Genomic DNA, 56,589 nt, shown 5'->3' on the forward strand with positions numbered 1-56,589 from the left:
CGGTGAGCAGGGGGCGGTGTTGTCCGTCGGCGGATCGGGTGTCCCTGGGCGCGCCCTCCGATCGCCACGGCAGCAGCCTCGTGGCGATCGGTCTTACGAGTCGTGCTGGTGAGGGGCTTCTGCCAGTGCTGGGCACCCCACCGGCTGGTTGTAGGCCGGATCGACGGCGATGACCGCGATACCCGTGTGATCCGCCATCGACGTCAGCCGGGCGCGCAACTTGCCGGTGGGCATGCCGGAGATCAGCTGCCGGAAGCGCATTTCGCGGCCGTGTTTCTCCCGGTCTTCTCCGCGGCGAAGTCCAGGTCCTCCACGGCGATCGCCTTCACACCACAGCTGCGGGCCCAGTGCAGGAGGCGGGTCAGGGCGTGGCGGACCTGGGCGTCGCGGTGCTCACGGGTGCCGGTCAGGTCGCAGGAGAAGCGGCGTGGCAGCTGGGCCGCCTCCGGGTGATGCCGGGCGCGGGTCAGCTGCTTGCCGCCCCGCACGACGTGCACAGAACGCTCTTGACCACTCCAGCGGCAACAACTCCAGACCTCCTACTTTTGTCCTAAGCCAATGGGGGCACTCGCGAAAACCCCTCCCTCAGGGAGTAATGTCCAACCTGAGAAGACGATCACGAGGAAGGAACGCTCCATGCTTTCCCGCCTGTTTGCCCCCAAGGTCAAGGTCAGCGCTCACTGCGACCTGCCCTGCGGTGTGTACGACCCGGCCCAGGCCCGCATCGAGGCGGAGTCGGTGAAGGCCGTGCAGGACAAGATGGCAGCCAACGACGACCCGCACTTCCAGGCGCGTGCCACCGTCATCAAGGAGCAGCGCGCAGAGCTCGCCAAGCACCACGTGTCGGTCCTGTGGAGCGACTACTTCAAGCCGCCGCACTTCGAGAAGTACCCGGAGCTGCACCAGCTGGTCAACGACGCCCTGAAGGCCCTCTCGGCCGCCAAGGCGTCCACGGACCCGGCGACGGGGCAGAAGGCCCTGGACTACATCGCCCAGATCGACAAGATCTTCTGGGAGACGAAGAAGGCTTGATCTATGGCTAGGCAGCCTGACCTGCGGTTTCGCGGGTCGCATCGCCTACCTGTCCGCACCCGGTCCGCAGACCGCCGAGAACGGCGTCCATGACGGAGCGGGTGCGGTCTTCTTCGCCCGGCCAGAAGCGCAAGCCCGGCGAGCGGATCACCCCGTTCCGCTCGCGGTACTCCGTGCCCGAACTCAACGCGCTGCGCGACCGGCTGACCGCCTGGCTGACTCCGCTCCGGGGCACCGCTGCCCGTCTGGTGCCGAGGATGCCGGTCGAGGACCGTGCCGCGGACACCTGGGAGCCGCTGGTCATCGTCGCCGACCTGGCCGGCGGCCACTGGCCCGCCCGGGCCCGCGTGGCCTGCCTGGCGATGACCCGGCACGAGGTCGCCCAGGACGAGCAGACGACTCTGAAGACGCGACTGCTGCGCGACATCCGCCGCGTCTTCGACCAGGAACACAACAAGGAAGCCCTGCGTACTCAGGACCTGCTGGCGGCCCTCCTCCAGGACACCGAGGCCCCGTGGGCCGAATACGGCACCAAGGGACTGAACGCCTACCACCTGGCCAACCTGCTGCGGGACTTCGACATCAGCCCCGCCAACTACCGCTTCGAAGAGGGCAGGCAGGCCAAGGCGTACATGCGTAACAGGTTCCTCGACGCCTGGGCCCGCTACTGCCCCGATCCGTCCGAGGCAGCGTCGGCACCCGCGCATCCGGGACGGGCCCTGCCGCCCGCCGCCCCGGCGGGCTCGCTGCCCGTCGGCCCGCCCGGCGGCAGCCCTGGCCCCAGGCGCGCCCGCTAACCCCACCCCGGGTTCGTAGCAGTCCGTCGCGTCCGTCCCCGCGCAGGTCAGCGCGGGGACGGATCTCCTTGCCAAGACGGATCACTCCGTACCTGCGGTCATGTCCGTACCTGTCCTGACCAGCCCTGCGACGGACGGGACGGACGTGACAGAGCCCCACCCCACACGCCACTGGAGCACCAGCATGCACGACACCAGCACCGACAACCGCCGCCGCAGGGGACTGTTCGGCCTGGCCCGCCGAACAGCAGCAAGCTGGAGCGAACGAGCCTCTAACGAGGCTTCGTCCGCGCTTGCCCCCGCCCCAGGGGTGGCGGAGGAGGAGGCCGGGCGCCAGCGGGCGCCCGAGCCGGAGGAGGAGATGGCTGAACCCAGTACCGTGCTCACCGCCAACTCCGTTGCATCGTGCGCCGAGCCGCCCGCCGACGACCGCTCACCCGTCGAGCAGCCCTCCTGGCGCGAGCCCGACGCCCCGGTGCTGCCTGCGCTCATGAACCGCAAGCGCACCACCGAGAAGCGCGACCAGGAGAAGACGATCCGCTTCACCCCGACCGCAGTCCGCGTCATCGCCGTGGAGGCCGAGCGGCGTGGCCAGAAGTTCGCCGGGTTCGTCGGCGACGCCGCGCTCGCTGTCGCCCTCGGCAAGGCCGGCCTGATCGGCAGCCCGGAGGACGATCCCACCCGTCCGCTGATCGAGGCCATCGAGGCCCACACCGTCGCGCTGAACCGCGTCGGCAACAACCTCAACCAGATCACCGGAGCCATCCACCGAGGAACTGTTCCTGACCACGCCGAGGCGGTGCTGACCCACGTCGAGCAGGCGGCCGAGGCCAGCTACCGGCTCATCGACCAGCTCCTGGCGAAGGGTGCCGGCCATGGTGCCTGACGTCTCCACCGGTTCCAGCACGCTGGGCCTGATCAACTACCTCTTCGGCAAAGGGCGGCGCGACGAACACACCGACCCGCACATCGTCGCTGCCTGGGACATGACCGGCGCCCCCGACCCCGGCCGGGATCCCGAAGCCACCTACACCCAGCTCGCCAGGCGCCTGGACCACCACGTCGACCTGCGCACCCGCGAACTGGGCGGCAAGAAGCCGCCACAACACGTGTGGCACTGCCCAGTACGCACCGCGCCCGGCGACCGCTACCTCACCGACGCCGAGTGGGCCGAGGTCGCCCGCCGCGTCGTGGCCGCAACGGGCATCGCCCCCGAGGGCGACGAACGGGCGTGCCGATGGATCGCGGTCCGGCACGCCGACGACCACATCCACATCATGGCCACCACCGTCCGCGCCGACGGCCGCCGCCCCCGTACGAACCGAGACGGCTGGCGGGCACAACGGGAATGCCGCAAGATCGAGGCCGAGTTCGGGCTGCGCCGCCTGAAATCCGGCGACCTCACCGCCCCGCGCACCCCCACCGGCGCCGAGCGGGCCAAGGCCGAGCACCAGGGACTGGAAGAGCCCCCGCGGGAGTGGCTGCGCGAGCAGGCATACGCGGTCGCCGCCGCCGTACGCAGCATCGACGAGTACTTCACCGTGCTGCAGTCCCTCGGCATCCAGGTCAGGCCACGCATCGGCCCCGAGACCGGCGTGGTGACCGGATACAGCCTGGCCGCACCCGGAGACACCACCAGCGGCAAGCCGGTCTGGTACGGCGGCTCGAAGCTCGCCCCCGACCTGTCCTACGACCGCCTGTGCGAACGCCTCCCCGCCCAGGACGTGGCCGACCGCCCCCAGCAGGTGGCGGACCCGACCGAAACGTGGCACCGCGCCGAAACCGCCATCCGCCAAGCCCACGCCTTTCTCGACTCGGACGACGACGCCGCGGCTCAGGGACACCTGGATGCCTTCGGCGACACCCTCCACAACCTGGCCCTCGCCACCCATGGCGCGCACCGGGCCGAACTGCACGCAGCGGCAAGGGCGTTCAACCGAGCCCGCCGCTCGGCGATCCGAGCCGACCATCGGGCCGCCACCTACCTCCGGGAAGCCGCCAAGGAACTCGCCTACGCCACACACGATCCGGGTGGACTCGCCATCGCCCTGATCTTCGCCGCCCTCCACCTGGCGCGCGCAGCCGCCAAGTGGCACGAGCAACGCGGCCACGAGCAGCAGGCCGTAGCAGCCGAAGAAGCCTTCCGCCACCTACAGGCCGGTTACCAGCAGGCCGCCCAGCCAGTCCTGGCGGATCTCACCCGACGCGCCCCACGCGCCACCACCATCAACCGCTTCGAGCAAGACCTACGCGCAGCCCTCCCCGACCACGCCGCCCGCGTCCTCGCCGATCCCACCTGGCCGGCCCTCACCACGACCCTCGCTCGCGCCGAGACCGCCGGCCACAACCCCCGACGCCTCTTGACCGAAGTCGCCGCCCAGCGAGAACTCGACACTGCCGAGAACCCCGCCGAGGTCCTCAACTGGCGCATCACCGCCCAACCGAACAGGCGAACACAGGCGGCCCGCAGGCATAGCACCCGCACGGGCACGCCCGTTACGCCCGCACTACAACCCACGCCCACGACGGTGAGCGATCGACCTTCGGAGCGCAGCCGTCACCGATAGCGGAATCGGCTCTCAGCGGTGGCAGACAAGGATGCCGCCCAGGCACGTGACCTCGAAGGTCCCGTGCTGGGCGATGTGATCGACAAGGATCACGCGGGCCCGCTCGACCGTGGCCTCGAACGGCACGTCGTGCTGGTCCGCCCACGCCCGGTAGGAAGCCATGTGCGCGATGACCGGCTCGGGATCGTGGACCGCGATGATGCCGGGCAGTTCGACCGTCTCCACCCGGCCGAACTCCTCCCTCAGGAAGGCCGGGGCCTTCTCCAGGGAGAAGCGGGCGCTGAGCGAAATGCGCGCCGGGCCGCGTGCGGTGCCGAGAACGTCGCCCGCAGCGCGCTGCCACAGGTCGTCGAGTTCGGCCTTGTCTCGGTCACTATTGGTGGAGACGATCACCATCCCGTCACGGGCAACGACCCGGGACAGTTCCCGGACCGCCTGGGCGATGTCGGGCACGTGGTAAAGCATGTGCAGCGCCAAGGCGGCGTCGACGCTCTGCGCGGCCAGCGGCAGGCGAGGGGCGTCAGCCACGGCGACCGGGCCGGGGACACCGGCGAGGATGCCAGGGGCGATGTCCAGGCCCAGCAGAGTCAGATCGGGCCGGTCCTCGCGGAGCCGCTGGATGAACTTGCCATTGCCGCAGCCGATATCGACCACGCGCCCGCGCATGCGTACGCCGCTCAGCTGCTCGGCGACGATACCGGGCAGGTCGTAACGGGGCGTCTGCCACCGGTAGAGAGACTGCCGGGCGGCCAGATCCCGGTCACTGTTGTAAGCGCTTCCAGCAAGGCGGCCTCGGTCGGTGACAGCGGCGTCGTGTGCGGCGGACTGTTCGGTCACGTCGGCAGCTCCCGAGGATGGGCAGCGGGTGAGGCTGCGCGGACGGCCGTGTGCTGAAGTCGGGCGCGCAGGTGTGCGGCTTGAGCGGCTCCACCGTACTGCGGCCCGTTCAGCTCCTGGCCGAGAGCGGTGAGCCGGCGCACGATGCTGGCCGACATGCGCTCCGGTGGGGAGTCGAGGACGAAAGCGAGCATCGCCTCGGTGCCGTCCAGGTCGCCCAGGAGTAGGTGGCCGCGGGCGAGGTCGACATGGGCGGCGAACAGGTCGCCGACCGACTGGTCGTCGTCCTCGGCGCTGCGGTAGAGCCGGATCGCGGTGTTCGCGCTGACGATGGCCTGCTGGACGTGCTCTCGCCCGCCTACGGCCAGTCGGGTCGTCCCGGCGTACGCGAACTGCTTGGCTGCCGGGAAGGCGAACATGCCCGGCACCTCGTCGTGGCCGGGCATCGCCTCGCGGGTGCGCTCGGCATCCGCCAAGGCTGCCACTGCGCCCACCCGGTCTCCGGCTATGGCCAGGGCCCGCGCCTCCAGGCTCGCCAGCCGTGCTCCGATGCTGCCGCGAGCCCGGTGGTGGCGGCCGGCCTGCGCCAGCCGCGCCGCCTGCTCGTACCGCCCGGTCCAGTAGGCGATCAGGGACTCCACAGCCCGTACCCAGGCCAGCATCCCTTCGTGCCCGGCCGCCTCGGCGCATGCCCGGGCGGTACGGGCGTGGGTGGCAGCGGAGTCGTAGTCACCGAGGTCCAGGCAGACGTGCGCGGACAGCCCGCACAACCGTGACGCCTCGACATACAGATCGGTGGTCTGCCGGGGATGCTGACGCCCACGCAGCAGCTCGAACACCCCGTCCCGCAGCCGCTTGATCTCGATATACAGCTCCAGCAGCGGATGGCTGACATACACGCGGGCGAGCCGGGCGACATCAGCCTCCAACTGCTCGACGACGAACTCGTCCGCATTGCGCTGCGCGAGGAACCGGGCGAAGTCGGCCGACGCCACCGCGTCCGCCGACACGGCAACCGCCGCAGAGTTCGGACGCGCCGAAGGGCGCGCTGACAGCTCCAGCGCGTCCTCTGTCGTGCCGCCATCACCCCGTCGGCTCCTGCTGAATGCGACGGCCTGGTCGAGCACCGCAGCGTCGACGCCGAACACCTGCGCCAGGTACTTCCGGGTGTACGGGACCGGTACACGCGCCTCGCGCTCGTAACGCCCGATCTCCTTGCCGGTCTTGGCAGCGCGCCCTTCCAGGGAGTTGTACTCGTCGGCGACCCGCTGCTGAGTCCAGCCACGTGCAGTGCGCAGCCGGACGAGCAGCGCGCCGATCCCCGTGTCGCCCATCGTCTCTCCCCGGAGCACACCAATTCTGGCCCCCATAGTGGCCCCCGGGTTGGCCCCGACGCTGGCTCCCGACCCAAACGAGCGACAGAGGTTGGCTGTTGACCATGCCCAGCAACCTGCCCGCCGAGCCGGACACGCTCACGCCGGATCAAACCCTCGACAGCGCCGTCGAGCACAAATTGAGGCTCTTCGACCGACGGCGGACCACCCCAAGCGCCGTCCGCACCTTCGTCACCGAGGCCCTTACCCAGTGGGGACAGACCGAACGCCTCGACGACATCCGGCTGTGCGCCTCCGAACTGGCCACCAACGCCCTCCTGCACGGTGCTCCTGCGGACGGACAGGTCCTCGTACGCGTCGAACTGCACGCCGCCCTGCTGCGCATCGAGGTACACGACAGCGACAACGGCACACCCACCAAGCGGGAGCAACCGACCACCGCCGACGATGGCCGTGGCCTTCTGCTCGTATCCGCTGTCGCCGACCACTGGGGCGTGTCGGAACGCCAGGGCCCTGGCAAGTGCGTCTGGGCCGCCTTCCACCACAGCGTGGTGCCCACATGCTGACGCGTGCCAACACCGATTCCTTCACACCGTCCGCTGGACTGATCGCCTCCATGGCCACCACCACCTGGCTGGACACCATCCCAACCGGCGCCGCTCTGTGCTGCCTCCTACTGGTGCCCCAACCGCCCCGCAGCCTCTACGAGACGTGGGCCGTCATCGAGCAACGCATGCGTGCAGTCGCCGAAGCTCTGCACCTCGGTCCCGCCACCGCTCCCCCGCCGGACATCGGGCCGCGCCTGCGTCTGGTCACTCCGGCAGAGGTGGCCCTGCGCTTCGACGGGACCCCCTATCGCAAACGCATCCCCGCAGGCCGCCCATGGACTCTGCTGCTCGGCCGGCGGACTCCGGTGGCTCTCGTCCTGGGCCTCGACCCGATCTCCTGCAGTGCCACCCCAGCCGAGATCGACAGCTACCTGGACCGCGCCACGCTCCACCAGCGCCTCCTCTTCGGCCACACCCGAGCCGAATGAGCCCGAGCCCAAACCAGGGGGACCCCCCGTGACGACCCACCCCGTCTCACCGAACACCGTCCTGGCCAACGCTCTTCTCCACGCCGAGGACGTCCTGACCCCACGCATCCTGGCAACCCCACCCGAGCGGATCATGCTGGTCGTCGGCACCCAGATCAACGGCGCCCCACACATCGGCACCTCGCTCGTGCAGTCCCTGGCCTTTGCCATGGCCGCCCGCCTGCGCGACCGCTTCAGCATCCCCACCGAGGTTCTCTTCAGCGCCCTCGACAACGCCCCGTACGAGCTGGCCACCGACCCCGCGACCGGTCACCGCTACCAGCGCGCATACGCCCAGGCTCTCGGCGACCAGTCCCTGACTGACCTCGTCGCCGTCCTGTACCAGCCCCTGTTCACGGTGCTATCCCGGCGCCTGGGCATCCCGCACCGGGTCGAGACCTACAGCCAGCAACAGGCCAGCGCCCACTTCCGCCGCACCTGGCTCCGGCTCCTGCCCCGCCTCGACGCCGCCCGCTGGTGGCTCGCTCCCTCCACCGGCACACCGCACCTGCGTATCCCGTGCCCGCAGCCCGGCTGCGGCTGGGCCGAGAAACACGCCGAACGCACCCGCGTCCAACTCATCGACCGCGAAGCCGCGCACGTAGAGGCCCTCTGCCTGCACCACGGCCCCTATCGGGCCGCTGTCACCCCAGCCGGAGGCGCCTACCTCGACCTGGCCACCCTGTACCGGAACATGGTCAAGGAACTCGCTCTGTCCAACCCCCACGGCACCCTGCACGTCATGGTCAAGGGCGGCGACTGGGTCTTCGGCTCCCACCTGGTCGACGAGGCCCTCCAGGCCGTCGGCCTCACCCGCGCCCAGCTCCCGGCTCGCCTGTTCTGCCCCCAGGTCGTCACCGACACCGGCGCCAAGCTGTCCAAGTCGCTGATCCGCGAAGGCCGCGTTCCCTTGCCCGCCGGCGCCACCGACTGGATGCTCGACACCCGAAGGTGGCCCGGCACCGTCGCGGAGTACGCCGAGCAACTGCTGTGCATGACCGATACGTTGCTGTCCGACCCCCGCCACTTCTTCCGCTCGTACTCGGCAGCCGAGGTCGGCCGCATGATGACCGCACCAGCCTTCAGGAGCGTTCCCGCCCCATGACCGACACCACCGCCCGCGTCCACGAACTCAACCTCTACCGCCAGTACTTCGACCTCGTCGCCGCGGGCACCAAGACCATCGAGGTGCGGGTGAAATACCCGCACCTCGCCGACCTCGCCGCAGACGACGTGATCCGCTTCCAGATCAAGGGCACCGACGAGACGTGCGAGGTGCAGGTGAAGCGAGTCAGTGAGTACCTCGACTTTGAGGCCCTGCTCGATGGCGAAGGACCGGCCAACGTCAACCCGACCGCAACCCGCGAACAGCAGCTCACTAATATCCGCGCCATCTACCCGCCCGAGAAGGAAGCTCTCGGCGCCCTCGCCATCGAGATTGAGCGAAGGCAGTGAGCCCGTTGGGCCGGAAGCCAATCTGACGCCTTCCGACGGTCGACCCGGTTGGCCACCTCAGGCGATCGCGCAGCCAACTGACTACCGGCGGGTCGCATTTCCTTTATATACCAGCCAAACTGCCACGAGTGACCCTAGGGCCGGAATTAGTAAATTAAGAAAGAAAGTGACACCCCAAATTAGCCCCCCTATCGAGGCCATCACATTAACAGCTCCCGCCAAGATGCAAATGAAAATTAGTTGCCCCTTGGGGGACACGGGAATTCACCTCTCGATTTTTCGCGTATTCGCATGACTCGCAGCGCCACCCGTCTCCCCCTTCCGGGAATTTCGCTACGGGGTATCCCAGATCTGAGGTCGGCAATTAACTCATGAGGGGGCGCCATCGATCGACGCACCACAGGGCCTCCACGGGAGCCATAAGAGCTGTTGAGATTCCCCGCTACAGCGGCACCCACCATTGCGCCTCCACGCGCCTTGGGGTCATCCGCCTCGCACTCCACCTCCACCTGTCGCCCGCAAAGATTTGGTGATTATTTTGCAAAGTAACCCGAACCGCAACGGAATAAAGGGTACTTGACAGGCATTTCGGGGTAATTTTCTTGCCATATCGTCGGTGATCTTCATCATTCTTGCCATATCGTCGGTGATCTTCATCACTTCACGTGTCGCAATGAATGCGTTAAGCGCAGCATGCGTCGAACGGAGGAGACTTCTCCGCATTCATCACGCTACGTTATGTGATCAAGATCATTCCCGGCGTGACGCTCAGCCTGCCCCACAGTGACCGTTAAGTATCTTTCGCGGTCTTGTGTCCCGGGCTACTTTGCGAATCGATCACTGTTTCTTTACTGACAGCAGACAGGGGTAGATTCGTGAGACCTAAGGAAAAACTGCCTCCTCTAGAGAAGAGAGGACGGCTGCGGCATGAGCAGATCCGGAGTCTGCGCTGGATATCGGGCGGGCTTGCGGTTCTCATGTCCGCGACGCTGTTGGAGGGGGTGGCTGCGGCTGCTCCGCCTGCCGGGCCAGCGGGGACCGTGAAGCCGAAAGCGGTGACTGCTGCTGCGGACATCGCCTCGGCGAAGGTCGCGGCCCGGTTGTCCGGCGGGCGGGTGGAGGCGCTGTCGGAGCGCAGCGAGACATCGACGACGTGGGTGAACAAGGACGGCAGTCTGACGACGGAGCTGTCCGCAGGGCCGGTGCGGTTCGAGCGGGACGGCCAGTGGGTCGATGTGGATGTGGACCTGGTCGAGTCAGGTGACGGGGTGGCGCCGGTCGCGCATCCCAACGGGCTGCGGCTGGCGGGCAAGAGCGGTACGCCGGCGAAGTCACTGAAGGCAGCACAGCAGGCTGCGGCCGTTGACCTGGTGACGCTGGGCGAAGATGGTGAGCAGATCACCTTGCAGTGGAAGGGCGGTCTGCCGCAGCCAAAGCTGGATGGCACTCGCGCCGAGTATGTCAATGCAGTCCCCGGCGCCGATGTGGTCGTCGAGGCGACCCGTACCGGTTTCGAGCAGTACGTGGAGATCAAGCAGAGGCCGGCCGTCGGGGGCTACTCGTACACGCTGCCGCTGAAGGCCGAGGGGTTGAAGGCCAAGCAACTGGCGGACGGCAGTGTGCTGTTCACCGACCGCAAGAACAAGAAACGGGCTACCATGCCCGCGCCAATCATGTGGGATTCCACGGTCGACAAGGTCTCCGGTGAGCACACCCGCCGTGTGCCGGTGGAGATGAAGGTCGTCAAGTCAAAGGGCGGCGTCGACCTGGTTGTCACCCCGGACCCGGAGTTCCTCGCGGACCCGGACACGCAGTATCCGGTGACAGTGGACCCGTCGACGTCGTCGCTGTCGAACGTGTTCGACACGTATGTGCAGCAGGGCGAGACGGTCGACTGGTCGTCCGACACCGAGCTGGACTTCGGCAATCCGGGGACCACGAACTCCGACGGGACACCGCGCACGGCACAGTCGTTCGTCACGTGGAACAGCTCACCCATCGCGGATTCTCTGGTGTCCAGCGCGAAGCTGAGCCTGTGGAACTTTCACTCGGCCAACACCGACTGCACGGCCCAGTCGTGGGAGGTGTGGTCCTCGGGAGCGGCCTCCACGTCGAGCCGGTGGACGAACCGTCCCAGCATGACGGCGAAGAAAGCGACGTCGACCGAGACGCGGGGCAATTCCGCGTGTACCTCGGCTCCGGACGGCTGGATCAACGCCGACGTGACATCGTTGGCGCAGGAGTGGGCGTCGGCGAAGGCGACCCGCGGGCATCTTGGGCTGCGGGCGACGAGTGAGTCGGTGGTGGCGCAGTGGAAGCGGGTCAACTCCGCGAACGCGGCGTCGAATCCGCCGAAGCTCAGCGTCACGTACAACTTCCGGCCGAAGACGGGCACCAACCGGGAAGCCGGTCCGCCGTTCTTCTCCTACGGCGGCGACTACACGGTTAACACCACGACGCCGACGCTGCGGGACAGCTTCGTCGACGTCAACGGTGACAGGGTCATCGGCACCTTCCAGATCGCCGACTCCGAGACCACCGCGCAGGTCGGTGACATCCTCACCTCCGAGTTCACGGCCTCCGGTTCACCGGCGTCGGTACAGGTGCCGTCGGGTCTGTTGACCAACGGCACGACGTACAAGTTCCGCACCTCGCCCTACGACGGGACGCACTACAACCTCGCATGGTCGGCGTGGAAGACGTTCACCATCGACACCAGCGCTCCCTCGGCCCCGGCGTCCATCACCTCGACGGACTACCCGAGCGGGCAGTGGGTCAAGGGTGAGGGCCAGGCCGGCACGTTCACGGTCACACCGCCCTCCGGCTCGGACCATCAGTGGCTGGAGTGGTCGCTGGACGACGGGGCCACCTGGAACAAGGTCACCACCGACGGCGCCGCAGCGGCCAAGGACATCAGCGTGACCCCGCCGAAGAACGGCACCCTCACCCTCCAGGTGCGGTCCGTGGACAAAGCGGACAACAAGTCCGAGCCTCTTGAGTACACCTTCCACGCCGGTTCCGGCGGGTTCCTCACCCCTGCCGAGGGCGAGTACACCGCGCGCCGGCTGGGGCTGTCCGTCGAGACCGATGGCCAGAAGTACGACAGCGTTTCCTTCTCCTGGCGCCGCTCCGCAGCCGACGACTGGACGGCGATCCCCGCAGGTTCCGTCACCTCCGGCGGCGCCCCGCTCACCGCGTGGCCGGTGCCGCTGACCAACGGCAAGAACTCCGCGTTGGTGTGGAACGCCACCGACACCGTGGACCCCGACGGCACGGTCCAGATCAAGGCCGACTACACCGGCCCGAGCTCCGCCACCGGCAGCACCGAGCCGCTGACCGTCGTCGTCGACCGGAACGCGGAGGGAGCCTCCACCGAGCAGGTCGGCCCTGGTGAACTCAACCTGCTGACCGGCGACTACACGCTCTCCGCCACCGACGCCTCGGCCTTCGGCCTCTCGGTCACACGCAGTGCCTCGTCACGGGTTCCCGACCAGGCCGCCCAGCAGGAGGGCCAGGCGCCCATTTTCGGCAAGGAGTGGGCCTCCGGCACCGTCGCCGAAGCGACCGCCACCGGCTACAACCACATCCGCGCGGTCACCGACACAGCCGTCGACGTGGTGACGGTTCAGGGCGACGCAATCCACTTCACCGCCAACGCGGACAGCACCGGCTGGCTTCCCGAGCCCGGCTCGGAGAGCCTGACCCTGACCGGCACCACCAGCGGCACCTTCACCCTGACGGACACCGAGGGCACCAGCACGAAGTTCGTCAAGGCCGACGCCCAGGCCACCACCTGGCAGGTCTCCACGACCAAGCTGGACGGCGTCTCGGAGTCCACGAACACGGTCGTCTCCGAGACCGTCACCGTGGACGGCAAGCAGCTCGCCCGTCCGAGCCTGGTCATCGCCCCCACGTCGGCGGCGTCCGCGTCCACCTGCGGCGCCACCCCGGCCACCAAGGGCTGCCGTGTGCTGCAGTACGTCTACGCCACGGCCACCACGGCCACCGGCACCGCGTCCGACAGCGACTTCGGCGACTTCACCCGCCAGGTGAAGGAGATCCGGGTATGGGCCACCGAACCCGGCGCGTCCGTCGCGACCCCGACCACCGTCGCCACCTACCGCTACGACTCCGAGGGACGGCTGCGCCAGACCTGGGACCCGCGGATCGGCCAGCAGGCGGAGATCCAGTACGCCTACTACGAGGGCCGCGTCACCTGGCTGCAGCCGTCGGGCCAGCTCCCGTACACCCTCACCTACGGTTCGGCCGGCGACTCGGCCGCAGCAGGCGAGGGCATGCTGCTGACGATGGCCCGCAGCGGCCTGGCACAGGGCACCGCGGCCATCGAGCAGGGCACCGCGACCACGTCCGTGGTCTACGACGTGCCCCTGACCGGTGACCGGGCCCCTTACCCCATGGGTAACAGCGCTGTCGCTGTCTGGGGCCAGACGGACGCGCCCACAGACGCGACCGCCCTCTTCCCGACCGACAGCGCCCCGTCGTCGCACTCCGGGAACAGCCTCGCCGCCACCGACTACCGTCGGGCCGGCGTGCACTACCTCGGTGTGTCGGGGGAACGGACCAACTCCGCCGCCCCGGGCGGGCACATCACCGCCACGGAGAGCGACCGGTTCGGCAACACCGTACGGGAGCTGACCGCGGCGAACCGTGTCCTCGCCCTCGGCCTCACAGCCGAGGACAGGAGCGAGCTGGCAGAGCTGGGCATCTCCCACCTCGACAGCGCCGAGCGCGCCGAACTGCTCTCCACCCGCTGGCTGTTCGACGCATCGGGCACCCGCGAACTGGAGGAGTTCGGCCCCACCCACCGGGCAACCCTCACCAAGGACCTCAAGGACGGCGACACGGTCCTGGTCGAGTCCGGTACCTCGGTTCCGGCCCGGTCGTGGATCGTCAAGGAGTACGACGAAGGGCGGCCCACCGACGGCAGCGCGAGCGTCAAGGACCAGGTGACCCTGGAGGTCACCGGCGCTCGGGTCCGCGACTACTACTCGATCATGACGGAGAAGCGCGTCAACGAGACCCAGTACGACTGGGCCAAGGGCCTGCCGACCCTCAGCATCCAGGACGCCGGCGGCCTGGACCTGATCACCTCCACCGACTACGACGCCCAGGGCCGAGTGGTCTCCCAGTCGCTGCCCGGCGGCACCGGAGACGACGCCGCCACCCGGATCACCGAGTACTGGAAGGCCGACGGAACCGGCTGGTGCGAGGGCAGGCCCGAGTGGGCCGGGATGGCATGTTGGACCGGGCCAGCCGGCGCCATCACCGGAGGCGGCTCCAACCCGTCCGAACTGCGGGACACCACCACCGAGTACGGCTACTACGGCCAGGTCACAAAGACCACCGATACCGCCAACGGCGCGTCCCGCACCACCACCTCGTCGTACGACGAGGCCGGGCGGCCCCAGACCGTCACGACGACGGGTGGCATCGGCGAGGCGGTCCCCGCGACCACCACCGAGTACGACCCGGCGACCGGACAGGTCACGAGGACCAACTCCACCTCGGGTGAGATCACCAAGGCGTACGACAAGCTCGGCCGCCTGACCTCCTACACCGACGCCGAAGGCGGCACCACCACCTACGAGTACGACCTGCTCGACCGGCCCGCGAAGGTCGTCGACAACGTGCCCTCCACCACCACCTACACCTACAACCACTCCGCCGAGCCCCGTGGCCTGGCGGTAGCGGTCACCGACTCGGTGGCAGGCACCCTCTCCGCCACCTATGACGCCAACGGCTCGCTGAGCACCCAGAAACTGCCCGGCGGCTACACCCTCACCCAGTCCGAGAACCCGGACGGTGCCGTCACCAACCGCACGTACACCCGCGACAGCGACGGCACGCTCGTCTACAGCGACACCGCGAGCGAGTCCGTGCACGGCCAAGTCGTCGCCCACGCGGGCTGGTCCGAGCAGAGCTACACCTACGACAACGCCGGCCGGCTGACCAGCGTCGCGGACACCGTCGGCACGGTCTGCACCCGTCGCGACTACTCCTTCGACCAGCGCAGCAACCGCACCTCCCTCAGCACGGCCATCGGCACGCCCGGCGCCGCCTGCTCCACCTCGGGAGCCACCACCGCCAACCACTCCTACGACAGCGCCGACCGCCTCGTCGACTCCGGGTACGCCTACGACGAGTTCGGCCGCACCACCACCGAGCCGGGCAGCACGATCGGCTACTACACCAACGATCTCGTCCACCGTCAGACCACCGCGAGCACACGCCAGACCTGGCTGACCGACCCCGCCCAGCGGTTCAGCTCCTGGACGGTCGAGACCGGCGGCGGCAGCACCTGGACACAGACCGCGTCCAAGGTCAACCACTACGGCGGGGACGGGGACAACCCCCGCTGGATCGTCGAGGACACCACCACCGGGGCGCTGTCCCGCAACGTCTCCTCGCTCACGGGCGACCTCGCGGCCACCACCAGCGCGACCGGCAACGTGACGCTCCAGTTCACCACCATCCATGGTGACGTGGCGCTGCTGCTGCCGCTGGACACCTCGGTGGCACCGACCGCCCTGGACACCGATGAGTACGGCAACCCCCGCACCGGCCAGCAGGCCGAGCGCTACGGGTGGCTCGGCGCCAAACAGCGCTCCGCCGAGACCGCGGCCGGAGACGCCGTCCTCATGGGCGTGCGGATGTACACCCCGTCAACCGGCCGGTTCCTCCAGACGGACCCGGTGTACGGAGGCTCGGCCACCGCGTACGACTACGCCAACCAGGACCCGGCGAACCAGTTCGACCTGTCCGGTCAGGCATCGTGGGTCCGCAAGTGCAGCACCAACTGGGGCTGGACCGGCTACACCTTCAAGTGCAAGTTCTACTTCACGCGACAGAAAACGAAGATCATCCAGCAGGACATCAGCGTCATGGGCGGCGCGGGCGTCGCGATCGCCGAAGCGTACGCGTGCTCGAAGATCCCGTATCCTGTCGCGATCCCCGTTTGCACCGCCCTCGCCTGGGCCTACACATGGTGGTCCGTCCACCACGTCAACAGCGCAGTGGAACGCGGCGGTTGCTTCACCTTCACCATCGGAGCCACCGTCAACATCGGCGTCTGGGGATGGGCCGCACCAGGCAACGTGAAAAAGTCGAACAAGCACTGCAAGGCGAAGTAACCGGTCACAACCGTAGCCGGTGAGTGCGTGGGCCGTGCTGGTCGAGCCTCCTATTTCGGGCACGACCAGCACGGCCCGTCCACACGGCTGTAGGTTTCGCCTTCGGCGTGCTTCCATCGCACCGAACCACATTGAGATGGGTGATCCAGATGAACGGCCCCGCCAGCTCCATCCCCCCGGGCAGCCCCGGCGGACCGGCACCGACCTTCCGACTGGGGAAGCTGCAAGCAGCAGCCCCGATTCTGTGCGGCCTCCTCGTCGGCACCGCGCTGGTGTACGTCGTCCTGGAGGCCACTGGTGAACGCATGACGGCGGGTGAGCTGTGGTCGTGCCTTTCGGCGGCCGTGATCGCAAGCGTGGTCGTTCCGGCCTTGCCCCCCAACTACGGCATCGAGCTCACCCACAACCGGCTCGTCCTCCTCGGGAACAGACGCCGCGAGATCGAGTGGCGGGAAATCACCGGCCTGGAGATTCGGAAGACCGCTGGCATCCGAACGATCGTCGCGTCGGTGACCGACGGACGCCGGATACCGTTGCGTGCGCCGATGTCTCTCCTGGACCGGAACTTCGACCACAAGGCCCAAACCCTCACGAACTGGTGGGCCGCGCGCCGGGGTGGCCCCGACGGCGTGTAGCCGCCGTTCCCTTGCGTGGACAAAACACAGGCAATACTCCAGTGCGGTTTCGAGATCTACCCAGTTGGTCCGTCGGGAGATTGTCGTCGGTAGTGGCTGCGACGGGCTGTTGCCTGGTGACGTCTGCACCAGGTTGACCAGTGCAGCAGCATGGACGGGGACGGCCGGTGGGCCGAGTTCGGCACAAGGACCACATCATGAACGACGCGGACGAGAGTGAACCCGAGAGCGTGACGGAGGAGCCGAGGCTGTGGCAGGTGAAAATCGCATTGGTGGCAACACCGGCCAAGCACGAGGAACTCATGGACCGACTGGTAGACGTACTGTGCCCGGACTCGGGGCATGAAGGTCCGTGTCCCATCCCCTGGGCAATGCGCAGCGTGAACGGCGATTCCCTTTCAGCGAAGAAGCGAAAAGCCCTCCTGGAGGAGATCGAGGAGACCAACGGGGATCCGGCCTGACGCCACGGCGCTAAGTGAGGAACTCTCCCTCCTGACTGCTCAACCCTGCGCTCGGGTCGACAGCCAGTCCGCGCCCAGTCCGCAAGACACCCGCTGAAGACCGTCGCACCCCATCGCCAGCAATCGCCAAAAGGCCAGGTCAGTGACCCACAGGGAAGATCCCCGCAGGTCACCGACCCGACCCATTACTAGGAGACGAAGAAGGCCTGATGCGCTTTTTCGGCGAAAGGGGCCGGTCGAGGTCGACCGGCCCCTTTCGCTGCCCGCCGACCGCGTGAGCCCCCTCAGTGCCGGCACACGAGGATGCCCGCCCGACAGCCGACCTCGAACGTCCCGTGCCGGGCGATCCGGTCGGTGACGATGGCGCGGGCCCGCTCGACGGTCGCGTCGAAGGGCACGTCGTACTGGTCCGCCCAGGCCCGGTAGGACGCCAGGTACGCGACGACCGGCTCGGGGTCGTGGACGGTGACGGTGCTGGGCAGCTCGATCGTCCGCACCCGGCCGAACTCCTCGCCCAGAAAGGCCGGCGCCTTCTCCAGGGAGAAGCGGGCACCCACCGAGAACCGGGCCGGCTCGCGTCCGGAGCCGAGGACGTCACTCGCGGCCCGATGCCACAGGTCGTCGAGTTCGGCCTTGTCCCGGTCGCTGTTGGTCGAGACGATCGTCACCCCGTCCCGGGCCACGACCCGGGACAACTCCCGCACCGCCTGAGGGATGTCGGGTACGTGGTACAGCATGTGCATCGCCAGGGCGGCGTCGACGCTCCCCGTGGCCAGCGGCAGCCGCATGACATCCGCCACGGCGACCGCGCCGGGGACGGTGGCGAGAATGCCGGGCGCGATGTCCAGCCCCAGCAGGGACAGGTCGGGCCGGGCCGCGCGCAGCCGCTGGACGAACCTGCCGTTGCCGCAGCCGACATCGACCACCCGCCCGTGCCCCCGTACACCGCTCAGCTGCTCTGCGACGATGCCCGCCAGGTCGCGACGAGGCGTCTGCCACTGGTAGAGCGACTGCCGGGCGGCCAGGTCCCGGTCGCTGCCGTACGCGCTTTCGGCGAGGCGGTTCCGGTCGGTGGCGGCGGAGAGTTCGGTCACGTCAGCAGCTCCCAGGTCTGGATGTTCACCCGCCGGCATCGTCCTCCCCCGCCTCCAGCAGGTTCGCCGCCGCCCCCACGATGCGCGGGTCCGGACTGCCGACGACCTCCTCATCCTTGCCGGTGTAGTGGAAGCGGGCCAGTACGCTGCGCATCGCCTCCACCCGCGCCCGCTTCTTGTCGTTGCTCCTCACCACCGTCCAGGGAGCGTGTTCGGTGTCCGTCTCGCGGAACATGAGGCAGGTGCGGCCGTCCGGAGGACGAAACGCGGGTGGCTCCGTCGAACCGCCGCCCTACGATCACCCCATGAACATCGGCACCGGCAACGGGACCGGCATCCGCTGGACCTACGCCTTCATCGACCGGCCTGCCGGCCTCCTCCGGCCCGCCCACACGTTCTGGACCGCCGTCTCGGACACCCGGGTGTCCGAGACCCGGGGTGAGCACGGCGAGTTCGTGACCCTGCTGCCGGGCACGGGCGACGCCTGCGTCAAGGTCCAGGGGGTGGCCTCCGGTGACGGCGGTGCCCATCTCGACCTCGCAGTCGAGGACGTCGACGCCTTCGTCGGCTCGGCGTCGGCGCTCGGGGCGACGGTCGTCGGTGCGCACACCGGCTGGGCCGTGCTGCGCTCACCCGCCGGGCAGCTGTTCTGCGCCGTGCCCTGGCACGGGGAGACGGTTCGGCCGGCCGTGGTGGACGGCAGCCGCCTCGACCAGGTGTCCATCGACATCCCGCCCACCGCGTACGACACGGAAGTCGCCTTCTGGGAGCGCCTCACGGCCTGGGACTCCCTCACCGGCTCACTCCCGGAGTTCCACGTCCTCAGGCCCCCGGCCCATCTCCCGGTCCGCATCCTCCTCCAGCGCCTGGGCACCGAACGGCCCGCGGCCTCCGCTCACCTGGACCTGGCCTGCGCCGACATCGGGGCGACCCGCGCCCGCCACGAACGACTGGGCGCCACGGCCGTCTCCCATGGCACCCACTGGACGGTCATGCGCGACCCGGCGGAGGGCACGTACTGCCTCACGGGCCGCGACCCCGAGACGGGCGGGCTGCCGAAGCCTACGGCGGCGGACAACCTCGCCTAGCGAAGGGTCGCGTACACACACCACGAGCCTGTCGTCCTCCTCCGGTGTCGGGAGCGGCTTCGGACACACGTCCTCCACGTCCTGCCGCAGCAGCGGCGCCGGATCGCCGTCGCCCGTCCCGTACCGGCCGTGCGTCTCCGGCGGCTCCACCGAGTCCTGGAGCCACACTGTGAGCCCGCCTCCGACATCACCGCGACCAGCCACCCGCGCACTGCCCGCCGCCACCCCCTGCGGCTCACACCCACGCCTGGACGTCCACCACGGCGGCCACCGGGATCGGCCCGTACACGTGCGGGAACTCCTCGTCGCCCGGCTTCGGGGCCTCGTACCTCAGGGGTACGTCGAGCCGCGCGGGGTCCACGACCAGCACCACCAGGTCGTCCGGGCCGTCGTAGGAGCCGTAGAGGAAGGCTGCCACGCCCGGGAGTTGGGCGCGGGTGGACATATGGATGAAGCCCTCCTCCTGGAGGGTGCGGCCGCGCGTCGACATCTCGTACGTGCCTCGCTCGCGGGCCGCGTCCCAGAGGGCGCGTTCGGTGATGTGGAGGATGTACGGAAGTTCTGACATGAACCCAACCTACGGGCCCGGAGTACGGCCCCTCACAGGTCCCCGGCACCGTCCAGAACGGGCCGGATCTCCACGGGTGAGGCGGTACGCCGAAGGCGATGAGTTCCACCGCACGGCCGAGCTGCCCGGCGGCGACGAGACGGTCACGGTGCTCTGTCCCGCGATGCGCGGGCTGCTCCTGGAGCACCTGACGCTGCCGGGCGTGCTGGACAGCGTACTGCCGGGAGTCACCGTCCCGGAGGGGCTGGTGGAACGGATCGCGGCGACAGTCCTGCCGGAGACGACCAGGGATCAGGCCTGAGGCTCTCGCCACATGGGCCACATCTGAGGGCCGTCCGGGAGGTCGAGGGGGCGTTCGAGGAGGGCGAAGCCGAGCCGCTCGTACAGCGCGCGGCTACGGGCACTGCTCGCCTGCAGATAGGCGGCCACCCCCTCGCGGTCGCAACGGTCGAGGACACTCTGGACGAGGCCCGTGCCGAGCCCCTGACCCTGGCTGTCCGGCGCCACACCGATCATCCACAGGTACTCGTGGGCGCGCCCCGAGGGATGGATTCCGGCCGTCAGCCGCCCGATCAGTTCGACGCGCTCGTTCTCGGGATCGACGGCCTCACGCAACTGGGCGGCGTCGTCACCCTGCTCCGCTTCCCCGTCCCCTTCGCCTCCGTTCTCCGGGTGGGCGTGGGCGGGGACGGACAGCCACAGGGCGCACGCCGTACCGTCCTCGGCGAGGTCGACGCGGCCCTCGGCGAGCACGACGTCGAGGAAGGCTGCCATCAGCTTGGGATGCGTCGCGCGGCGCTGCGCCGGGTCCGGGAAGACCCAGCCGCTCACCGGATCGTCCTGGAAGGCTTCGTCCAGCAGCCGGACGACCAGCTCCCGGTCTCTCTCGTCCGCCGTCCGTACCGCCACACCCATGCCCCGCCCCTTGTGTCTCAACCGCCGTTGATCATACGGCGGTTGAGCCTAACGGGTGTGGAGACGTGACAGGGCCCGCACACCGTGGGGATGTGCGGGACCCGCCGGCCGGAGCGCCGTGACGCGCCATACGGTGTCAGGGCCGTACGCCCCGCCACGGGTGACTCCGGGGCCTCAGGTGGTTCGGCGGGTCACGAACTCGGCCAGGGACAGCAGGCCGCCCGCCGCCTCCGGGTCGGGGACCGCACGGGACAGTTCGTGTACCGCGCGGGCCATCCGGTCGGCCGCCTGGAGCTGCGCCCAGTCCCGGCCTCCCGCCCGCTCGACGGCGAGCACCGTGCGCTCCAGCGCTCCTTCCTGCCCTTCGTCGTACGGAACCTTGTACAACTCGGCCAGTTCGGCGGCCGCCGGTGTGCCGGAGGCCAGTGCGGCCACGACGGGCAAAGACTTCTTGCGGGCGACCAGATCCGCCCCGGCCGGCTTGCCGGTGCGGCCCGGGTCCCCCCATATCCCGATCACGTCGTCGATGAGCTGAAAGGCGAGCCCGGCCTCCCGGCCGAACGCGTCCATCGCCTCGACGTCCTCGGCGGAACCGCCCGCGTACAGCGCCCCGAGGGCACAGGCGCAGCCGAGCAGCGCGCCCGTCTTGGCCTCGGCCATGGTGAGGCACTCGCCGAGGGTGACCTCGGCGGGGCCCCGCTTCTCCATGGCCGTGTCCGCGTGCTGCCCCTCACACAGTTCGACGACGCAGGACGCGAGCCGTGCGGCGGCGGTGGCGGACGCCGGGTGCGGGTCCTCGGCGAGCAACCGCAGCGCCAGGGCCTGCAGGGCGTCCCCGGCGAGGATCGCGTCGGGGACGCCGAACACGGTCCACGCGGTGGGCCGGTGTCTGCGGGTGGTGTCCCGGTCCATGACGTCGTCGTGCAGCAGGGTGAAGTTGTGGACCAGTTCCACCGCGGCGGCCGCCCGGACTGCAGCCTCCCGCCGCCCGCCCAGTGCCGCGGCCGCGGTCAGCACGAGCGCGGGACGGATCGCCTTGCCCGCGTTGCCCGCCGCCGGGCTGCCGTCCGCGTGCTCCCACCCGAAGTGGAAGCGCGCGACGCGGCGCATCGCCCCGGGCAGCGACTCGATCGCCCCGCGCAACTCGGGATCGACCACGGCCCGGGCCTGTTCCATGATGAGCGAGGCGTCCTGTCCGTCGTAGCCGCCGGACACCCCCCGCTCCTTCGCTTTCCCCCGCACATGCTCGGGGGAAAGCGTCTGGCTTGTGTGCCTCACGCCCACGGCCGGCCGCTCCCCTGGCACAGACTCCGGGGATCTCTCCGAAGGCCTCTCCGCCGGACTGCCGATGGGGTTCCGCCTTTCCGGATCCAGAGTCCCGATGATCTCGGCCGGGCCGTGGGGCAGGGTCATCGCCAGCGGCCGATCTCGACGTTCTCCAGGACACCGAGGGCGTCCGGCACCAGGACGGCTGCCGAGTAGTAGGCCGTCACCAGGTAGTTGATGACCGCCTGCTCGTTGATGCCCATGAACCGCACTGACAGACTGGGTTCGATCTCGTCCGGGATACCGGCCTGCTGGAGCCCGATGACCCCCTGTTCGGCCTCGCCGGTACGCATGGCGATGATCGAGGTCGTACGGGCCTCGGTGACCGGGATCTTGTTGCACGGGAAGATCGGCACCCCGCGCCAGGTGGGGATGCGGTTGCCGCTCATGTCGATCGTCTCGGGGACGAGCCCGCGCTTGTTCAACTCGCGGCCGATCGCGGAGATCGCGCGCGGATGGGCGAGCAGGAACTTGGTGCCGCGCCGCCTGCTGAGCAGTTCGTCCAGGTCGTCTGGGCTGGGCACACCGTCGTGCGGCTGGATCCGCTGGTCGTACTCGCAGTTGCTGAGCAGGCCGAACTCCCGGTTGTTGATGAGTTCGTGCTCCTGGCGCTCCTTCAGTGCCTCGACCGTGAGACGGAGCTGCTGCTCGGTCTGGTTCATCGGCTGGTTGTAGAGGTCGGCCACACGGGAGTGGATGCGCAGCACGGTCTGGGCGATGCTCAGTTCGTACTCACGGGGCGTTGCCTCGTAGTCGACGAACGTCCGTGGGATGTCCGGCTCGCCGCTGTGTCCGGCCGCAAGGTCGATCTCCTTCTCGCCGTACCTGTTGGCGTGCTGCTCCGGGATGGCGCTCAGCGCCTGGAGGTGCTCGCGCAGTGAGTCGGCTCGCTCGGCGACCTGCTCGAAGTGCTGACGGGAGAGCGTCAGCACGGTGCACGCGGTGACCGCGCGGGCCGTGTACTCCCACAGGGCGTCGGGGTCCAGCAGCGCCTGGTCGCCGAAGTACGCGCCGTCGGCCAGCATGCCGAGTTCGGCGTCGTCCCCGTACGGGCCCGTGCCGATCTTCTCGACCTTGCCGTGGGCCAGCAGGAACACCTCGTCGTTCGTGCTGCCGAAGGAGGCGATCTCCGAGCCGGGCGTGAACTCCCGCTGCTGGCAGCGCCGGGCGAGCTCGGCGAACACCTCCTCGTTCTCGTAGGACCGCAGAGCCGGCAACTCGGACAGCTCGGCCGGAACCACTTCCACGCGGTCACCGGTCTTCACGAACGTAAGACGGCCGTCGCCCACGGAGTAGGTGAGCCGTCGGTTCACGCGGTATGTACCACCCTGCACATTCACCCAGGGGAGCATCCGCAGCAGCCAGCGCGAGCTGATCTCCTGCATCTGGGGAACGGACTTGGTGGTGGTGGCCAGATTCCGCGCGGCTGATGTGCCGAGACTCTGCTGCGGCTTGTCCTGCTCCGTGCGGATCTCTTCGCCTACCGACATAAAAAACTGCCCTCCCGATTAACGCGTAATGCGCCGATGCGCTGATCCCCGTCGGGTCCCCTCCGCATCGGACGCCTGCGCGCACCAGCCTTCCTCACCGCACGTGGCAGTGCTATTACACGAATGAGGGGGAATGGATCATCTCCGGAGTGGGCACACAGAGGGTTCCCCGTCGACTTGTTCGACCGGGCGAACGAGATGCATCTCCTGCCCGCTCCCTTTCTCCCGCATCGGGAACTTCAAGATCGGGTCGGCCGTTGGAGCCATTGACGGACAACGAACAGGAGACATCGATGGCAGGCTTCCTGGACCGCGCAAAGGAACAGGCACAGCGCGGCCTGACGCAGGGCAAGCAGAAGCTCGACGAGGTGCAGACCCAGCGGGCCGGCAGTGATCTGCTGAAGAAACTGGGCGCGGCGTACTACGCGGAACGGCGCGGCACCGGTTCTCCGGACGCGACGCAGCGGGCCCTGCAGGCTCTGGAGAGCCACATCGCGGTGAACGGGGACTCGTTCCTGCACCAGTGACACCCTGCCGGCGTCGCTGACCGGATCGGCTCGCACGCCGTGCGAACGATTCACCGCTGACCGTCGAATTCCGGTACAAGCTGCGGTACGAGGCTGTCACGACCGGTGACCGTCGCGCAGCACGAAGGAGACGGTCATGGCCCCACCCATGTCCGCGGGCAGCTTCCTGGACCGGCTCAGGGAGGAAGGCGTCACCGTCGTCGAGGTCGGCGACTGGGCCCATCACAACCGCAACCACAAGGGTCCGTGGGGCCCGGTCCACGGCGTGATGATCCATCACACGGTGACCAAGGGCAGCGAGCGGACAGTGGAACTCTGCCGGGAGGGCTACGCCGCGCTGCCAGGCCCCCTGTGCCACGGCGTCGTCACCAAGGACGGCCGCGTTCACCTGGTCGGTTACGGCAGGGCCAATCACGCGGGCCTGGGCGACGACGACGTGCTGCGTGCGGTGATCGCGGAGAAGGCCCTGCCGTTGGACAACGAGGCGAACACGGACGGCAACCGGCACTTCTACGGCTTCGAGTGCGAGAACCTCGGGGACGGTGAGGATCCCTGGCCGCCGGCCCAGCTCGTCGCCATCGAGAAGGTCGCGGCGGCGCTGTGCCGCCACCATGGCTGGACGGAACGGTCGGTCATCGGGCATCTGGAATGGCAACCCGGCAAGATCGATCCCCGGGGCTTCAGCATGCAGTGGCTGAGGGAACGGGTCCGGGACCGTCTGAAGTAACCGAGGGATGCCGCCCCCGCCGCCCTTACCCGTCCCATCCCTGGGGGCTGCCGCCCCCAGACCCCCGCCACGGCCCTGACCGGGCCTCGTCCTCAAACTCTCCCAGACGGGCTGGATGGTGCCGGCCACCGCTGAAGGGGCCCCGCCTGAAATGCAGAAGCAGCGCGGCTGGGTGGGAAACCCGGCCCTCACCCCCGGGCGCGCCAGACGGTGCCGCCGGCCACCGCAGGAGAGGCCCCGCCTGAAATGCAGAAGCAGCGCGGCTGGGTGGGGAACAGGGCGAACAATGGCATCGTGCACCCACCCACTCCCCTCCAGGAACTCACCGACCCCCGCTTCACCCACCACCATCTCCGCCTCCTCCTCAAGCGCGACGACCTCATCCACCCGGACCTGGTCGGCAACAAGTGGCGCAAGCTGGTCCCCAACCTGGAAGCCGCCGCCGGTCGCCCGATCCTCACCTTCGGCGGCGCCTACTCCAACCACCTGCGCGCCGCAGCCAGCGCCGGCCGTCTCCTGGGCCTGCCCACGATCGGCGTGGTCCGCGGCCAGGAACTCGCCGACCGCCCCCTCAACCCCTCCCTCGCCCACTGCGCGGCGAACGGCATGCGCCTGCACTTCGTCGACAGATCGACGTACCGGCACAAGGCCGACCCCGGCGCCCTCGCCGCCATCCGCCGGGCGGCCGGCGCCGAGGACGCGTACGTCGTACCGGAGGGCGGCAGCAACCCCCTCGCCGTACGCGGCTGTCGCGCCCTCGGCGAGGAACTGCGCGGCCATGCCGACGTCGTCGCGGTCGCCTGCGGCACCGGCGGTACCCTCGCCGGCCTTGCCGCGGGCCTCGCCCCCGAGCAGCGCGCCCTCGGTATCCCGGTCCTCAAGGGCGGCTTCCTGGACGCGGAGATACGGACCCTCCAGGACCGCACCTTCGGCGGCCCCCGCGGCTCATGGGCCCTCGACCACCGTTTCCACTTCGGCGGCTACGCCCGTACCACCCCCGAACTGCATGCCTTCGCCGAGGACTTCGAGGCCCGGCACGACGTACCCGTGGAACGTCTCTATGTCGCCAAGATGCTGTACGGACTTGTCGCCCTCGCGGAAGAAGGCGCGTTCGCGAACGGAACCACCATCGCGGCGGTCGTCACGGGCCGCCCGTTCCCGTAGAGGACCAGGTACACGCGTTTCCCTACTCCGCCTCCCGGAACGCCGCCGCCTCCTCCAGGTCCAGCCTGCGCAGCAGCGTCCGCAGCATCTCGTCGTCGACGTACCGTCCGTCACGCAGCCGCACGAACACCTCCCGTTCCGCGCTGATCATCTCCCTGGACAGCCGCCGGTACGTGTCGTCCACCGTCTCGCCGGTCACGGGGTTGACCGAGCCCAGTCGCTCCCAGACGGCGTTCTGACGGCGTTCCAGCACCGTGCGCAGCCGGTCGGCCAGCGGTGGTGGCAGCGCGTTGCGCTCGTCCTCCAGCAAGCCCTCCAGGCGCTGCTGCGCGGCTCTGGACGCCTGCGCCTGGGCGTTCGCCTCCGCGAGCGTCTCGGCCCGCACGTCACGCCCGGGCAGCCTCAGCAGACGGATCAGCGGGGGCAGCGTCAGGCCCTGGACGACCAGCGTGCCGATGACCGTCGTGAACGTCAGGAAGAGGACCAGGTTCCGTTCCGGGAACGCTTCGCCGCCCTCCGCCGTGAGCGGGATCGAGAAGGCGATGGCCAGCGAGACGACTCCGCGCATCCCGGCCCAGGAGACGACGAACGCACCCTTCCAGGTCGGGTTCGGCTCCCGTTCCCGGATCCGCGCCGACAGCAGCCGGGGCAGGAACGTCCCGGGGTACACCCAGGCGAACCGGGTGACGACGACCACGAGGAAGAGGGCGAACGCGTACCAGGCGGCGTCAGCACCCTCGTACTCCCCAAGCCCTTCGAGGACGAACCGCAACTGCAACCCGATCAGGGCGAAGACAACCGATTCGAGAACGAAGGCAACCATTTTCCACACCGCCTCCTCCTGGAGGCGGGTCGCGAAATCGACCTCCCACGCGCGATGACCCAGATATAGCGCCACGACCACCACCGCGAGGACCCCGGAGGCGTGCACCTCCTCGGCGACCGCGTACGCCGCGAACGGGGTCAGCAGGGACAGCGTGTTCTGGAGCAGCGCCTCCTTCAGGCGCGTGCGCAGCCAGTGGATCGGCATCATCAGGATCAGCCCGATCCCGATGCCGCCGACCGCCGCGAGCAGGAACTCGCCGATCCCGCCCGCCCAGGTCGTGCCCTCCCCGACAGCCGCCGCGAGGGCGACGCGGTACGCGGTGATGGCGGTGGCGTCGTTCACCAGTGACTCGCCCTGGAGGATGGTGGTGACCCGCGACGGCAGCCCGACCCGGCGCGCGATCGCCGTGGCCGCGACGGCGTCCGGCGGTGCCACGACCGCGCCGAGCACCAGGGCGGCGGTCAGCGGCAGCCCGGGGACGATCAGATAGGCGGCCCAGCCGACGACGAGGGTCGCGAAGAGCACGTACCCCACCGAGAGCAGTGCCACGGGCCGCAGTTGGGCGCGCAGATCGAGGTACGAGCTGTCGACGGCCGCCGTGTACAGCAGCGGGGGCAGCATCAGCGGCAGGACGACATGCGGGTCGAGGGCGTAGTCGGGCATCCCGGGGACGTACGAGCACACCAGGCCGACCGCGACCAGCAGCAGCGGGGGCGGGACGGGGGTGCGGCGGGCCGCGGCCGCGACGGCCGCACTGCCCGCGACCAGCAGGAGCAGTGGCATCACATGCATCGGCCTCGGCCCACTCTCGTCTCCACCCACCCTGGTTTCCGTGCACTCAGGCTCTCCGAGCAGCTTTCCGTACGGCCGTCGTAACCTGGCAATCATGAAACAGTGCACGCACGCCGACGCGCTGCCGGTCCCGGAACCCGAGCCCAGGGCCGAGACCTGTCCGGAGTGCCTGGCAGCCGGTACCCATCCGGTGCAGCTGCGCCTGTGCCTGGAATGCGGCCACGTCGGCTGCTGCGACTCCTCGCCGATGCGCCACGCGACGGAGCATCACAAGGAGACCGGTCATCCGGTGATGCGTACGTTCGAACCCGGCGAGAGCTGGCGCTGGTGCTTCGTCGACCATGTCCTCGTATGACCGCCCGGAAGCCGCGTATTGCCGCCCGCCCCGACCTCGCACCCGTGTGAGCAGGGGCATTGGTGACCGGGGGCGTACTCGTGTGACCCTGGATCCGGACGGTTCGACCGTCTGACGTCTGGGTACGTCAACCCGGCGCGCGCTCTTCCCAATTGGGCCCGCAGACCTCTAGCCACTGTGCGTATCCATAGGTTTACCATGAGTGACAGCAAGGGGCTGGGGTCCCGGGGACAGAAAAGCCGAGAGCGCGGTAGCGTCACCGCTGAACCACGTATCGCGTTACCCGGGGGGCGACCCCTCGGCCCCCGAAAGAGCTTGTACCACCTTGGAGGTGAGGGTGTCCCAGTTCGCAGGCGAGCCCGCGACCCAGGACTTCGTGGAAGTCCGGCTGCCGGCCGCGGGTGCCTACCTGTCGGTGCTGCGTACGGCCACGGCCGGCCTCGCGGCCCGTTTGGACTTCACCCTCGACGAGATCGAGGACCTGCGCATCGCAGTGGACGAGGCCTGCGCGATCCTGCTTCAGCAGGCCGTGCCCGGCTCCGTACTCAGCTGTGTGTTCCGGCTGATCGACGACTCCCTGGAGGTCACGGTCTCCGCACCGACCACGGACGGTCACGCCCCCGCGCGCGACACCTTCGCCTGGACCGTGCTGTCGGCCCTCGCGGGTCAGGTCGACTCGACCGTCGCCGAGGACAAGACCGTGTCGATCAGTCTCCACAAGAAGCGCGGCGCGGGACCCGGGCCGGCGTGAGGAACGGGGACGGGCCGGTGCGGGACGAAGAACGCGGCACACAGGAGCTGCCCGCAGCGGGCAGCGGCGGCCCGGAGGGGCCGCCGGGCACGGCGGACGCCATCTCCGGCATCGCCGGTATCTCCGGCATCCCCGAGCAGGCCCGGCCGCACCCGGAGGACGACCCCTCGGAGGCCGGCTTCATGGACGACGGGCAGCTGGATCGGGAAGGTGCCGTGCAGAGTGCGCCCCTGGAAGGGCCAAGTGAGGTCTCCCCTGTTCGGGCTGATGCGCGAACTCGGGGAAGGTCGACGGGCGGGACGATGAGCGAGCACGAACGAGACGACGCGCAGGGCGCACAGCCGGCGCAGGCCACGCAGCACTCCCCGACAGACCGCAGCGGAGCGCGCGCCCTGTTCATCGAGCTGCGCGGGCTGGACGACAGCAGCGTCGAGTACGCGGAGCTGCGCAACCGGCTGGTCCGCATGCACCTCCCGCTCGTCGAGCATCTCGCGCGCCGCTTCCGCAACCGCGGTGAGCCGCTGGACGACCTGACCCAGGTCGCGACCATCGGGCTGATCAAGTCGGTCGACCGTTTCGACCCGGACCGCGGCGTCGAGTTCTCGACGTACGCGACCCCGACGGTCGTGGGCGAGATCAAGCGGCACTTCCGTGACAAGGGCTGGGCGGTCCGCGTCCCGCGCAGGCTCCAGGAGCTGCGCCTCTCGCTCACCACGGCGACGGCGGAGCTCTCGCAGCGGCACGGCCGCTCCCCCACGGTCCACGAGTTGGCCGAGAAGCTGGGCATCTCGGAGGAGGAGGTCCTGGAGGGCCTGGAGTCGGCCAACGCGTACTCCACGCTGTCCCTGGACGTCCCCGACACGGACGACGAGTCCCCGGCGGTCGCGGACACGCTGGGCGCGTACGACGAGGCTCTGGAGGGCGTCGAGTACCGCGAGTCGCTCAAGCCGCTGCTCGAGGACCTCCCGCCCCGGGAGAAGCGGATCCTGTTGCTGCGCTTCTTCGGGAACATGACGCAGTCGCAGATCGCGCAGGAGGTCGGCATCTCCCAGATGCACGTCTCCCGTCTGCTCGCCCGGACCCTGGCCCAACTGCGGGAGAAGCTGCTGGTCGAGGAGTAGCCCCTCGGGTTACTCCGACGCGTTGCCGGGCCCCCGGATGCCGAGGGCCCGGGTCGTCTCCTGGTTCACCAGCAGCACCAGCGCGGTGACCGCCACGGCTCCCAGCACGATCCCGCCAGGAATGGCGATGCTGTCGGCCTGGAGCAGGTTGTAGGCGACGGGCAGCGCCATGATCTGCGTGATGATGGCCGGCCCCCGGCTCCAGCTGCGCCGCCCCAGCAGTCCGCGCGCGGCGAACAGCGGCAGCAGCGCGAGCACGATCAGCGTGACGCCACCGGTGACGGCCTGCTGCCGGTCGTCCGGATCGCCCGTCAGTCCCAGTACGAGGATGAGGGCTCCGCCGGCCAGCAGGGCCAGCCCCTCCAGAGCGGTGAGGGCGGCCGCCGCGGTCAGCCGCAGGGGCCGCGGCCCCGTCGATACGAGGGTTTCCGGGGCGGGGGTCTGCTCAGCGCTCACCTCTGAAGGGTAGCCCCGGGCCACGAAGGCGCCCGCACTCCCCCGGCACGCCCCGCACGCCCGGGGCGTGCGCCCGGGTGGCCTGGCTCACGCCCGCTTTTCTTACCGATCCCTGACCTGCCCTGGGCCCGGTACCACCCAGTAGGTACCCTGCTTCGCATGCGTGCACTTCTCGTGGTCAATCCGGCGGCTACCACCACAAGCGCACGTACGCGCGATGTGCTGACCCATGCTCTCGCGAGCGAGATGAAACTCGAGGCGGTCACCACCGAGTACCGGGGCCACGCGCGTGACCTCGGCCGGCAGGCGGCGGAGAGCAAGGACATCGAGCTGGTCGTCGCCCTCGGCGGCGACGGGACGGTCAACGAGGTCGTCAACGGGCTCCTGCACAACGGCCCCGACCCGGACCGGCTGCCCGGCCTCGCGGTGGTCCCCGGCGGTTCCACCAACGTCTTCGCCCGCGCCCTCGGCCTGCCCAACGACGCCGTGGAAGCCACCGGCGTCCTGCTGGACGCCCTGCGTGAGAGCCGGGAACGCACGGTGGGCCTCGGGGTGGCGAGGGGTACGGCCGGCACCGAGGACGAGTCCGTGCCGGAGCGATGGTTCACGTTCTGCGCCGGCCTCGGATTCGACGCCGGTGTGATCGGCCGGGTGGAACAGCAGCGGGAACGCGGCAGGAAATCCACACATTCCCTTTACCTGCGGCAGGTCGTGCGCCAATTCCTGGGAGAAGCCAATCGCCGGCACGGCACGATCACTCTGGAACAACCGGGCGCCGACCCGGTTACCGATCTCGTGCTGTCCATAGTCTGCAACACGTCCCCATGGACGTTCCTGGGCAATCGTCCGGTGTACGCGTCGCCTAAGGCTTCGTTCGATACCGGGCTCGACGTACTCGGCCTCAGCCGCATGTCGACGCCCGCTGTAGCCCGGTATGGCACGCAGTTGCTCACTTCGTCCCCCGAACGCGGACCCCATGGCAGGCACGCAACGTCGCTGCACGACCTGACGGACTTCACCTTGCATTCGAAGGTTCCCCTGCCCCTCCAGATGGACGGCGACCACCTTGGACTGCGTACGAGCGTGACGTTCACAGGCGTACGCCGTGCACTGCGTGTGATTGTGTGAGCGGAACGGGCTAAAGTCCTTCCACTCGAACGTTTAGGCCAGGGTCCACCCCATGGAAGTACGGCTGTGACCGAGCCGACACCGAGGAATCAAAAAAAACTTTCCGGTAGGGGTTGTATCCGCCGCTGAGGTTTGCGAGTCTCTACGTGGCGCTCGGGACGGCCCGCAACACCGGCCACCACAGAGAGCCAGAACCCCTCCTCACTTCACAGGACCACATCAGTCCGTCTGATGATCGGCCCTTCACTTGTTGAGGGATTCGTGAAAGCGTTCACATTCACAAGCAACGTGCATGTAATACCCAAGGAGAGGTAGCAGCCATGGACTGGCGTCACAACGCCGTTTGCCGCGAGGAAGACCCCGAGCTCTTCTTCCCCATCGGCAACACCGGTCCTGCGCTGCTGCAGATCGAGGAAGCCAAGGCCGTCTGCCGTCGTTGCCCCGTCATGGAGCAGTGTCTGCAGTGGGCGCTCGAGTCCGGCCAGGACTCCGGCGTCTGGGGTGGTCTCAGCGAGGACGAGCGCCGCGCCATGAAGCGCCGCGCCGCCCGCAACCGGGCCCGTCAGGCCACCGCCTGACAACCCACCCCGTAACAGCCTGAGCTTGGCGGCGCGTACAGCGAGTACGCATATCCCGCCCCCGAGCCGCAGCGCGCAGTGCCCCCGATGCGCATGACAACAAGCATCTGAGCCCCGGACCATCCCATGGTCCGGGGCTCATCGCTGTGCTCGGGCCCATCCGCCCCGCACGCGCTACTTGTTGGCGCGCACCGGGATGTCGAGGATCACCTGCGTACCCCGCTCGGGCGCCGGCACCATGTCGAACGTGCCACCCAACTCCCCCTCCACCAGAGTCCGTACGATCTGCAGGCCGAGGTTGCCCGAGCGGTGCGGGTCGAAGCCCTCGGGCAGGCCCACGCCGTCGTCCTGGACGGTGACGAGGAGGCGGGCCTCCTTGCTGGTGCCGCCGCGGACCGCCGAGACCTCGACCGTGCCGGTGTCGCCCGGCCCGAAGCCGTGTTCCAGGGCGTTCTGCAAAATTTCGGTCAGCACCATGGAGAGCGGGGTGGCGACCTCCGCGTCCAGGATGCCGAAACGCCCGCTGCGCCTGGCCGTGACCGCCCCGGGCGAGATCTCGGCGACCATCGCGAGCACGCGGTCGGCGATCTCGTCGAACTCCACGCGTTCGTCCAGGTTCTGGGAGAGCGTCTCGTGCACGATCGCGATGGACCCGACCCGGCGCACAGCTTCCTCCAACGCCTCGCGCCCGCGCTCCGAGTCGATACGACGGGCCTGCAGGCGCAGAAGGGCGGCCACCGTCTGGAGGTTGTTCTTCACCCGGTGGTGGATCTCCCGGATGGTCGCGTCCTTGGTGATCAACTCACGCTCGCGGCGGCGCAGTTCGGTCACGTCCCGGAGCAGGACGAGCGAACCGATGCGTGTGCCCTTGGGCTTGAGGGGGATCGCCCGGAACTGGATGACCCCGTCGCCGGACTCGATCTCGAACTCGCGCGGCGCCCACCCGCTGGCGACCTTGGCGAGCGCCTCGTCCACCGGCCCCCGGCTCGGGGCGAGTTCCGCGGTGGTCATGCCGAGGTGATGGCCGACGAGGTCGGCGGCGAGGCCGAGGCGGTGGTACGCGGACAGCGCGTTCGGCGAGGCGTACTGGACGAGGCCGTCGGCGTCGAGGCGGATCAGCCCGTCGCCGACGCGCGGTGAGGCGTCCATGTCGACCTGCTGGTTCGGGAAGGGGAACGAGCCGGCGGCGATCATCTGGGCCAGGTCGGAGGCGCTCTGGAGATACGTCAGCTCCAGGCGGCTCGGAGTGCGGACGGTGAGGAGATTGGTGTTGCGGGCGATGACCCCGAGGACACGCCCCTCCCTGCGTACGGGGATCGACTCGACCCGGACAGGGACCTCTTCGCGCCATTCCGGGTCGCCCTCGCGCACGATCCGGCCCTCGTCCAGGGCGGCGTCCAGCAGGGGGCGGCGGCCACGGGGGACGAGGTGGCCGACCATGTCGTCCTGGTAGGAGGTCGGGCCGGTGTTGGGCCTCATCTGGGCGACCGAGACGTAGCGGGTGCCGTCACGCGTGGGGACCCACAGGACGAGGTCGGCGAAGGAGAGGTCGGAGAGCAGCTGCCACTCCGACACCAGCAGGTGCAGCCACTCCAGGTCGGAGTCGCTGAGTGCGGTGTGCTGGCGTACGAGTTCGTTCATGGAGGGCACGTGTGCGAGCGTACCCGCCGGTTCGGACATGGCCGGAAACGGTGGCTCGCCGACAGGCCCCGAGGGCCCGGGGACACCCGCGGGCCGCGGCGCCTGAGAGGGACCCTCAGCCCTCCCGGCACCGCAGCCCGGAGCAACAACGGCCGCGGGGTGTGCGGTCCCGGTCGGCCGATGGATGAGGAGCCGGCGCAGTCAGGGCAGAGAGCCCCGGTTCCTCGATCCGTCTTCCTGTGCGGGGAAGACGGAGGTTCTGGTCGTACGTCTCTCCACGCATTGTGGACTAGACCACAGGCCGTGTCCATGCGTTGAAGAGTGTTTGTCGCTGTGCCTTCGTGAGCGGATCGAGGATCCGAGGGCCGCCCGAAAGAACTAGTCGGACGTCCAAGTGTCCACCATGCAGCCTAGCCCTGTTGATTCCTGTGCGGGGGCGGATCTCCAGGTCAATTTCCGCCGTAACCCCAGTCTGTTAGATTGGTCTAAACCACACGGCTCTCTCCAGATCGGCAGGCCCAGCGTGGAAGTTGTCATCGTTCCGGACGCCAAGGCGGGTGGCGAGCTCATCGCCGGGGCCATGGCACAGCTGCTCCGGCACAAGCCGACCGCTCTGCTGGGCGTGGCCACCGGCTCGACCCCGCTGCCCATCTACCAGGCGCTCGCGGCCCAGGTGGGTTCCGGTGCCGTGGAGGTGTCCCGGGCGCGCGTAGCGCAGCTCGACGAGTACGTGGGGCTGCCGTCCGAGCATCCGGAGTCGTACCGTTCGGTGCTGCGGCGCGAGGTGCTGGAGCCGCTCGGGATCGGGATGGACGCGTTCATGGGGCCCGACGGGACCGCCGAGGACGTAAGGGGCGCGTGCGAGGCGTACGACAGGGCGCTGGCCGAGGCCGGCGGGGTCGATCTCCAGCTGCTGGGGATCGGGACCGACGGGCACATCGGGTTCAACGAGCCGTGTTCCTCGCTCGCCTCGCGGACCCGGATCAAGACGCTGACCGAGCAGACCCGGATCGACAACGCGCGGTTCTTCGACGGGGACATCGAGCAGGTGCCGCACCATGTGATCACGCAGGGTATCGGCACGATTCTGGAGGCCCGGCATCTGGTGCTGCTCGCGACGGGCGAGGGCAAGGCCGACGCCGTCGCGGCGACCGTGGAGGGGCCTGTCGCCGCGGTGTGTCCGGCGTCGGCGCTGCAGTTGCATCCGCATGCGACTGTGGTTGTCGATGAGGGTGCGGCATCCAAGTTGAGGCTGGCCGACTACTTCCGGCACACCTTCGTCAACAAGCCTGAGTGGCAAGGGATCTGAGGGAACTGCTCGTCTGCCGGGTTCCGTTTTGTGTGGGGTGCGGGTCCGCTGTGGCTTGTCGGGCAGGTCCCCGCGTCCCTGAGGCAGGGAAAGGCGCCGGTCCCCTTCGAAGGGGACCGGCGCCTTTGTCGTTTTCCGGCCTACTTCGCCGCGATGATCTCCGCCGCCGCCTGGCCGCAGACTCTGGCCGCGCCATGGGTTGCCAGGTGCAGGGCGCCTCTGCGGGGGGACTGGGGGACGCCCATTTCCACGACGATCGTGTTCGGGCGGGCGGCGAGCAGGGTGTCCAGGGCTGTGGACATCCAGGGATGGCGGTGTTCGTCCCGGACCACGGCGACGATCCGGCCCGGGCCCGCCTCGGTCAGGGCCGCCCGGCCCGCGTTCTCGCCGGTGAAGGTGCCGGTGCGGGTGCCGGGCAGGAGACGTAGCAGCTCGGCTGCCACGCCCCACGGGGTCTCGTCGCCGACGGCGAAGTTCGCCACGGGAGTGAAGGCCGCCACGTACGGGGGTTCCCGGAGGGGTTCGTACGGCTCGGAGTACGTCGCCTTCACGGCGCGTCTCGCGGCCAGGAGGCCGATCTCGGTGGGCCTCGCGGCGGAGGCGTCCTGCGGCGTGGCCGTCCAGCGGGACAGGGTCCGGACGCGTTCCGCCGCGTCCGCCAGGCGTTCCTCCCGGAGCTCGCCGGTGCGGACGGCCTTGATCAGGGCGTCGCGCAGGCTGCGTACCGTCTCGTCGTCCGCCAGGCCGCCGCCCACGCAGATGGCGTCGGCGCCGGCGGCGATGGCGAGGACACTGCCGCGTTCGATGCCGTAGGTGCCCGCGATGGCCTGCATCTCCATACCGTCGGTGACGATCAGGCCGGTGTAGCCGAGTTCGCCGCGCAGCAGGTCGGTGAGGACGGGGTGGGAGAGGGTGGCCGGGCGGTCGGGGTCCAGGGCGGGAATCAGGATGTGGGCGCTCATCATCGCCCTGGTGCCGGCGTCGATCGCGGCGCGGAACGGGGACAGCTCGCGGTCGAGGACGACGGAGCGGCTCGCGTCGATGCGCGGGAGGGCGTGATGGGAGTCGACCGACGTGTCGCCGTGGCCCGGGAAGTGCTTCGCGCAGGCGGCGACGCCCGCCCTCTGCAGGCCGGTGACGTAGGCGGCGGTGTGGCGGGCGACCAGCTCCGGGTCGGCGCCGAACGAGCGGACGCCGATGACGGGGTTGGCGGGGTTGGAGTTGACGTCCGCAGACGGGGCCCAGTTGAGATTGACCCCGCAGGCACGGAGGCGGTGGCCGAGTTCGTGGGCCACCTCCCGCGTCAGCCGGACGTCGTCGACCGCGCCCAGGGCGTGGTTGCCGGGGAAGGAGGAGCCGGTGCGGACCTCCAGGCGGGTGACGTCGCCGCCCTCCTCGTCGATCGCGACCAGGACGTCGTCACGTTCGGCGCGCAACTGGGCGGTGAGGTCGGCCAGTTGACCGGGGGACGTGATGTTGCGGCCGAACAGGCCCACGGAGGCCAGGCCTTCGCCGAGGCGGCGCAGCAGCCAGTCGGGGGCCGTGGTGCCGGTGAAGCCTGGCTGGAGGACGGTGAGCGCGTCGCGGGTCAGAGTGTCCGGGCGGCGGGCGAGTGTCGTCATCGGGTGGGGTTATCCCTTCACGGCGCCCGCGGTAAGGCCCGCGGCCATCTTGCGCTGGACGAGGAGGAAGAGGACGACGATCGGCACGGCCATCATCGTGGAACCGGCCATCATCGGGGCGTACTCGGTGCCGTGCTTGGTCGTGAAGTTGCCGAGCCAGACGGTGGCGGTCTGGTTCTTCTGGCTCATCAGCATCAGGGCGTAGAGGTACTCGTTCCAGGCCTGTATGAAGCCGTAGACCGAGGTGGCGACCAGGCCGGGGGCCAGCAGGGGGAAGACCACGCGGAGGAAGGCGGTGGTGCGGGAACAGCCGTCGACCATCGCCGCCTCCTCCAGCTCCTTCGGGATGTTGACGATGAAGCCGCGCAGGGTCCACACCGTGAACGGAAGGATGAAGGTGAGGTAGGTGATGATCAGGCCGGTCAGCCGGTCGTACTGGCCGAGGTCGTTGAGGAGCAGGAACACGGGGATGATCATCGCGACCAAAGGGACCATCTGCACGGCCAGAATGCCGACGATGACGATCTTCCGGCCGCGGAAGGCGAAGCGCGAGATGGCGAGGGCCGCCAGCATTCCCACGATGATGCCGATCACCACCACCGTCAGGGACACGACGAGGCTGCGGCCGACCGGGCCCCAGAAGTCGGCGATGTTCAGCGCGCGGCGGAAGTTGTCGAGGGTGAAGCCCGTCGGCAGCAGGCTCGGATCGGGGTCGATCGCGTCCTTCGCCGGTTTGAACGCCGTGTTCAGCATCCAGTAGACGGGGAACCCGGCCGTCAGGAATACGAGCAGGCCCAGCAGGTTCCACCCGGCCTTCGACTTCCGCGACTTCTGCGGCCTCCCGGTCTTCCGGGACACGGAGGCGGCTACCGCGCTCATTCGACCTCTCCGATCTTCAGCATCTGGCGCATGTACACGGCGACGACACCGAGCAGCAGCACCACGGTGAGCAGGGCGATCGCCGAGCCCTGGGCGTAGTCGTTGACGGCGAAGGCGCGGTCGTAGGAGTAGGTGGTCAGAAGCTGGAACTCGGCCTCCGGGTGGCCGTTTCGCATCACGAACACCTGGGGGAACACGCCCATGTCCCAGATGACCGACAGCGTCGTGAGCATCACGATGATCGGCTTGAGGATGGGAAGGGTGACGTATCGGAAGACGCCCCAGGCGCCCGCGCCGTCCAGCCGGGCCGCCTCCTCCAGTTCCTTCGGGACCTGGGTCAGCCCCGCGCCGAGTGTGATGACCACGAACGGCACCGCGCCCCAGACCACGAGCAGCATGATCACGGCCAGGCCCTGCGGTCCGCTCGCGAACCAGTTGTGGCCGATCAGCTCGATGCCCGGCAGCCTGCTCAGCAGTGCGTTGACGATGCCGTAGTCGGAGTCGAACAGCCACTTGAAGACGGTGGTCGCCACGATGATCGGCATGCCCCAACTGGCCACCAGGACGATGTTGATGAGCGTCTTCATCCAGCCACTGACCCGCTGGAGCAGCAGGGCGATCAGCATGCCGACGACCATCGTGAAGACCACGCAGCCGACGGCGAAGACGATCGTGCGGACGACGACGTCCCAGAACTCGCTGTCGCCGAGCACCTTGGCAAAGTTGTCGAAGCCCACCGACTCGGCCGGCTGGAAGCCCCACAGCTGGGACTGCCCGAACTTCTGGAAGGACAGGGTGACCAGGCGCACGAGGGGATATCCGAGGACCAGCACGAGGATCAGCAGACAGGGGGCCAGCAGGGCCCACGGAATCGCGGCGGCACCCTTCGGGGTCGGTCGTCTCCCCGGCTTGTCGAGCTGCTCCGCGACGGTCGGCGGTGGCGACTGCCGCTTGGGCGGCACCTTGGTAGGGGTTGTCGTATCAGCGGCACTCATCCGCGCGCTCCTCAGCGGTCCCTCAGGTCGTACGGTCGTGGCGGTCGTCCAGGTACTACGTGTGCGGGCGGGCGGGGCCCTCCCCGTGGCAGGGCCCCGCCTCGGTTCGCTACTTGACGTTGATGACCTCGTCGATCGCCGCGTCCGCCTCCTTCGCGGCCTCCTCGACCGTCTTCTTGCCGGTGCCGATGCTCTGCAGCATCGTCTGGAGGATCTGGGCCTTCTCGACCTGGCCCCAGCCCGGTGCCATCGGCACGAACCAGTTGGACTCGGCCGCCGTGGCCGGGACCGCCGTCGCCGGGTCGCTCTTCAGGGTGGCGAGGTCGGTCTTGTTGTTGGGCAGGTTGCCCTTGGCCATCAGGCCCTTCTGGCCGCCGGCGCCGGTGTAGGCGTTGATCCACTCGGCGGCGACCGTCTGCGCCTTCGACTTCACCGGAATGGCGAGGTCCGAACCGCCCAGGAAGACCGGCATGTTCTTGCCGGACGGGCCGGGCATCACGAAGTTCTCCAGGTTGCCCTTGAGCTTGCCGGTCTTGTCGTTCTCCGGCGCCTCGGCGGTCGCCCCCTCCCAGGCGGCGGCGAAGATCATGCTCGTCCTGCCCTGGCCGTAGACGATGTAGCGGTCGGACTCGTCCTTGGTCTTGTCGCCGTGCATGTACTTGTCGACGACGTTCTTGAACTCGGTGAGGCCCTTGACGGACTCCGGTGAGGAGAGGGTCGCCTTCCACTGGCCGCCCGACTCCTCGGCGATCGAGCCGCCGGCGTCGTACACGAAGGACATGGCGGCGTACCAGTCGCGGGTGGGCTGGTACCAGGCGTTGTACTTGTCGCCCTCGCTCTTCTGGATCCTGTCCAGGGCGGAGGTGAGCTCGGCGTACGTCGTCGGTACGGACTTGACGCCGACCGAGGCCGCCACGTCCTTGCGCCAGTTGGCGACGCGGCCACCGGCGTAGTAGGGGACGCCGTACGTCTTTCCCTCGTAGGTGACGGAGGCCTTGAGACCGTCCAGCCAGGCGGCCGAGTTGTCGAACTTCGCCGGGTCGACGGGGGCGAAGGCGCCCTTGACCATGTAGCCGAGCATCTCCGTGTTGCCCATCTCGACCACGTCGGGGGCCTTGTCGGTGGCGAGGACGGCGTCGAGCTTGGCGTTCTTGTCGGGCCAGCCGTAGTACTCGTGGTTGATCTTGATGCCGGGGTGCTTCTTCGTCAGCGCGGCGTCGGCGGCCTTCACCAGCTCGGGCCAGTTGTTCTGCGCGTCCACGGTCAGCCAGACGGTCAGTTCCTTGGCGTCAGCGCCGGTGTTGTCCGAGCTGCCGCTGTCACTGTCCCCGCATGCCGCGATGGAGACCATCATGCCCGCGATACCGATCGCGGCTATCAGCTTGCGCTTCACGCCACCCTCCTCAGGGACCTGGACCAATGGTGTAGACCAGTAGGCGGAGCTTGGCTCAGGCCAAACAACGTGTCAAGGGCGCCGGAATGCCTTTGACCAGCCGTTATACGACCTACATATGGAGGAACCTTTAAGTAAGAAGGTGGCGGAAACACCCTGCACATCCCTCCGGTTCGGGGTAGACCACAACAGAGGGGGCCTGAGGGCGACTTCCGTGCGGTGGACTAGACCAGCGAGGGGCGTGAAGGTATACAGAGGGGATCACGGAGTGCGCGGGGGCCCGTCAGGACCGTTCACAGGTCAATCGCGGCGCGAGCCGTGCCACGATGTGGGCTTGGACCGGCGGGACGCCGGCCGTAGCGGCACAAGAAGCCGGGAAGGCGGAGCATGAGCACCGACGTGAGCAGTGCGGAGAACGAGGGTGGGGCTACCGTCCGTACCGCGCGCGTGCCCAAGTACTACCGGCTGAAGAAGCATCTGCTCGACATGACGGAGACCCAGGCGCCCGGTACGCCGGTCCCGCCCGAGCGCACGCTGGCGGCGGAGTTCGACACCTCCCGCACGACCGTCCGCCAGGCCCTCCAGGAACTGGTCGTCGAGGGCAGGCTCGAACGCATCCAGGGCAAGGGCACCTTCGTCGCCAAGCCGAAGGTCTCCCAGACGCTGCAACTCACCTCGTACACCGAGGACATGCGCGCCCAGGGCCTCGAACCCACCTCGCAGCTCCTCGACATCGGCTACGTCACCGCCGACGACACCCTCGCCGAACTGCTCGACATCACGGCGGGCGGGCGCGTCCTGCGGATCGAGCGGCTGCGGATGGCGAACGGCGAGCCGATGGCCATAGAGACCACCCACCTCTCCGCGAAGCGCTTCCCGGCCCTGCGCAGGTCGCTCGTCAAGTACACGTCCCTCTACACCGCCCTCGCCGAGGTGTACGGCGTCCACCTCGCGGAGGCCGAGGAGACCATCGAGACCTCCCTGGCCACCCCGCGCGAGGCCGGCCTGCTCGGCACCGACGTGGGCCTGCCGATGCTGATGCTGTCCCGGCACTCGCTGGACAAGGACGGGCAGCCGGTGGAGTGGGTGCGGTCGGTCTACCGGGGGGACCGGTACAAGTTCGTGGCGAGGCTGAAGCGGCCGGTGGACTGACCGCACACCCGAACGGGCTGCGCCGCCGCTCACACATTCCCCTCACCAACAGGGGTTATCCGTTGTACTGCTTGACAGCGCTCAGGGGTGCTCCGCCGCACGATCTGTTGTATTCCTGGCGGAGTCTGCGGGAGCTGACGCCCTTGAGGGAGTTGACCAGTTTGGAGAGCTGGACTCTGGGCGGGTAAGTGCACGGGCAAGTGGACGTGGTCCTGTTCGCCGTTGCACTGTTTCAGCTCGGCCTCGAAGCCGGTGCAGACCTCTTCACCCGCTGGTTCCACCGCTGGGCCCTGCTGGGCGGCTGGGCGGCTGGGCGGCTGGGCGGCACGCTGGCCGCGTACGGGGTCGCGTCTCCGACGCAGAAGCACTTCAGCGGCAGCTCGAAGGAGATCCCGGGGATCGGCGAGATCGGCTACATCGGCCTGACGGCGTTCATCCTGAACCTCGTCATCACGGTGATGCTCACCTTCGTACCGAAGGCGCTGAAGACCCCGGAGGGCGTGGACGAGACGAAGTCGTCGGACTACACGGCGGACGCGGGCGACCCGGGCGTGGCGAAACTGTCGCCGGCCACGGCGGGTGCCACCCACCGAGTGGTCGTCTTCCGACAACGGGCCACCGGAGAACTCCGGTGGCCCGTTGTCGTGCCCCCTCGCACCAGCCCCCTCACATCAGCCCGCCCGCCTGTGAGTTGATGTCCTGATACCACCCTCCTAAGCCGACACGACACAACATGTGGGGGCGCTTTGGAGACCCGACACAAGATGTATGCTCATGCTCGCTGTCGCCGCAGGGGAATCCGGTGCGAATCCGGAACTGTCCCGCAACGGTGTACTCGTGCACTTCTGTGCGCGCGTCCAGTCCGAGGACCTGCCGACAGCGCGCCCGGCCGACCGGTCCGGGCGCCCGACGTCCGGGCCTCGTGGAGTGGGCCGGTGGACGCGCGCGTACCCGTATGGCGTCCGTGTGCCCCGCTGCCCTCCGCCAGGCCCCGTGCCGAGCGAGGGAGAGCCCCCACGTGACCATCGCGCAAGCCGAACCGGCTTCAGCGACCCCAGTGGCCCCAGCGAAGACGGACGGTCCCGGTACCGCGCTGCTGCGGACCCTGACCGAGCTGACCGCCGACCTTCCCGACGCCGACCCCGGCCGGGTCGCCGCCGCCGCGCTGCGCGGCCGGTCCGCGCGGGGCGACGAGTCGGAGCTGCGCGAGCTGGCCACCGAGGCGGCGGCCGGCCTCATCTCCGAGGACCCCGCCTACTCCCGGCTGGCCGCCCGGCTGCTGACCGTCAGCATCGCCGCCGAGGCCGCCTCACAGGGCGTCACGTCCTTCTCCGGGTCGGTCGCGGTCGGGCACCGGGAGGGCCTGATCGCCGACCGCACAGCCGAGTTCGTACGCCAGCACACGGACCGTCTCAACGCCCTGATCGATGTCGAGGGCGACGACCGCTTCGGGTACTTCGGGCTGCGCACCCTGCACAGCCGGTACCTCCTGCGCCACCCGATCACACGCCGCGTCATCGAGACGCCCCAGCACTTCATGCTCCGCGTCGCGAGCGGTCTCGCCGAGGACGGCACACTCCGCGCCCTCGGCGAAGTCGCCGCGCTCTACCGCCTCATGAGCCGCCTCGACTACCTCCCCTCCTCCCCCACCCTCTTCAACTCCGGTACCCGGCACCCCCAGATGTCGTCCTGCTACCTCCTCGACTCGCCCGTCGACGAGCTGGACTCCATCTACGACCGCTACCACCAGGTCGCCCGCCTGTCGAAGCACGCCGGCGGTATCGGCCTGTCGTACTCCCGTATCCGCTCGCGCGGTTCACTGATCCGCGGCACCAACGGGCACTCCAACGGCATCGTGCCGTTCCTGAAGACGCTGGACGCCTCCGTCGCCGCCGTGAACCAGGGCGGCCGGCGCAAGGGCGCGGCCGCTGTCTACCTGGAGACCTGGCACTCCGACATCGAGGAGTTCCTGGAACTGCGCGACAACACGGGTGAGGACGCCCGCCGTACGCACAACCTGAACCTCGCGCACTGGATCCCGGACGAGTTCATGCGCCGGGTGAACGCGGACGCGCTCTGGTCTCTCTTCTCCCCCTCCGACGTGCCCGAACTGGTCGACCTGTGGGGCGACGAGTTCGACGCCGCCTACCGCAGGGCCGAGGAAGCCGGGCTCGCCCGCAGGACCATCCCGGCCCGCGATCTGTACGGCCGCATGATGCGTACCCTCGCGCAGACCGGCAACGGCTGGATGACCTTCAAGGACGCGGCCAACCGCACCGCCAACCAGACGGCCGAGCCGGGCAGCGTCGTCCACTCCTCGAACCTGTGCACAGAGATCCTGGAGGTCACGGACGACGGGGAGACCGCGGTCTGCAACCTGGGGTCGGTGAACCTCGGCGCGTTCGTGGTCGACGGGGACATCGACTGGGAGCGGCTGGACGAGACGGTCCGTACCGCCGTCACCTTCCTCGACCGGGTCGTCGACATCAACTTCTACCCGACCGAGCAGGCGGGCCGCTCGAACGCGCGGTGGCGGCCGGTCGGCCTGGGCGCGATGGGCCTGCAGGACGTCTTCTTCAAGCTGCGTGTCCCCTTCGACTCGCCCGAGGCGAAGGCCCTCTCCACGCGCATCTCCGAGCGCGTCATGCTCGCCGCGTACGAGGCCTCGGCCGAGCTCGCCGAGCGCAACGGCCCGCTGCCGGCCTGGGGAAAGACCCGTACGGCCCGCGGTGTGCTCCACCCCGACCACTACGACGTGGAGCTGAACTGGCCCGAGCGCTGGTCGGCGCTGCGTGAACGTATCGCCACGACCGGGATGCGCAACTCCCTGCTCCTGGCGATCGCGCCCACCGCCACCATCGCCTCGATCGCCGGCGTGTACGAGTGCATCGAGCCGCAGGTCTCCAACCTGTTCAAGCGCGAGACGCTGTCCGGCGAGTTCCTCCAGGTCAACTCGTACCTGGTGCGGGAGCTGAAGGACCTCGGCGTGTGGGACGCCCGCACGCGTGAGGCGCTGCGCGAGTCGAACGGCTCGGTGCAGGACTTCGCCTGGATCCCGGCCGGCGTACGGGCGCTGTACCGCACGGCGTGGGAGATCCCGCAGCGCGGGCTCATCGACATGGCCGCGGCCCGGACCCCGTTCCTGGACCAGGCGCAGTCCCTGAACCTGTTCCTGGAGACGCCGACGATCGGCAAGCTCTCCTCGATGTACGCGTACGCCTGGAAGTCGGGCCTGAAGACGACGTACTACCTGCGCTCGCGCCCGGCTACCCGCATCGCCCGCGCCGCGCGGGCGCAGCCTGAAAAGACCATCCCCGTCCAGCAGGCCGCAGACCCCGACGCCGTCGCCTGCTCCCTGGAAAACCCCGAGTCCTGCGAGGCCTGCCAGTGATGAGCTCCACCCACTCGGAAAAGAACCTGCTCGACCCCGGCTTCGAGCTGACCCTCCGGCCCATGCGCTACCCGGACTTCTACGAGCGCTACCGGGACGCCATCAAGAACACCTGGACCGTCGAGGAGGTCGACCTCCACTCGGACGTCGCCGACCTGGCGAAGCTGTCCGAGGGTGAGCAGCACATGATCGGCCGGCTGGTCGCGTTCTTCGCGACGGGCGACTCGATCGTGGCCAACAACCTGGTGCTCACGCTCTACAAGCACATCAACTCCCCCGAGGCCCGGCTGTACCTGAGCCGGCAGCTGTTCGAGGAGGCCGTGCACGTCCAGTTCTATCTGACGCTCCTCGACACCTACCTCCCCGACCCGGAGGACCGGGCCGCGGCCTTCGACGCGGTGGAGAACATCCCGTCGATCCGTGAGAAGGCCGAGTTCTGCTTCAGGTGGATCAACGAGGTCGAGAAGCTCGACCGGCTGGAGACCCAGGCAGACCGCCGCCGGTTCCTCCTCAACCTGATCTGCTTCGCCGCGTGCATCGAGGGCCTGTTCTTCTACGGGGCCTTCGCGTACGTCTACTGGTTCCGCAGCCGGGGTCTGCTGCACGGCCTGGCCACCGGCACCAACTGGGTGTTCCGGGACGAGACCATGCACATGAGCTTCGCGTTCGAAGTGGTCGACACCGTCCGCAAGGAGGAGCCGGAGCTGTTCGACGAGCACCTCCGGCAGCAGGTGACCGACATGATGCGGGAGGCGGTCGAGGCGGAGCTGCAGTTCGGCCGCGACCTGTGCGGTGAGGGCCTGCCGGGGATGAACACCGAGTCGATGCGCCAGTACCTTGAGTGTGTCGCCGACCAGCGCCTGGCCCGGCTGGGCTTCTCCCCCGTGTACGGCTCCGAGAACCCCTTCTCCTTCATGGAGCTGCAAGGGGTTCAGGAGCTGACCAACTTCTTCGAGCGTCGCCCGTCCGCGTACCAGGTGGCGGTCGAGGGCTCGGTGTCGTTCGACGACGAGTTCTGATCCCGGTCCCCCACTTCCGCTGTCCGGTCACGCCGCCCGGGTCACGTCCTGGGCGGTGATGGCCTGGCGGCCCCGGGCCGTTCGGTCGGCCTGCTGGGCCTCCCGGAGCTGGCGGTCGATGTGCCGGTCGCGCGCCAGACCGATCAGGGACGGAAGGGCGAGGACCACGAAGATCGCGAGGACGACGAGTATTCCGACGATGTTGTCCGTTGCTGTGTTCATGGACATCAGTCTCGCGCCGGACGCTCCTGACCGTCAGTGGCAGGACTGCCGCACATCCTCGATTTCCTGCCAATACCGAGGCACACTGGCAGCATGCTCGAAAACGTGGCCGTCGTACTGCTCGACGGAGTGCATCCCTTCGAACTCGGCGTCGTCTGCGAGGTCTTCGGCCTCGACCGCGGCGACGAGGGCCTGCCGGTGTACGACTTCGCGGTCGCCTCGGCCGAGGGCCCGACACTGAGCACCCACGCGGGCTTCTCCGTGGGTACGGAACACGGGCTGGAGCGTCTTGAGACGGCCGACCTGATCGCCGTACCCGCCGGGCAGACCTATGCGGAACGGGAGTATCCGCCGGAGCTCCTGGACGCGCTGCGGCGGGCCGTGGAACGCGGGGCCCGGGTGCTCAGCGTCTGTTCCGGGGTCTTCGTGCTCGCCGCCGCGGGACTGCTGGACGGCCGGCGGTGCGCGGTGCACTGGCGGCACGCCGAAGAGCTGGCCCGGCGCTATCCGCGGGTGCGCGTCGAGCCGGACGTGCTGTACGTCGACGCGGGGGCGGTGATCACCTCCGCCGGTACGGCCGCCGGGATCGACGCCTGTCTGCACCTGGTACGGGAGGCGCACGGGCCCGAGGTCGCCAACGCCATCGCCCGCCGGATGGTCGTACCGCCGCACCGGGACGGCGGGCAGGCCCAGTACATCGAGCGGCCCCTGCCCAGGTCGCGGTGCGACACCGTCGGGGAGGTGCTGGTGTGGATGGAGCGCCATCTCGACGAGGAGGTGACCGTCGAGCAGCTCGCGGAGCGCGCCCACATGTCGCCCCGCACCTTCGCCCGCCGCTTCCAGCAGGAGACGGGCACCACGCCCTACCGCTGGATTCTGCGGCAACGCGTGCTACTGGCACAGCAGTTGCTGGAGGCGACGGACGAGACGATGGACGCGATCGCCTGGCGCACCGGGTTCGGCAACGCGGCGGCGCTGCGCCACCAGTTCGTACGGTCACTGGGCACCACCCCGCAGGCGTACCGGCGTACGTTCAAGGGCCCGGAGGCCGCCTGAACGTACGCCGGTTCCACCCAGTGGATCTTCAGCGAGGTGTCACTCGCAGCAGCATCCGGTCCGGGTGCAGGGTGATGCCCACGCGGACCGCGTCGCGCGACCCCGGCACCCGTTCGAGCCGCCACTTCCTCGCCACCTCGGCCGTGAGAATGGTGAGCATGGCCATGGAGAAGTGGTCACTCGGACACTTGCGGTTGCCCACGCCGAACGGGGTCATCGCGTACTTGGGCAGACTCCTGGTGCGTTCCGGAAGCCAGCGGTCGGGGTCGAACTCGGTGTTCCGCTCGTACGAACGCGGGTCGCGCTGGATCGCGTACGGGCTGTACACGAGATCGGCACCGGCCGGAATCCGATAGCCGCCCAGTTCGGTATCGGCCACCGCCCGCCGCGTCAATATCCAGACGGGCGGCTGCAAACGCATCGTCTCGACGATGACATTGTTCGTGTACGTCAGTTTGCGGACGTCCGCGAATGCGACCGCGCGTTCGCCCCCGACGGATTCGGCCTCCTCGGCCACCTTGTCGGCGTGTTCCGGCTGTTCGGCGAGGACCTGGAGCAGAGACATGATCGTGGAGGCGACGGTTTCGGCACCAGGGGTGACTATGGCGACGACCTGATCGTGGATCTCCTGTTCACCTATGGGATCGCCATTCCCGTCCTTCGCCGTCAGCAACGCCGTCAGCAAATCGTCCGGATTCTGACCGGATGCCCGGCGCTCGGCCACGATCTCGTCGACGACGAGATGCATATCGGCCAGGGCCCGGTTGAATTTGCGGTTGGCCGGCAGCGGTAGCCGGTAGAGCGGTCCCGCGGGGATCACCATGCGCCGGTACATCCCCAGGAACACCGTGGCGAGCGCGGCGCACAGCCGCTCGGCCCGCTCGTCCATGTAGTCGCCGCGCAGCAGACAGCGGGCCGCGATACGCACGGCGATCCGGAAGGATTCCGAGGTGCAGTCGATGATCTCGCCGGGCTGCCGGCGCCGGGCGAACGCGCGTGCCTCCTCCTCGATGATCGGCCCGTACTGGGGGAGGACGTCCAGCCTGAACGCGGGCTGGATGGTGCGTCGTTGACGCCGGTGGGTGGGCCCGTTGGCGGTGGCCACGCCCTCCTTGCCGAGCAGCCCTTCGAGGGACTCCCACAGCGGGCCGCCGATGATGTAGTCGGGGCTGAGCGCGAGTTCCCCGACCAGTTCCGGCGCGGTGGCGGCGTACACCGTCTTGGGGCCGAGCTTCAGCCGTATGACGTCGCCGTGGTCGCGGAGCCGGGCGAAGTAGCCCAGCGGGTCGCGGACCAGCTGCCAGCCGTGGCCGAGGAGCGGAACACCGCCGCCCGCGAGGGGCGGATCGGGCAGTTCCACCGTGTCGGGAGACGCGGAACGCACGGATTCGACGGTCATTTCTCACCTGCCGCTTCGTTGTTGACGTACGGGGGTGTGGAGCGGTCGTCCCAGTCGTCGACCATGTAGCGGCCGGACTCGTGGTGGAACCAGTAGACGGAACTGAACCAGTTCCGCATATTGCCGAGACAGGCGATCACGGCACTGCTCATTTCCTTTCCGCTCGCGCTGCCGTCGTCGAGCGATTCGGCGAACCGGCGCGCTTCCTGTTCCGCTGCGATGAATTCCACGATGGTTCCCTCGACCCGCCCCCTGAGGTCCGCTATGGCCTCTTCGAGCGTCAGCCCGTCATGCCGGATGAGACTGATTCCGAGATTGTGGAACTCGTCTCCCGCGATTTCCTTGGGGAGTGAGCAGAGGTCGTTGTACCAGGCGGCGAATTCCTGGCTCAGCAGCGCCGCCCGGCGGTATGCGGGGTGTCTCCTCACCGCGATGGGGAGTTCGTGTCCCGCGCTCGGTTCCAGGAGGTCCGTCCAGATCCAGTGCGCGAATGTGAGCCGCCGCAGTTCGAGGTATTCCTCGACTTTCGGCACGGTTCCGTTTGCACGGTTGCGGAACTCACGGTCGTACGCGTCGATCACCGCGTGGAAGTGCCGTGCGAAGCGGGCGTTCCACCTCCTGCCCAGGAACGAGTACAGGCGCAGCACGCTGTCCGCGAACCCCGCGACCAGCGGGTCCCGGTGGTGCAGATACAGCCCGGGTGCGTCCAGCACGGTGTGGAGCCGGCCCTTGAGTTTCCGCCAGGCGGCGGGCCGGCCGTGCACGATGTCCCGGTCGTGCCGGTCGTCCCAGACGAAGAACCAGGCACTGAAGTCCGCTATCGCCTGGAGTACGTCGTCCGGGGCGCCGAGGTAGTACCCGGCCATCAGATCGGTGTAGCAAAGGCCATCGGCATATTCTTCGACCTTGTCCGCCGGCATGAGGCGTTTTTCCAGCAGCCAGCTCCTGGTCTTCTCCTGAAGCCGGGGCCAATACGGATGCAGTTGCCGGGGAAACTCCGCCTCGATCACCGGTAAGGCCAGTGATGGTGGGATCGCTGCCGCTGGTGTCGCCGGTGAGGTGCTGTGTGGAAATGCAGGCACGAACAAACCCCTCTCAGCCGCCAGTTGGCGCGACACCCCTCCCGCTGTGCCGGGCGTGCGCCGTTGCGTATCCCCGCACTTCCCATTCAGCACTACAACTGACCGTTCTGGGAACGGATTTGCTTCCTTCACTACCCCAAGCTACCGAGACTGGCCTCCCGTCTGACTGGTTCTGGATCACTGGAAGCGCACTTGAGTCCGTTTTTCGATCGAACGTGCGACGGATGCACGAACGGCCCCTGGTCAGGGGCCGTTCGTGGACGTGTGCCTCAGGAGTTCTCAGTCGTTCGCGACCACGGGGTACCGGGGCTCGTTCTCGGCCATCTGCCGCAGCGCGTCCTTGCGCTCGCGCTTGGAGAGCCGGTCGATGTACAGATACCCGTACAGGTGATCGGTCTCGTGCTGCAAACAGCGTGCGAAGTAGCCGGTGCCGCGCACCTTGATCGGGTTGCCCTTCTCGTCCTGCCCGGTCACCTCGGCGTAGTCGGGCCGGGCGAGCGGCGCGTACGCGGTGGGCACGGAGAGGCAGCCCTCGTTGCTGTCGTCCAGCCGGCGCCGCTCGGCAGGCAGCTCGACCAGCTGGGGGTTGCAGATCACACCGGTGTGCCGGGCGCCCTCGTCGTCGGGGCAGTCGTAGATGAAGACCTTCAGGCCGACGCCGATCTGGTTGGCGGCCAGGCCCACGCCTTCGGCGGTGCGCTGGCTGGCGAACATGTCCGCGACCAGCTGGTCCAGCTCCGCGCCGAACTCGGTGACGTCCTGGCACTCCTTGTGCAGCACCGGGTTGCCGACGACCGTGATGGGCCGCGAGGTCCCGCGCTCACGCCAGGCGGCTTCACGCTCCTCACCGCCCTCGGTGTCGATGACGAAGCCCTCGTCGTCCACGGGGAGCACGCCCGCGTGCTGCTGATCGGTGTCCTGCTGCGCCATGACCGACGTATGCCTTCCTGCAAAACTGGGGTGAGTTGCTGATACAGGGTACGGGGAAGCGCCCCGTGGGAGCGCGCCCGAAGGGGCGCGGGGCCGTTTCAGTGTGCGGCTCCGCCGCGTGGGCGCGACCGGCCACAACGGACCCGCAGTCGGCCAGGGACCTAACAGACCTCTTCGAGATCCCGCCAGTCACGAGTCTCCGGACTGTCCGCGACCCACCCGTCCAACAGCCCCCTCACCAGCGAAGCCGGCGCAGCGATACCGCACTCCCGCTCCGGCGCCCAGAACTGCCCGTCCGTACGATGCCCCAGCGGCCCGGGATGCCCAGGCTCACTGTGATCGTGCGGATCGAGATGCTCCCCGTCACCCTCGTCGGACGGCATCCGGGACTCCGAGCACATCCGGCACAGCAACCGCACCGACGACGACCAGTCCTCGGCGGCGAAGCCGGCGTCGGACGCCAGCCGCTCCAGGGCGTCCCGGTCGTCCTCGGCGGCGGCCTCCAGGAGGACCACCCAGGTGGGCACGGGCGAGGGCGCCCACAGCTCGATCTCGTCGAAGACGGGGTAGGAGTGCCCGGCCGCGGTGGTCCGCTCCCCATGGGGCACCCCGTCGTGCAACACGACCTCGCCCCAGCGGCGCCCGGAGGACGGCAGCGGGATCGACAGCACCTCGATCCGGGCGGGATCGAGCCGCCGCCCCCACACGACCTCGGCCTCGCCCTCCGGCGACAGCCGTACGGCGGCGCTGCCCAGGTCCATCCCGACGGGCTCACCGGCGGCCGTCGCACCCCCGGGCACCCGCAGCCCGTACGCCTGCCAGGCCCGCCGGGCCAGCGGCCAGTCCTGGAGGGCGGTGGCCGCGATGCCCACGTTCCACCAGTCGGGGGCCCCGGTCTCCCGGTCGAGCAGGGCGACGGCGCGGAGACCGGCCGCCCGGGCCTGCTCCCAGTCGTGCCGGAACTTGTGCAGCAGCGCGAGGTTGAACCAGGACTCGGACAGCCAGGGTTCCAGATCGGCGGCACGTGTCAGCAGCGCGCCCGCGTCCTCGTACCGCCCGTCGCCGATCAGCGTGAACGCGCGGTCGGTGGCCTGCCGCCATGAGGCGGAGGGCCGGTGCCGCCCCTTGCCGAAGATCCTCACGATTCCCGCCTGCCAGTGCCGTGGAGTGGGCCGGCTTCTGCCCCCGTACAGCCTCTCCCTCGCATCCAACCACGGACCGCTGGAGGGGCGCTCATTACCCATGGGTTACCCAACCCAGGGCAGCGTAAGACCGTCCGCACCTCTCCCACCACCACCTCAACCGATGCGCTCACGAACGACTCCACCATTCCTGGCGAGTACCCGGGCGAGCGATTCCACCACCTCGGGCTGATAGTCCCGGCCGGTTGCGAGCCGCAGCTCCTCGAGCGCCCGCAGTGGTCCGCCCGCTCCGGCATCCCGCACCTTCTCCTCGTACGCGTTGACGGCCCGCACGATACGCGCGGAAAGCGGCTGCTCCCGATAGGGATCGGCCTGCCGCTCCACGACCACGGCGACCGCGGCGGCCACCCCCGTCTGCCGTACGACGGCCCCGCCGAGCAGCGCGATCCGGCGCTGTTCCTCCACCGGGAGTGCGGCCGTGGCCCCGGCCGGTACCGGGTCGACGAGGCTGAGCTGCCCGATGTCGTGCATGAGGGCCGCGTACTCCAGCACGGTCAGCTCCGGTTCGGACAGCCCCAGCTCCCGCCCCACCGCCCGGCTGAGCACCGCCACCCGCCGGGCGTGCCCGGCCGGGGTGTATCCGGCGATCTCGGTGGCGCGGGCCAGGGAGGCGATCGTCTGCCGATAGGTGGCCCGCACGGCCGCGTACCGCCGGAAGGCGAGCTGGGTGAGGAGCAGCGGCAGCGAGAAGACGGGCAGCGCCCAGAGCCCGACCACGGCCACCGCGAGCGCCATGACCACCCCGGTGGCGCACACGGCGGTCCCGATCCCCAGCGTGGCCCGCAGTTCGTCGCGCAGCAGCGGACCGAAGGGCCAGCCGGTGCGCGAGTGGGCCAGCGCGGCGGCGAGCACGGCGTCGCAGAGCGCGGTGAGCCCGAGCAGCGCGACAAGCAGCAGGACGTAGGCGGGGCCGCCCCAGGCCTCGAACACGCCCTGACTGTGGAGGGGCTGGAAACAGACGGCGGCGAACCCGGCGGTGAGCACCCGCCGGGCGAGGTGGTCGGCGGTCGGCCCCTGTCCGCGCGCGACGTGCGGTACGCAGCCGGCGAGAGTGGCCGCCACGATGACGGCGACGACCTGGAGGGCGCCGTGGTGCGTTGCCCGCCCCGCGTCCTCCCCGAGCAGCGCGTACGACAGCGCCCCGGCGGCGGCGAGCGGCGCCGCCTCGCGCGACTCGGGCCCGCTCCACCGGGTCAGCTCCCCGAGCATGACGAGCAGCCCGAAGGAGAGCGCGACGGCCCGTTCGTCGAGGCCGGACCAGAGGGTGTGGGCGAGCGAGAGGGTGGCGAGGAGGGCGGCGGCGGTGTGGACGAGGGTTCTCATGCCGCCCTCCGCCGTGCGGTTCTGCGAGGTCCGGGTCATGTCACCCCGCCCTTGCTGCCTGCCTGCCCGGGAATGCCGTCGGGATGCGATCCTGCCGGACGGGAAACGGACGGCGTGGGCGGCGTGTGCGGCGTGTGCGGAGTGTCGCGACGGGACTGCACCGAGTCGGCTGTCACCGCCGGATGCCATCCACCCCGGCGGCCGAGCGCTCGCACCAGCGCCCGCACCATCACCGGGTCGAACTGCGTCCCCGCGCACCGTTCCAGCTCGGCAAGCGCCGCCGGCACCGGGCGGGCCCGGCTGTACGAGCGGGTCGACGTCATCGCGTCGAACGCGTCCGCGACGGCGACCACACGCGCGAACTCCGGGATCTGGCCGCCGACGAGCCCGTAGGGGTACCCGCTCCCGTCCAGCCGCTCGTGATGGTGCAGGATCGCCGACCGGGCCTCCCCCAGGAAGCCGATCCCCCGGACCATCTCGTGCCCGTACTCCGGGTGCAGTTCGATCACCCGCCGCTCCTCCGGGGTCAGCGGCCCGTCCTTCCGCAGCAGCCGGGTGGGCACGCCCAGCTTGCCCACGTCGTGCAGGATGCCGGCGAACCGCAGCACTTCCACCCGCTCGTCGTCCATGCCCAGTTCCCGCGCGATCATCATCGACGCCTGCCCGACCCGCTCGCTGTGCCCGCGCGTGTACCCGTCCTTGATGTCGACGGCCTGCACGAGCGCCCGGATCGTCGCCTGGTGCGCCGCCCGCTCCCGGTGGTACTGCGCGAACGCCCACCACGACACCCACATCGGCAGCAGCACGAGCAGCGCGGCGACGGGCCCGTACGGACCGCGCCACAGGACGGCCATCATCAGCCCGGCGAGCCCGTGCACACCGCCCGGCACCAGCGACCGTAGGAACAGCCCCCGCCAGGCCAGCCGCACCGGCACCCGTTCGGCGAGCGCCAGGATGCCTCCGTCGAGCAGGGCCAGGACGAGGCAGAACGCGACCACGGCCACCCCGGTGATGACCAGTGCGTACGGAAAGGAGGAGGAGACGACCGCGTCCGGCCCGGCGAGCGACCAGTGGACCCGCGAAGCCGTCCAGGCGCCGATCCCGAGCTGTCCGGCCCGCCAGAGCCGGCGCGGCCAGGGCGCGGGCTCCCCGCCCCGCACGAGCAGCGCGCCCGGCAGCGGCACGAGCGCGGCGGCCGCGGGCGGCAGCAGGAAGGCACCGGCGAGCAGGACGGGCGTGTGCCACCGGGGCTGCCCGCCGCCGGTGCCCCCGGGACCTGCGGCGCCCGGCCCCCCGTGCCCACGGCCCCCGCCGAACCGGCCGACCGCGAGCTGCTCGCACGCGGCGCACAGCGCGGCGAACAGCGCCACGGCGCCCCAAGGGGCGTGTGCGGACCGGACGGGCGCCGCGCAGAGGACGGCCCCCACGGCGACAGCGATGACGTAGACACGCGCCCACGGCGTGATCGACCGCATGGCGCTCCCTCCCCCGCGTCCCGGACCAGGGCCGACCGGGCTGACGTTCGGCACAAGCCCGTTCAGGCTCCGGGACATGGAGGATAGGGCGGCCGGCAGCGGCCGTACGGAGGCATTGGACGAATCTCAGGCCTCAGGAACCGCAGATTAGCCCGTTAGGGGGAACAGTGGACGCTCGGCCGTTTCCGTCTCAGTACGCCACATCCGCCGCCAGCACCTTGGCCAACTCCTCGACCGTGGCCGGGGATTCACGCTGGAACGCGGCGATGTCCAGACCGTCGTCGCCCATGACGGTCAGCAGGGCGCGTTCCCCGACGGCCAGCACGATGACGTGCCCGGAGCCGCACCGGGCGACCACCTCGCGCAGGGCGCCGACCTTCGCCTGCTCGGCGATCCGGCGGCTCACTCCGAGCGTCGCGGCGGCGAGCGCCGCGACCGACTCGGCGTGCACGGTGTCCGTGTCGGCGACGACGAGAAGGCCGTCCACCGTGGACAGGACGCTTTCGGAGACTCCCATCACCCGGTCCCGCAAGGACATCAGGATGCCGGTGAGCTGGGAGGACTGGGGGGACTCGGGGAACTCGGGATTGTCGCTCAGGGGACTCGGAGGGCTCAGGGGACCCATGGGACGTACTCCTTGCGGTCAGTCGGGCTCCGGAAGAGCGCGCAACGCGCGGCGGACATGCCGCAGCGTTTCGACAGAGGGTTGGTCGGCGGCCAGTTCTTCGGCCGAGGGGCCCAGCAGGGCGGGGTTAGCCGCACCCCGTACGGGAAGCGTTTGCCGTACGGGCAGAAGGGGTGCGCTCACCCCCTGGTCGTCGGCCGCAGCACTTCCCTCATCGTTTCCGTCAGCGCTTCGGTCATCTCTTCCATCGTCCGCACTCACGTCCCCCCTTTCTCTCCGCCACGAGGAACACGCCTCGGCAGCGGCTCGGTTCTCGACGGCGCCGGCAGCGGGCCGGCGGCCGGCGTACGGCCGGGGGTGACGCGCGGCGCCGTACTGGGCCGGCCACCGGGTACGGTCGGGTTCTCCCAGCGGAGCAGCCCGAGCGTCTCCATGCGGACCAGGTCCAGCATCACGGCGTACAGTCCGCGCCCCAGCGCGAAGGCGATGTCCCGGGCCGTACGGCGCCCGTTGACCTGGTTCAGAATCTCCTGGTGACGGCCGGTCAGCGGCGCGCCGACTCCACGGCCGACACCGGGATCGGTGCCCCCCGGCGCCGGGGTGGGGCGCACTCGGGCCAGTTCGCCCGGGGGTCCCCACAGGCGGCTGAGCAGCGCGATGCGCCGCGTGGTCTCGTCGGTCAACTGCCTTGGCTCCACGCCCGGTCGGGCACGGAGTGTCGGCTCCGGACCGCTCAGCTCCCAACTGCCCGGCGCGCCGAGTGACATGGCGAAGGCCGCGTCGAACACGGCAGCCGTGCAGATGACTTCGAGTTCGGCGGCGCCCACCAGCCCGTCGGCCACCAGGCGTTCGCCGAGCAGGTCCGCGTCGCGCTGTGCGGCGCACGCGGCGAGCCAGGCCTCGTCGCCGATCCGGCCCGACGTCAGCAGTGCGGAGGTGGCGGTCGGCGCGCCCGGTGTCTCGACCGCGCCCACCAGTCCGTCGCGCAGATGGAGCGTGCCTCCCGGGGTGCCCGCGACCCGTAGCGTGCCGCTGAACTGCTCCTCGCGCAGACCCAGCAGCAGTGCGGGCACATTGCGCGCGGCGGACGCCCTCATGCACTCACCCGCGCTCTCGAACCGGCCACGCCGGTGGCGCCCGTCATGCGAGCACCTCGCCGGCCAGGTCGCCGAGGCTGCGCGCGGCGAGTGCGAGGTTGGCCCGCTCCCGGTCGAGTCCGGCCGTCAGCAGCAGCGGGTCGCCGGCCGGGCGGCCTACCGCGAGCAGGACCTGATGGCGTCGCACGCTGGTGGTGACGACGCTCTCCAGCTCGCCCTCGGCGCCCGCCCGGCCGAGCCGTTCGGCGACGAGGGCTGCGAAATCGGAGCTCTCCTGGCCGTCCCCGGCCTCGGCGACGTCTCCCGCCACTCCGTAGGTGAGGCCGGTGACCGCGTCGACGAGGGCGACACCGGTGACGCCGGGGGAGTCGAGGAACCGGGCCAGCGAGGCCTCAACTGCCGTCGCCATTTGGCCATTCCCCCTTCACTTCCGACCGCTGCACAGTAATTTGAACGTCAACTTGCGTAACACGTACAAAAGTTGATGTTTCGCGGCCCGTAAGTCGCTTGTGTTCGATCGTAGTTGC

Annotated in this window: 49 protein-coding genes, 6 pseudogenes and 1 riboswitch; of the genes and pseudogenes, 27 read left to right on the plus strand and 28 right to left on the minus strand. The window is 69.3% G+C overall.

Going from position 1 to position 56,589, the window contains the following annotated elements:
- A pseudogene (locus RB628_RS19885) lies at positions 1–431 on the minus strand (IS200/IS605 family accessory protein TnpB-related protein); the annotation flags it as partial.
- 205 nt (positions 432–636) lie between these two features.
- Here RB628_RS19885 and sodN point away from each other — a divergent pair.
- The 4 genes and pseudogenes from sodN to RB628_RS19905 all read left to right on the plus strand — a co-directional run bounded on the left by sodN (position 637) and on the right by RB628_RS19905 (position 4,396).
- Positions 637–1,032, plus strand: coding sequence for a superoxide dismutase, Ni (gene sodN, locus RB628_RS19890; protein WP_005480378.1), 396 nt, complete (start codon positions 637–639; stop codon positions 1,030–1,032).
- 122 nt (positions 1,033–1,154) lie between these two features.
- Positions 1,155–1,829 (plus strand): annotated as a pseudogene (locus RB628_RS19895) (DUF3631 domain-containing protein); the annotation flags it as partial.
- A gap of 184 nt (positions 1,830–2,013) precedes the next feature.
- The gene (locus tag RB628_RS19900) at positions 2,014–2,715 is read left to right on the plus strand and encodes a hypothetical protein (RefSeq protein ID WP_412180689.1); all 702 of its coding nucleotides are present in this window, start codon (positions 2,014–2,016) and stop codon (positions 2,713–2,715) included.
- Positions 2,705–4,396, plus strand: a complete 1,692-nt coding sequence (locus RB628_RS19905; RefSeq protein WP_318321832.1) for a relaxase/mobilization nuclease domain-containing protein — start codon at positions 2,705–2,707, stop codon at positions 4,394–4,396. Before RB628_RS19900 ends, RB628_RS19905 begins: the two co-directional genes overlap by 11 nt.
- A gap of 12 nt (positions 4,397–4,408) precedes the next feature.
- Here RB628_RS19905 and RB628_RS19910 read toward each other — a convergent pair whose 3' ends face one another.
- Both RB628_RS19910 and RB628_RS19915 read right to left on the minus strand, forming a co-directional pair.
- The gene (locus tag RB628_RS19910; RefSeq protein ID WP_318321833.1) at positions 4,409–5,233 is read right to left on the minus strand and encodes a class I SAM-dependent methyltransferase; all 825 of its coding nucleotides are present in this window, start codon (positions 5,231–5,233) and stop codon (positions 4,409–4,411) included.
- Positions 5,230–6,567 carry an XRE family transcriptional regulator gene (locus RB628_RS19915; protein WP_318321834.1) on the minus strand — a complete coding sequence of 446 codons (1,338 nt, stop codon included), beginning with the start codon at positions 6,565–6,567 and terminating at the stop codon, positions 5,230–5,232. The genes RB628_RS19910 and RB628_RS19915 overlap by 4 nt, the downstream gene beginning before the upstream one ends.
- Positions 6,568–6,671: 104 nt before the next feature.
- On the opposite strand from RB628_RS19915, the gene RB628_RS19920 reads away from it, so the two are divergent.
- From RB628_RS19920 to RB628_RS19950, 7 genes are all read left to right on the plus strand, one after another.
- Positions 6,672–7,133, plus strand: coding sequence for an ATP-binding protein (locus RB628_RS19920; RefSeq protein WP_318321835.1), 462 nt, complete (start codon positions 6,672–6,674; stop codon positions 7,131–7,133).
- Positions 7,127–7,603, plus strand: coding sequence for a hypothetical protein (locus RB628_RS19925; protein WP_318321836.1), 477 nt, complete (start codon positions 7,127–7,129; stop codon positions 7,601–7,603). Before RB628_RS19920 ends, RB628_RS19925 begins: the two co-directional genes overlap by 7 nt.
- Before the next feature lie 28 nt (positions 7,604–7,631).
- Positions 7,632–8,747: a hypothetical protein gene (locus tag RB628_RS19930; protein ID WP_318321837.1), complete on the plus strand. Its 1,116-nt coding sequence runs from the start codon at positions 7,632–7,634 to the stop codon at positions 8,745–8,747.
- On the plus strand, positions 8,744–9,097 hold the full coding sequence (locus tag RB628_RS19935) for an ASCH domain-containing protein (protein ID WP_318321838.1): 354 nt from the start codon (positions 8,744–8,746) through the stop codon (positions 9,095–9,097). The genes RB628_RS19930 and RB628_RS19935 overlap by 4 nt, the downstream gene beginning before the upstream one ends.
- A gap of 977 nt (positions 9,098–10,074) precedes the next feature.
- Complete coding sequence (locus RB628_RS19940) at positions 10,075–16,248, plus strand: DNRLRE domain-containing protein (RefSeq protein ID WP_318321839.1); 6,174 nt, start codon at positions 10,075–10,077, stop codon at positions 16,246–16,248.
- 140 nt (positions 16,249–16,388) lie between these two features.
- Positions 16,389–16,883, plus strand: a complete 495-nt coding sequence (locus tag RB628_RS19945) for a hypothetical protein (protein ID WP_318321840.1) — start codon at positions 16,389–16,391, stop codon at positions 16,881–16,883.
- A gap of 197 nt (positions 16,884–17,080) precedes the next feature.
- Complete coding sequence (locus RB628_RS19950; RefSeq protein ID WP_318321841.1) at positions 17,081–17,344, plus strand: hypothetical protein; 264 nt, start codon at positions 17,081–17,083, stop codon at positions 17,342–17,344.
- A 284-nt stretch (positions 17,345–17,628) separates the two neighbouring features.
- Here the strand turns inward: RB628_RS19950 and RB628_RS19955 are convergent, their stop codons facing one another.
- Positions 17,629–18,438: a class I SAM-dependent methyltransferase gene (locus RB628_RS19955; protein WP_318321842.1), complete on the minus strand. Its 810-nt coding sequence runs from the start codon at positions 18,436–18,438 to the stop codon at positions 17,629–17,631.
- 25 nt (positions 18,439–18,463) lie between these two features.
- Positions 18,464–18,673 (minus strand): annotated as a pseudogene (locus RB628_RS19960) (polyphosphate kinase 2); the annotation flags it as partial.
- 70 nt (positions 18,674–18,743) lie between these two features.
- On the opposite strand from RB628_RS19960, the gene RB628_RS19965 reads away from it, so the two are divergent.
- Positions 18,744–19,526, plus strand: coding sequence for a VOC family protein (locus RB628_RS19965; RefSeq protein ID WP_318321843.1), 783 nt, complete (start codon positions 18,744–18,746; stop codon positions 19,524–19,526).
- A gap of 235 nt (positions 19,527–19,761) precedes the next feature.
- Here the strand turns inward: RB628_RS19965 and RB628_RS19970 are convergent, their stop codons facing one another.
- On the minus strand, positions 19,762–20,094 hold the full coding sequence (locus RB628_RS19970) for a DUF952 domain-containing protein (protein ID WP_318321844.1): 333 nt from the start codon (positions 20,092–20,094) through the stop codon (positions 19,762–19,764).
- A gap of 91 nt (positions 20,095–20,185) precedes the next feature.
- On the opposite strand from RB628_RS19970, the pseudogene RB628_RS19975 reads away from it, so the two are divergent.
- Positions 20,186–20,395: pseudogene (locus tag RB628_RS19975) on the plus strand (TetR/AcrR family transcriptional regulator); the annotation flags it as partial.
- On the opposite strand, the gene RB628_RS19980 reads toward RB628_RS19975, so the two are convergent.
- The 3 genes from RB628_RS19980 to RB628_RS19990 all read right to left on the minus strand — a co-directional run bounded on the left by RB628_RS19980 (position 20,386) and on the right by RB628_RS19990 (position 23,825).
- Positions 20,386–21,009, minus strand: a complete 624-nt coding sequence (locus RB628_RS19980) for a GNAT family N-acetyltransferase (protein ID WP_318321845.1) — start codon at positions 21,007–21,009, stop codon at positions 20,386–20,388. The pseudogene RB628_RS19975 and the gene RB628_RS19980 overlap by 10 nt on opposite strands.
- A gap of 174 nt (positions 21,010–21,183) precedes the next feature.
- Positions 21,184–22,185, minus strand: coding sequence for a family 2 encapsulin nanocompartment cargo protein polyprenyl transferase (locus RB628_RS19985; RefSeq protein WP_318321884.1), 1,002 nt, complete (start codon positions 22,183–22,185; stop codon positions 21,184–21,186).
- A 233-nt stretch (positions 22,186–22,418) separates the two neighbouring features.
- On the minus strand, positions 22,419–23,825 hold the full coding sequence (locus RB628_RS19990) for a family 2B encapsulin nanocompartment shell protein (RefSeq protein ID WP_318321846.1): 1,407 nt from the start codon (positions 23,823–23,825) through the stop codon (positions 22,419–22,421).
- 293 nt (positions 23,826–24,118) lie between these two features.
- On the opposite strand from RB628_RS19990, the gene RB628_RS19995 reads away from it, so the two are divergent.
- From RB628_RS19995 to RB628_RS20005, 3 genes are all read left to right on the plus strand, one after another.
- Positions 24,119–24,352: a hypothetical protein gene (locus tag RB628_RS19995; protein ID WP_318321847.1), complete on the plus strand. Its 234-nt coding sequence runs from the start codon at positions 24,119–24,121 to the stop codon at positions 24,350–24,352.
- Positions 24,353–24,488: 136 nt separating this feature from the next.
- Positions 24,489–25,079 (plus strand): N-acetylmuramoyl-L-alanine amidase, encoded by a 591-nt coding sequence (locus tag RB628_RS20000; protein ID WP_318321848.1) that lies wholly within the window; start codon positions 24,489–24,491, stop codon positions 25,077–25,079.
- 246 nt (positions 25,080–25,325) lie between these two features.
- Complete coding sequence (locus tag RB628_RS20005) at positions 25,326–26,243, plus strand: 1-aminocyclopropane-1-carboxylate deaminase/D-cysteine desulfhydrase (RefSeq protein ID WP_318321849.1); 918 nt, start codon at positions 25,326–25,328, stop codon at positions 26,241–26,243.
- 22 nt (positions 26,244–26,265) lie between these two features.
- On the opposite strand, the gene RB628_RS20010 is transcribed toward RB628_RS20005, so the two are convergent.
- Positions 26,266–27,861, minus strand: a complete 1,596-nt coding sequence (locus RB628_RS20010) for a Na+/H+ antiporter (protein ID WP_318321850.1) — start codon at positions 27,859–27,861, stop codon at positions 26,266–26,268.
- Positions 27,862–27,955: 94 nt separating this feature from the next.
- On the opposite strand from RB628_RS20010, the gene RB628_RS20015 reads away from it, so the two are divergent.
- The 3 genes from RB628_RS20015 (at position 27,956) to RB628_RS20025 (ending at position 30,088) form a co-directional block, all read left to right on the plus strand.
- A complete protein-coding gene (locus RB628_RS20015; protein ID WP_318321851.1) occupies positions 27,956–28,216 on the plus strand; it encodes a UBP-type zinc finger domain-containing protein in 261 nt (86 codons plus the stop codon).
- A 337-nt stretch (positions 28,217–28,553) separates the two neighbouring features.
- Positions 28,554–28,967: a hypothetical protein gene (locus tag RB628_RS20020; protein ID WP_006380964.1), complete on the plus strand. Its 414-nt coding sequence runs from the start codon at positions 28,554–28,556 to the stop codon at positions 28,965–28,967.
- Positions 28,964–30,088: an RNA polymerase sigma factor SigF gene (locus RB628_RS20025; RefSeq protein ID WP_318321852.1), complete on the plus strand. Its 1,125-nt coding sequence runs from the start codon at positions 28,964–28,966 to the stop codon at positions 30,086–30,088. Before RB628_RS20020 ends, RB628_RS20025 begins: the two co-directional genes overlap by 4 nt.
- Before the next feature lie 9 nt (positions 30,089–30,097).
- Here the strand turns inward: RB628_RS20025 and RB628_RS20030 are convergent, their stop codons facing one another.
- Positions 30,098–30,544: a hypothetical protein gene (locus RB628_RS20030; protein ID WP_318321853.1), complete on the minus strand. Its 447-nt coding sequence runs from the start codon at positions 30,542–30,544 to the stop codon at positions 30,098–30,100.
- A gap of 159 nt (positions 30,545–30,703) precedes the next feature.
- Between RB628_RS20030 and RB628_RS20035 the strand changes: the two genes are divergently transcribed.
- On the plus strand, positions 30,704–31,672 hold the full coding sequence (locus RB628_RS20035; RefSeq protein WP_318321854.1) for a diacylglycerol/lipid kinase family protein: 969 nt from the start codon (positions 30,704–30,706) through the stop codon (positions 31,670–31,672).
- Positions 31,673–31,992: 320 nt separating this feature from the next.
- A complete protein-coding gene (locus RB628_RS20040; protein WP_006380970.1) occupies positions 31,993–32,250 on the plus strand; it encodes a WhiB family transcriptional regulator in 258 nt (85 codons plus the stop codon).
- Positions 32,251–32,424: 174 nt separating this feature from the next.
- On the opposite strand, the gene RB628_RS20045 is transcribed toward RB628_RS20040, so the two are convergent.
- Complete coding sequence (locus RB628_RS20045) at positions 32,425–33,891, minus strand: PAS domain-containing sensor histidine kinase (RefSeq protein ID WP_318321885.1); 1,467 nt, start codon at positions 33,889–33,891, stop codon at positions 32,425–32,427.
- 523 nt (positions 33,892–34,414) lie between these two features.
- On the opposite strand from RB628_RS20045, the gene nagB reads away from it, so the two are divergent.
- Positions 34,415–35,200, plus strand: coding sequence for a glucosamine-6-phosphate deaminase (gene nagB, locus RB628_RS20050; RefSeq protein ID WP_318321855.1), 786 nt, complete (start codon positions 34,415–34,417; stop codon positions 35,198–35,200).
- Between the two features lie 140 nt (positions 35,201–35,340).
- On the opposite strand, the gene RB628_RS20055 is transcribed toward nagB, so the two are convergent.
- From RB628_RS20055 to RB628_RS20070, 4 genes are all read right to left on the minus strand, one after another.
- Entirely contained in the window at positions 35,341–36,822 is a 1,482-nt protein-coding gene (locus RB628_RS20055) for a glycoside hydrolase family 3 protein (RefSeq protein WP_318321856.1), read from the minus strand.
- 9 nt (positions 36,823–36,831) lie between these two features.
- Positions 36,832–37,701, minus strand: coding sequence for a carbohydrate ABC transporter permease (locus tag RB628_RS20060; protein WP_318321857.1), 870 nt, complete (start codon positions 37,699–37,701; stop codon positions 36,832–36,834).
- Positions 37,698–38,696: a sugar ABC transporter permease gene (locus tag RB628_RS20065; protein ID WP_318321858.1), complete on the minus strand. Its 999-nt coding sequence runs from the start codon at positions 38,694–38,696 to the stop codon at positions 37,698–37,700. The genes RB628_RS20060 and RB628_RS20065 overlap by 4 nt, the downstream gene beginning before the upstream one ends.
- Before the next feature lie 109 nt (positions 38,697–38,805).
- Positions 38,806–40,089 carry an extracellular solute-binding protein gene (locus RB628_RS20070; RefSeq protein ID WP_318321859.1) on the minus strand — a complete coding sequence of 428 codons (1,284 nt, stop codon included), beginning with the start codon at positions 40,087–40,089 and terminating at the stop codon, positions 38,806–38,808.
- A gap of 387 nt (positions 40,090–40,476) precedes the next feature.
- On the opposite strand from RB628_RS20070, the gene RB628_RS20075 reads away from it, so the two are divergent.
- Complete coding sequence (locus tag RB628_RS20075; protein WP_318321860.1) at positions 40,477–41,241, plus strand: GntR family transcriptional regulator; 765 nt, start codon at positions 40,477–40,479, stop codon at positions 41,239–41,241.
- A gap of 55 nt (positions 41,242–41,296) precedes the next feature.
- Here RB628_RS20075 and tnpA read toward each other — a convergent pair.
- Positions 41,297–41,504: pseudogene (gene tnpA, locus RB628_RS20080) on the minus strand (IS200/IS605 family transposase); the annotation flags it as partial.
- Between tnpA and RB628_RS20085 the strand changes: the two are divergent.
- The 3 genes and pseudogenes from RB628_RS20085 to RB628_RS20095 all read left to right on the plus strand — a co-directional run.
- A pseudogene (locus RB628_RS20085) lies at positions 41,502–41,831 on the plus strand (sodium:solute symporter); the annotation flags it as partial. The pseudogenes tnpA and RB628_RS20085 overlap by 3 nt on opposite strands.
- Positions 41,832–42,034: 203 nt before the next feature.
- A riboswitch (cobalamin riboswitch) is annotated at positions 42,035–42,112 on the plus strand.
- Positions 42,113–42,259: 147 nt separating this feature from the next.
- Positions 42,260–44,632 (plus strand): ribonucleoside-diphosphate reductase subunit alpha, encoded by a 2,373-nt coding sequence (locus tag RB628_RS20090; RefSeq protein ID WP_318321861.1) that lies wholly within the window; start codon positions 42,260–42,262, stop codon positions 44,630–44,632.
- On the plus strand, positions 44,632–45,651 hold the full coding sequence (locus RB628_RS20095) for a ribonucleotide-diphosphate reductase subunit beta (protein ID WP_318321862.1): 1,020 nt from the start codon (positions 44,632–44,634) through the stop codon (positions 45,649–45,651). Before RB628_RS20090 ends, RB628_RS20095 begins: the two co-directional genes overlap by 1 nt.
- A 27-nt stretch (positions 45,652–45,678) precedes the next feature.
- On the opposite strand, the gene RB628_RS20100 is transcribed toward RB628_RS20095, so the two are convergent.
- Positions 45,679–45,873, minus strand: coding sequence for a hypothetical protein (locus tag RB628_RS20100; protein ID WP_318321863.1), 195 nt, complete (start codon positions 45,871–45,873; stop codon positions 45,679–45,681).
- A 93-nt stretch (positions 45,874–45,966) separates the two neighbouring features.
- Here RB628_RS20100 and RB628_RS20105 point away from each other — a divergent pair, with 93 nt between their 5' ends.
- On the plus strand, positions 45,967–46,929 hold the full coding sequence (locus tag RB628_RS20105; protein WP_318321864.1) for a GlxA family transcriptional regulator: 963 nt from the start codon (positions 45,967–45,969) through the stop codon (positions 46,927–46,929).
- 28 nt (positions 46,930–46,957) lie between these two features.
- Here RB628_RS20105 and RB628_RS20110 read toward each other — a convergent pair whose 3' ends face one another.
- The 10 genes from RB628_RS20110 to RB628_RS20155 all read right to left on the minus strand — a co-directional run bounded on the left by RB628_RS20110 (position 46,958) and on the right by RB628_RS20155 (position 56,471).
- A complete protein-coding gene (locus RB628_RS20110; RefSeq protein ID WP_318321865.1) occupies positions 46,958–48,328 on the minus strand; it encodes a cytochrome P450 in 1,371 nt (456 codons plus the stop codon).
- Positions 48,325–49,410: an epi-isozizaene synthase gene (gene cyc1, locus RB628_RS20115; RefSeq protein WP_318321886.1), complete on the minus strand. Its 1,086-nt coding sequence runs from the start codon at positions 49,408–49,410 to the stop codon at positions 48,325–48,327. Before cyc1 ends, RB628_RS20110 begins: the two co-directional genes overlap by 4 nt.
- Positions 49,411–49,689: 279 nt before the next feature.
- Complete coding sequence (gene def, locus RB628_RS20120) at positions 49,690–50,340, minus strand: peptide deformylase (protein ID WP_318321866.1); 651 nt, start codon at positions 50,338–50,340, stop codon at positions 49,690–49,692.
- Between the two features lie 161 nt (positions 50,341–50,501).
- The gene (locus tag RB628_RS20125; RefSeq protein WP_318321867.1) at positions 50,502–51,482 is read right to left on the minus strand and encodes a hypothetical protein; all 981 of its coding nucleotides are present in this window, start codon (positions 51,480–51,482) and stop codon (positions 50,502–50,504) included.
- 156 nt (positions 51,483–51,638) lie between these two features.
- A complete protein-coding gene (locus RB628_RS20130) occupies positions 51,639–52,904 on the minus strand; it encodes an HD-GYP domain-containing protein (protein ID WP_318321868.1) in 1,266 nt (421 codons plus the stop codon).
- The gene (locus RB628_RS20135) at positions 52,901–54,340 is read right to left on the minus strand and encodes an HD-GYP domain-containing protein (RefSeq protein WP_318321869.1); all 1,440 of its coding nucleotides are present in this window, start codon (positions 54,338–54,340) and stop codon (positions 52,901–52,903) included. Before RB628_RS20135 ends, RB628_RS20130 begins: the two co-directional genes overlap by 4 nt.
- A gap of 190 nt (positions 54,341–54,530) precedes the next feature.
- Positions 54,531–54,878: a roadblock/LC7 domain-containing protein gene (locus RB628_RS20140; protein ID WP_412180690.1), complete on the minus strand. Its 348-nt coding sequence runs from the start codon at positions 54,876–54,878 to the stop codon at positions 54,531–54,533.
- A gap of 105 nt (positions 54,879–54,983) precedes the next feature.
- Positions 54,984–55,148 carry a hypothetical protein gene (locus tag RB628_RS20145; RefSeq protein WP_318321871.1) on the minus strand — a complete coding sequence of 55 codons (165 nt, stop codon included), beginning with the start codon at positions 55,146–55,148 and terminating at the stop codon, positions 54,984–54,986.
- A gap of 74 nt (positions 55,149–55,222) precedes the next feature.
- Positions 55,223–56,062 carry a hypothetical protein gene (locus RB628_RS20150; protein ID WP_318321872.1) on the minus strand — a complete coding sequence of 280 codons (840 nt, stop codon included), beginning with the start codon at positions 56,060–56,062 and terminating at the stop codon, positions 55,223–55,225.
- 43 nt (positions 56,063–56,105) lie between these two features.
- Positions 56,106–56,471, minus strand: coding sequence for a hypothetical protein (locus RB628_RS20155; RefSeq protein ID WP_318321873.1), 366 nt, complete (start codon positions 56,469–56,471; stop codon positions 56,106–56,108).
- Positions 56,472–56,589: the final 118 nt, after the last annotated feature.

The organism is Streptomyces sp. ADMS, assembly GCF_033441795.1.
Classification (GTDB): Bacteria; Actinomycetota; Actinomycetes; order Streptomycetales; family Streptomycetaceae; genus Streptomyces.

Coding starts and splice junctions, on each gene's coding strand:
- sodN (WP_005480378.1), top strand. CDS start 637: ATGCTTTCCCGCCTGTTTGCCCCCAAGGTCAAGGTCAGCGCTCACTGC.
- RB628_RS19900 (WP_412180689.1), top strand. CDS start 2,014: ATGCACGACACCAGCACCGACAACCGCCGCCGCAGGGGACTGTTCGGC.
- RB628_RS19905 (WP_318321832.1), top strand. CDS start 2,705: ATGGTGCCTGACGTCTCCACCGGTTCCAGCACGCTGGGCCTGATCAAC.
- RB628_RS19915 (WP_318321834.1), bottom strand. CDS start 6,567: ATGGGCGACACGGGGATCGGCGCGCTGCTCGTCCGGCTGCGCACTGCA.
- RB628_RS19920 (WP_318321835.1), top strand. CDS start 6,672: ATGCCCAGCAACCTGCCCGCCGAGCCGGACACGCTCACGCCGGATCAA.
- RB628_RS19925 (WP_318321836.1), top strand. CDS start 7,127: ATGCTGACGCGTGCCAACACCGATTCCTTCACACCGTCCGCTGGACTG.
- RB628_RS19935 (WP_318321838.1), top strand. CDS start 8,744: ATGACCGACACCACCGCCCGCGTCCACGAACTCAACCTCTACCGCCAG.
- RB628_RS19940 (WP_318321839.1), top strand. CDS start 10,075: ATGTCCGCGACGCTGTTGGAGGGGGTGGCTGCGGCTGCTCCGCCTGCC.
- RB628_RS19950 (WP_318321841.1), top strand. CDS start 17,081: ATGAACGACGCGGACGAGAGTGAACCCGAGAGCGTGACGGAGGAGCCG.
- RB628_RS19965 (WP_318321843.1), top strand. CDS start 18,744: ATGAACATCGGCACCGGCAACGGGACCGGCATCCGCTGGACCTACGCC.
- RB628_RS19970 (WP_318321844.1), bottom strand. CDS start 20,094: ATGTCAGAACTTCCGTACATCCTCCACATCACCGAACGCGCCCTCTGG.
- RB628_RS19980 (WP_318321845.1), bottom strand. CDS start 21,009: ATGGGTGTGGCGGTACGGACGGCGGACGAGAGAGACCGGGAGCTGGTC.
- RB628_RS19985 (WP_318321884.1), bottom strand. CDS start 22,185: ATGGAACAGGCCCGGGCCGTGGTCGATCCCGAGTTGCGCGGGGCGATC.
- RB628_RS19990 (WP_318321846.1), bottom strand. CDS start 23,825: ATGTCGGTAGGCGAAGAGATCCGCACGGAGCAGGACAAGCCGCAGCAG.
- RB628_RS19995 (WP_318321847.1), top strand. CDS start 24,119: ATGGCAGGCTTCCTGGACCGCGCAAAGGAACAGGCACAGCGCGGCCTG.
- RB628_RS20000 (WP_318321848.1), top strand. CDS start 24,489: ATGGCCCCACCCATGTCCGCGGGCAGCTTCCTGGACCGGCTCAGGGAG.
- RB628_RS20005 (WP_318321849.1), top strand. CDS start 25,326: ATGCAGAAGCAGCGCGGCTGGGTGGGGAACAGGGCGAACAATGGCATC.
- RB628_RS20010 (WP_318321850.1), bottom strand. CDS start 27,861: ATGCATGTGATGCCACTGCTCCTGCTGGTCGCGGGCAGTGCGGCCGTC.
- RB628_RS20015 (WP_318321851.1), top strand. CDS start 27,956: ATGAAACAGTGCACGCACGCCGACGCGCTGCCGGTCCCGGAACCCGAG.
- RB628_RS20035 (WP_318321854.1), top strand. CDS start 30,704: ATGCGTGCACTTCTCGTGGTCAATCCGGCGGCTACCACCACAAGCGCA.
- RB628_RS20040 (WP_006380970.1), top strand. CDS start 31,993: ATGGACTGGCGTCACAACGCCGTTTGCCGCGAGGAAGACCCCGAGCTC.
- RB628_RS20045 (WP_318321885.1), bottom strand. CDS start 33,891: ATGAACGAACTCGTACGCCAGCACACCGCACTCAGCGACTCCGACCTG.
- RB628_RS20055 (WP_318321856.1), bottom strand. CDS start 36,822: ATGACGACACTCGCCCGCCGCCCGGACACTCTGACCCGCGACGCGCTC.
- RB628_RS20060 (WP_318321857.1), bottom strand. CDS start 37,701: ATGAGCGCGGTAGCCGCCTCCGTGTCCCGGAAGACCGGGAGGCCGCAG.
- RB628_RS20065 (WP_318321858.1), bottom strand. CDS start 38,696: ATGAGTGCCGCTGATACGACAACCCCTACCAAGGTGCCGCCCAAGCGG.
- RB628_RS20075 (WP_318321860.1), top strand. CDS start 40,477: ATGAGCACCGACGTGAGCAGTGCGGAGAACGAGGGTGGGGCTACCGTC.
- RB628_RS20095 (WP_318321862.1), top strand. CDS start 44,632: ATGAGCTCCACCCACTCGGAAAAGAACCTGCTCGACCCCGGCTTCGAG.
- RB628_RS20100 (WP_318321863.1), bottom strand. CDS start 45,873: ATGAACACAGCAACGGACAACATCGTCGGAATACTCGTCGTCCTCGCG.
- RB628_RS20105 (WP_318321864.1), top strand. CDS start 45,967: ATGCTCGAAAACGTGGCCGTCGTACTGCTCGACGGAGTGCATCCCTTC.
- RB628_RS20110 (WP_318321865.1), bottom strand. CDS start 48,328: ATGACCGTCGAATCCGTGCGTTCCGCGTCTCCCGACACGGTGGAACTG.
- def (WP_318321866.1), bottom strand. CDS start 50,340: ATGGCGCAGCAGGACACCGATCAGCAGCACGCGGGCGTGCTCCCCGTG.
- RB628_RS20130 (WP_318321868.1), bottom strand. CDS start 52,904: ATGACCCGGACCTCGCAGAACCGCACGGCGGAGGGCGGCATGAGAACC.
- RB628_RS20135 (WP_318321869.1), bottom strand. CDS start 54,340: ATGCGGTCGATCACGCCGTGGGCGCGTGTCTACGTCATCGCTGTCGCC.
- RB628_RS20140 (WP_412180690.1), bottom strand. CDS start 54,878: ATGTCCTTGCGGGACCGGGTGATGGGAGTCTCCGAAAGCGTCCTGTCC.
- RB628_RS20150 (WP_318321872.1), bottom strand. CDS start 56,062: ATGAGGGCGTCCGCCGCGCGCAATGTGCCCGCACTGCTGCTGGGTCTG.
- RB628_RS20155 (WP_318321873.1), bottom strand. CDS start 56,471: ATGGCGACGGCAGTTGAGGCCTCGCTGGCCCGGTTCCTCGACTCCCCC.